This window comes from Cellulomonas sp. NS3 (genome assembly GCF_024757985.1).
Classification (GTDB): domain Bacteria; phylum Actinomycetota; class Actinomycetes; order Actinomycetales; family Cellulomonadaceae; genus Cellulomonas_A.
The window spans coordinates 1876471-1933915 of record NZ_CP103289.1; the positions used below are offsets into that span (position 1 = coordinate 1876471).

The window sequence follows — 57445 nt, forward strand, 5'->3', positions numbered from 1 at the left end:
ACGCGGCTGTCGAACCTCGTGTTCATGGGCATGGGCGAGCCGCTCGCGAACTACAAGGCGGTCATGGAGACGGTGCGCCGCCTCGTGGCGCCCGCGCCCGACGGGCTCGGAATGTCGGCGCGCAACATCACCGTCTCGACCGTCGGCCTCGTGCCCGCGATCGAGAAGCTCACGAACGAGGGCATCCCGGTGACCCTCGCCGTGTCGATGCACGCCCCCGACGACGAGCTGCGCGACACCCTCGTGCCGGTCAACACCCGGTGGAGCGTCGACCAGACGCTCGACGCGGCGTACCGGTACTTCCAGGTGACCGGCCGCCGCGTGTCGATCGAGTACGCCCTGATCCGCGACATGAACGACCACGCGTGGCGCGCGGACATGCTGGGCGAGAAGCTCAACGCGCGCGGCAAGGGCTGGGTGCACTGCAACCCCATCCCGCTCAACCCGACACCGGGGTCGATCTGGACGGCGAGCGATCCCGCGGTCGAGGCCGAGTTCGTGGCACGCTTGCGCGCGCACGGCATCCCGACGACGATCCGTGACACTCGGGGGAGTGACATCGACGGCGCGTGCGGCCAGCTCGCAGCCGATGAGGAAGGGTGAGCGACGTCATGTTCCGGACCGTCTCGGGCCTGCGCACCGGTTACGACCCCGACGAGGTGGACGACTTCTTCGAGCACGCGCGGGCGGTGTACGAGAAGGGTCCCGCGGGGGCGCTCTCCGGACGTGACGTGCGGACGGTCGCGTTCGACATGGTCCGCCGCGGGTACGTGACGTCGGCGGTCGACGCGGCGCTCGACCGGCTGGAGGCGGCGTTCGTGGCGCGAGCCCGTGCCGACTTCGTGGCGGAGCACGGGCAGCAGGCCTGGATGGACCGGCTCGCCGAGCAGGCGCGCACCCTGTACGGGCGGCTCACGCGGCCCGACGGCGAGCGGTTCGCCCCGCCGCACGGCCGCCAGCCGGGCTACGAGCCGGCGGACGTCGACGACCTCTGCCACCGGCTGATCGCCTACTTCGACAAGGGTCAGCCGCTCACGGCGCAGGAGCTGCGCTCGGCGACCTTCCGTCGCCGCAACGGCCGTGCGGGGTACGCCGAGGCCCCGGTCGACGCGTTCCTGGACCGCGCGGTCGAGGTCATCCTCGGCGCCGAGTGACCGCAGACCGCGCCGGGCAGCCCGGACGCGGTCCCTCCGTCCACGTCGGTCGAGGTGCTCCCGCGTCCCCGGCGTGCACGGGGCGTGGCGGCGGACCAGGGATGATGGGCACGTGAGCCAGCGCACCGTCCTCCTGCTCGGGTCGACCGGGTCCATCGGGACCCAGGCCGTCGACGTCGTCCGCCGCAACCCCGACCGGTTCCGGGTCACGGGGCTCAGCGCCGGGGGAGCAGACCCTGCCGCGCTCGCGCGCCAGGCGATCGAGCTCGGCGTCGAGGCCGTCGCGGTCGCGGACCCTGCGGCAGCGGGCCCGCTCTTCGCGGAGCTGACGCGCGTGAGCGCCGAGGCCGGCCTGCGTCAGCTGGGCGTCGAGGTGCTGACCGGCCCGGACGCGGCGACGAGGCTCGCGGAGCGCCGCGCCGACGTCGTGCTCAACGGCATCACCGGCTCCGTCGGGCTCGGACCCACGCTCGCGGCGCTCGCGACGGGCAGCACGCTCGCCCTCGCCAACAAGGAGTCCCTGGTGGTCGGCGGGCGGCTCGTGCGGGCGGCCCAGCAGCGTCCCGACCAGATCGTCCCGGTCGACTCCGAGCACTCGGCGATCGCCCAGGCGCTGCGCGCGGGTGCGGCGCACGAGGTGCGCCGGCTCGTGCTGACCGCCTCGGGCGGGCCGTTCCGCGGGCGGGACCGCGACGAGCTGAAGGCCGTGACGGCGGAGCAGGCGCTGCACCACCCGACGTGGTCGATGGGTCCGGTCGTCACGGTGAACTCCGCGACGCTCATGAACAAGGGCCTCGAGCTCATCGAGGCCCACCTGCTGTTCGACGTGCCCGTCGAGGACATCACCGTGGTGGTGCACCCGCAGTCGGTCGTGCACTCGATGGTCGAGTTCGTCGACGGCTCGACGATCGCGCAGGCCTCGCCCCCGGACATGCGACTGCCGATCGCGCTCGGCCTGTCCTGGCCCGACCGCGTCGCAGACGCCGCGCCGGGGTGCGACTGGACGCGCGCGACGTCGTGGACGTTCGAGCCGCTCGACGAGGAGGTCTTCGGCGCGGTGGCGCTCGCGCGGGCGGCCGTCGCGGCCTCGGCGACGCACCCCGCGGTCCTCAACGCCGCCAACGAGGAGTGCGTCGCGGCGTTCCTCGCGGGGCAGATCGGCTTCCTCGACATCGTCACGACCGTCGAGCGGGTCCTCGCGGAGCACGACGGCACCGCGCCCGCCGACGTGCGGCTCGACGACGTGCTCGAGGCGGAGACGTGGGCGCGGGCTCGCGCGCACGAGGTGCTCGCCCGGCGCTGACCGCCGTGGTGCGCACCGCCCCCCGACGGGGCGCGCGGCGGGGGCGCCCGCTGCCCGCCGGCCGGGCGTCCGGTCACCGCCGGTCGGTCGGGCAGCCGATCACGACCGCCGGGCACCTGGTCACCACCGGACGAGCGGCAGCTCCGGGCTCTCCCACCCGGTCCGCGCCTCGACCGCGTCCGCGAGCCGGCCGAGGTGCGACGCGAGCGCGAGCCCCGTCCGGCTCGCCGACGGCCGTGCACCGTCGTGGTCGACCCACGGCAGCCGGGTGAGCTCGGTGGCGCTCCCGGTGACGAGGTCCGCGAGCGTCCGCCCGGCGACGTTCGCCGCCGCGACGCCGCCACGGCCGAAGCCCGTGGCCCAGCCGAGCCCGGTGTCCCGGTCCAGCCCGACGCGCGGCATCCCGTCGCGCGTCACGGCGACCGGCGCCCGCCACGCGTGCGTGACGGGGGCCCCGGCGGCGCCGGGCAGGAGGTCGACGAGCCGGCCCTGCAGGTGCTCGGCCTCCGCCGCGGCGAGCCCGCCCGCGTCGCGACCGCCCGCCTCGCCACGGCCCGTGCCGGGACCGCCACCCGTGCCCGCCCACCGCCGACGACCGGGCAGCGCCGCGACGAGCCGGCCCTCCTCGGTGCGGCGGACCTCGAGCCGGTCGTGCGCGGCGTCCGCGAGGCCCTGACCGCGCGCGAGCCCGACGGCCTCCCACCGCGCGTCCCCGAGCGGCTCCGTCGCGACGAGGTCGAGGGCGGCCGCCGCGACCGGGCGGTCGACCCCAGCGATCGTCGGGGTCCACGCGCCCGCGGCCCGGACGACGACGCGCGTCCGCACCGTCCCGTGCTCCGTGACGACGGCGCCGGGCGAGACCCGCACGACGCGGGTGCCCTCGACCAGCCGGACGCCGCGTGCGACGAGCACGTCCGCGAGCCCGTGCAGCAGTCGCGCCGGGTCGAGCTGGGCGCTGTCCGGGGTCCAGGACCCCCCGAGAACGCCCGGCACCCCCACGTGCTCCGCGACCGCGTCGGGCGCCAGGAGCTGCTCCTCGTCGCCCCAGGCACCGGCGTTGGAGGCTCGCGCCCGCACGCGCGCGAGCTGGGGCAGGGTCCGGGCCACCGTCACGGCCCCCGCGTACGTGAAGCCGCAGTCGATCTCCTCGGCGGCGGCGACACCCCCGACCTCGACGACCGCGTCGCGCATCGTGGCCCGCAGGCTACGAGCCGTGCCCGGGCCGTGGGCGCGCGCGACGTCCTCGGCGCTCACCGCGAGGCGTGCGGAGCACGAGCCGAGGCCGCGCGCGCTCCCGCCCGCCGCCACCCGCTCCTGCTCGAGCACGACGACGTCGAGCGCGGGGTCGGCCTCGAGCAGGTAGTACGCGGTCCACAGCCCTGCGGCCCCGGCCCCGACGACCACCACGTCCGCGCGGGTGTCCCCGTCGAGGCCACCGTCGAACCCGTCGTCGGGGTGCGCCCCGGGTGAGGTCCCGGCAGTGTCCCAGAGCGGCACGGGCAGCGGTGCCGGCGTCACCACGTGCTCCCCGAGGGGCGGGTCGCGGGTGTCGGGCGTCCGTCGGGCGCGCTCATGGCGCGACCCTAGCGAGCGTGTCGCCCGCCCGCGCGGGGGCCGGTCCGCCGGTCGTGGCCGGCGCCGGAGCGACCCGCGACCCGGCGCGACCGCCCGCCGCGAGGGTGATCCGCGCATCCGGCGACCCGGTCACCCGTGAGGGCGGGGGATGATGGTCCCGGGACGGGCGGTCGACCGGACCGGAACGGGAGCGGAGCTGTCATGGAGTACCTGGTCGGTGTGCTCGTGCTGGTGGTCGGCGTGCTCGTGTCGATCGCGCTGCACGAGGTCGGGCACATGGTGCCTGCGAAGCGCTTCGGCGTGCGGGTCAGCCACTACATGGTCGGCTTCGGGCCCACGCTGTGGTCGCGCGTGCGCGGCGAGACCGAGTACGGGCTCAAGGCGATCCCGCTCGGGGGCTTCGTGCGGCTCGTCGGGATGTACCCGCCCGCCGAGTCGGTCGGCAACCCGTCCCAGCGCGGCTTCTTCGGGCGGGTCGCCGCCGACGCGCGCGAGGTCAGCGCCGCCGAGATCCTGCCCGGCGAGGACGCCCGGGCGTTCTACCGCCTCTCCACGCCCAAGAAGCTCGTCGTCATGCTCGGCGGGCCGTTCATGAACCTGCTCATCGCGATCGGGCTGTTCGCGGTCCTGCTCTCGGGCTTCGGGCTGCCGACGTCGAGCACGACGCTCGACGCGGTCAGCACGTGCGTGATCCCCGTGAGCGAGGACGCGGACCGCACGTGCACGCCGGACGACACGCCGGCACCCGCCGCGGCTGCGGGGCTGCGGCCGGGGGACCGCGTGGTGTCGTTCGACGGCGTCGCGGTCGAGGAGTGGACGCAGCTCCAGGCGCTCATCCGGGCGTCGGGCGGCGAGGAGGTCGAGCTCGTGCTCGAGCGCGACGGCGAGCGGGTGACCACGTCGATCACGCCGATCACCGCAGAACGCCCCGTGCTCGACGACGAGGGCCAGATCGTGCTGGGCCCCGACGGCGAGGCCCGGACCACGCAGGTGGGCTTCCTCGGCATGACGCCCGCGAGCGAGCTCGTCCGGCAGCCGCTCTCCGCCGCGCCCGCGTTCGTCGCGGACGCGACGTGGCGGACGTTCGGCGTGATCGCGAACCTGCCCAGCCACGTCGCCGGGCTCGCGGAGTCCGCGTTCACCTCCGAGCCGCGTGACCGCGAGGGGCTCGTGGGCGTCGTCGGGATCGGTCGCTTCGCGGGCGAGATCGCGGCCAACGAAGAGTACTCGGCCACCGAGCAGTTCCAGTCGCTGCTGAGCCTGATCGCTTCGCTGAACATCGCGCTCTTCGCGTTCAACCTCATCCCGCTCCTGCCGCTCGACGGCGGCCACGTCGTCGGTGCGCTGTGGGAGGGTGCCCGCCGCCAGGTGGCGCGCCTGCGCGGGCTGCCCCGACCCGGACCGTTCGACACCGCGCGGCTCGTGCCGCTCGCCTACGGCGTCTTCGTGCTGCTCGCGGGCCTCGGCCTGCTGCTCGTCTACGCCGACCTGTTCAAGCCCATCACGCTCGGCTGAGCCCGCGCTCGGCGCGGCCGGTGGGGTCGCGCGAGGGGAGTGGGTGGGTGTGGTGAGAGTCGTCACTCCCGGGCCCGCCCGACGGCTGCGGGTGGGACAATGGGACGGTGAGCATCCCCCTCAACCTCGGCATGCCGGAGGCCCCCGCCCCGGTGCTGGCCCCCCGTCGCAAGACGCGCAAGATCAACGTCGGCAAGGTCGCGGTCGGCGGTGACGCCCCGGTCAGCGTCCAGTCGATGTGCACGACCCCGACGACCGACATCAACTCCACGCTCCAGCAGATCGCGGCGCTGACGGCGGCCGGCTGCGACATCGTGCGGGTCGCTGTCCCGAGCCAGGACGACGCCGACGCGCTGCCCGCGATCGCGCGCAAGTCGCAGATCCCGGTCATCGCCGACATCCACTTCCAGCCGAAGTACGTGTTCGCGGCGATCGATGCCGGGTGCGCCGCGGTGCGCGTCAACCCGGGCAACATCCGCAAGTTCGACGACCAGGTCAAGGAGATCGCACGCGCCGCGACGGACGCGGGCGTCTCCATCCGGATCGGCGTCAACGCGGGCTCGCTCGACCCGCGCCTGCTGGCCAAGTACGGCAAGGCGACGCCCGAGGCGCTCGTCGAGTCCGCGGTCTGGGAGGCGTCGCTGTTCGAGGAGCACGGCTTCCACGACTTCAAGATCTCGGTCAAGCACAACGACCCCGTGATCATGGTCCGCGCCTACGAGATGCTGTCCGAGCGCGGGGACTGGCCGCTGCACCTCGGAGTGACCGAGGCCGGCCCGGCGTTCCAGGGCACGATCAAGTCGGCGACGGCGTTCGGTGCGCTGCTGAGCAAGGGCATCGGCGACACGATCCGCGTCTCGCTGTCCGCGCCTCCCGTCGAGGAGGTCAAGGTCGGCATCCAGATCCTGCAGTCGCTCAACCTGCGCCCGCGCAAGCTCGAGATCGTCTCGTGCCCGTCGTGCGGGCGCGCGCAGGTCGACGTGTACACGCTCGCCGAGAAAGTGACGGCCGGTCTCGAGGGGCTCGAGGTCCCGCTGCGGGTCGCGGTCATGGGCTGCGTCGTCAACGGTCCCGGCGAGGCGCGGGAGGCGGACCTGGGCGTCGCGTCGGGCAACGGCAAGGGCCAGATCTTCGTGCGCGGCGAGGTCATCAAGACCGTGCCCGAGGCGATGATCGTCGAGACGCTCATCGAGGAGGCCATGCGTCTCGCGGACTCGATGGAGCCGGTCGACGGAGCAGGCGGACCGACGGTCGTGACGGTCGGCTGAGGACCAGCCGACCGGGGCCGGAAGCAGCGCTGCGTCCGGCCCGGCACGCCGCCGGGACGTGGGGCAGAATCGCTGCCATGGGACGTGGGCGCTGGGCCACGCAGGACCGCCAGGTCGCCGGTGGGCGCCTCCTGGGCGACGCCGACGTCGCGGCGGCCCTCGCGGTGTGCGCGCTCGACCCGGTCGCCTCGGTGCTCGCGACCGCACGCCTCGAGTCGGCCGCGCGCTCCGGCCTGCGCTCGACCGGGGGGCAGCTCTGGGGCTACGAGCAGGCCGGTGAGCTGCTCGCGGTCTGCTGGGCGGGGGCCAACCTCGTGCCCGTCGTCCCGGTCGAGGACGCCGCGGAGGACGCGCTCGACGGCTTCGCCGCGCTCGCGTCGCGGCACGGGCGCCGGTGCTCGTCGATCGTGGGCGAGGCCCCCGCGGTGCTGGGTCTGTGGGACCGGCTCGCCGACGAGTGGCCGCGGGCTCGCGAGGTGCGGGCCGACCAGCCGTCGATGGTGCTCGACGACGACCCGGTGCTCGACCCCGACCCCGCGGTGCGCCGCTCGCACCCCGGGGAGTACCCGCTCGTGCTGCCGGCGTGCGTGCGGATGTTCGTCGAGGAGGTCGGGTACTCGCCGGTCTCAGGGACCGACGGGCCCTACGAGGCACGCGTGCGCAGCCTCATCGCCGACGGGCGCTCGTTCGTGCGCATCGAGGACGGCGTCGCGCCCGACGGCGGGCCCGGGGTCGTGTTCAAGGCCGAGCTCGGCGCGGTCGCCGGCGGGGTCGCGCAGGTCCAGGGCGTGTGGGTCAGCCCGTCGCACCGGGGGCGCGGGCTGTCGGAGCCGGGCATGGCGGCTGTCGTGGCAGCGACCCGCCGTGACGTCGCGCCCGTGGTGAGCCTCTACGCGAACCACTACAACGCCCGCGCGCTCGCGGCCTACCGGTCCGTGGGGTTCCGGCAGGTCGGGACGTACGCGACGGTGCTGTTCTGACGCTCGGCGCACGGTCCTGTCCTGACGCTCGGCGCGACCGTGCTGTCCTGACGCTCAGCGCAGCAGGCGCGAGAGCCGCCGGTCCGCGAGCGGCTGACCGCCCGTCTGGCACGTCGGGCAGTACTGCAGCGACGAGTCCGCGAACGACACCTCGTGCACGGTGTCGCCGCACGGCACACCGTCCCAGCCCGGGCACGGCTCGCCGGTGCGGCCGTGCACGCGCATCCCGCGCCGCTTGGCGTCCTTGAGCTCCGCGGCGGGCTTGCCGGCCGCGGCGCCGACCGCCTCGGTGAGCACGTCGACGACCGCCCGGTAGAGCGTGGCGGTGCGGTCGTCGTCGAACGAGCGCGTGGGGGTGAACGGGCTGAGCCGGGCGGCGTGCAGGATCTCGTCGGAGTAGGCGTTCCCGATCCCGGCGATGGTGCCCTGGTCGCGCAGCAGTCCCTTGACCTGCTGGTTGCGCGCCGCGAGGAGCTCGCGGAGCCGCGTCTCGGTGAACTCCGCCGAGAGCGGCTCGACCCCCAGGGTCGCGACCTGCGGGACCTCCTGCGGGTCGGTCACGACGTACACGGCGAGGCGCTTGCGGGTGCCGGCCTCGGTGAGGTCGAACCCGCTCCCGTCGTCGAACCGCACGCGCAGCGCGATGGGGGAGCGGCCCGGCTTGACGGCGGTCTTCGGGACGGCGTCGTACCAGCGCAGCCAGCCGGCGCGCGCGAGGTGCAGCACGAGGTGCAGCCCCGGCTCGTCGCCCACGGCCACGTCGATCCACTTGCCGTGCCGCTCGACGCCGATGACGGTCCGCCCGACGAGGTCCGCCGGGCCGGGCGCGAAGGTCTTGAGCGCGCTAATCGCCCCGACGTCGGCACCGGTCACGGCGCGCCCGACGACGCGGTCACGCAGGAAGGACGCGAGCGCGTCGACCTCGGGCAGCTCCGGCACGGGTCCATCGTGGAGCACGCACTAGGCTCTGCGCCATGCTGCTGCGCCTGTCCTCGCTGTTCGTCCGCACCCTGCGAGAGGACCCGGTCGACGCCGAGGTGGCGAGCCACCGCCTGCTCGTGCGCGCCGGGTACATCCGCCGGGCCGCCCCGGGCATCTACACCTGGCTCCCGCTGGGGCTGCGCGTGCTCGCCAAGGTCGAGGCCGTCGTCCGCGAGGAGATGGCCGCCGCGGGCGCGCAGGAGGTGCACTTCCCGGCGCTCCTGCCGAGGGAGCCGTACGAGGCGACGGGCCGCTGGACGGAGTACGGCCCGAACATCTTCCGGCTCAAGGACCGCAAGGGCGGGGACTACCTGCTCGCGCCGACGCACGAGGAGCTCTTCACGCTGCTCGTGAAGGACCTGTACTCCTCGTACAAGGACCTGCCGCTCGCGCTCTTCCAGGTGCAGACGAAGTACCGTGACGAGGCGCGCCCGCGCGCAGGCCTGATCCGCGGCCGCGAGTTCATCATGAAGGACGCGTACTCGTTCGACGTCGACGACGAGGGCCTCGCGGAGTCCTACCAGCGCCAGCGCGACGCCTACGAGCGGATCTTCACGCGCCTCGGGCTGGAGTACGTCATCGTCGCCGCGACGTCGGGCGCCATGGGCGGCTCGCGCAGCGAGGAGTTCCTCACGCCGACCACGATCGGCGAGGACACGTTCGTGCGCTCGGCGGGCGGCTACGCGGCCAACGTCGAGGCGGTCACGACGGTCGTCCCCGACGCCCTGCCGTTCGACGGCGCGCCGTCCGCGCACGTCGAGGACACCCCGGACACCCCGACCATCGACACGCTCGTCGCGCTCGCGAACGAGCGCTTCGCGCGCCCCGACCGGGCCTGGACGGCCGCCGACACGCTGAAGAACGTCGTGCTCGCGCTCGTCCACCCGACCGGGGAGCGCGAGCTCGTCGTCGTCGGGCTGCCCGGCGACCGGGAGGTCGACCTCAAGCGCCTCGAGGCGGCCGTGTCGCCGGCCGAGGTCGAGCCGGCGGGTGAGCCGGACTTCGCCGCGCACCCCGAGATCGTCAAGGGCTACCTCGGCCCGGCCGTGCTCGGCCCCAACCCCACGGGCCAGGCGGCCGACGACGAGACGCGCACGAGCCTGCGCTACCTGCTCGACCCGCGCGTCGTGGCGGGCACGCGCTGGATCACCGGTGCGAACGAGCCCGGGCGCCACGTGTTCGACCTCGTCGCGGGCCGGGACTTCACCGCGGACGGGACGATCGAGGCCGCCGAGGTGCGCGCCGGCGACCCCGCGCCGGACGGCTCGGGCCCGCTCGAGCTCGCGCGCGGCATCGAGATCGGCCACATCTTCGCGCTCGGGCGCAAGTACGCCCAGGCGCTCGGGCTCACAGTGCTCGACCAGAACGGCAAGGCCGTCGTCGTGACGATGGGCTCCTACGGCATCGGCGTCACCCGCGTGCTCGCGGCCCTCGCCGAGGCGAACCACGACGAGCGCGGCCTCGCCTGGCCCGCCGGCGTGGCCCCCGCGCACGTGCACGTCGTCGCGACCGGCAAGGACCCCGCGGTGTTCGAGGCCGCCGAGTCGCTCGCCACGACGCTGTCCACGCGCGGCATCGAGGTGCTCTACGACGACCGTCCGAAGGTCTCGCCCGGCGTGAAGTTCGCCGACGCCGAGCTCTTCGGCGTGCCGCTCGTGGTCGTCGTGGGGCGCGGGCTCGCCGAGGGCGTCGTCGAGGTCCGGCCGCGCGTGGTCGTCGACGGCGGGCCGCAGGCCGAGCAGGTCCCCGTGTCGGACGCCGTGGACCGCGTCGCCGAGCTCGTGGACGACCTGATCGCGGGTTGAGGGGCGCTCGTCGAGCCGGGCGCGCCGCCGACCGGCGGCCGCCCGGTCGACCGGCTGCGCGCGAGGTCGACCGCCGCCCGGTGGCGCGCTGAGGACGACCGCCGCCCGGCGGCGCGCCGGGGCCCGTGCGGTCGACCCGTCCCGGCAGGCCCGTCAGCCGGTCCCCGCAGGTGCCTCAGCGGGGTCGGACGGGGAGATCCCGTCGGGCTCAGCCGCCCGCGCCCCCCGCGGGCTCGGCCGGTCCGGCGTCGGGCGCGACGTCCGCGCCCGGCTGCTGCTCGGGGAGCCCCGGGAACGCGACGGGGGGAGCGCCGTGCGCCGCGGCCTCCGCGTCGGCGTTCCGCAGCGCCTCCAGCACCGGGACCCGGTCACCGGCGGGGGCGACCGCGACCGCGCTCGCGTAGGCGACGGTCAGCCGCAGCTCGAGCGTGCGCCCGAGCTCGACCGCGACCGCGGGGTCGTCGATGCCGCCGGGCAGGGCGTACGCGGTGCGGCGCGGGTCGATCGCGGTGCCGTCGACCCCGGACTCGCGCGCCCATGCCTCGGCGCGTGCCCGGTGCGCCGCCGCGTCGGCCTGCGCGGCCGCGCGTGCGTCCCCGGTGAGCTTCGCCGCGACGACCTCGTACGCGTACCCGACCTCGTCCTCGGCGACCACGAGGTCGGCGTACGTCTCGGGCGTCAGCGGCCCCGGCTGGACCGACGCGGCCGGGCTCGGCGCGGGGTCCACGGGCTCGGGCGGGGTCGCGCCGATCGCGGCTCCCAGCCGGTCGCGCAGGCTCGCTCGGGCGGTCGCGACGGACCCGAGCAGGCGGGCGAGCTGGCCGTCCTCGACGGCGTCGGCGTCGGTCCGTGCGGTGTCGGCGGCGGTCGCGACGAGCGCGAGGAGGGCGTCCGCGTCCGCGACGGGCGTGCGGGTCGGCGTCGTGCTCGGCGTGGGCGTGGGCAGCCCGGAGTCGTAGACACCGCCCAGCTGCTCGGCGTGCGCGGTCGAGAACGCGGTCACGTCGGCGAGCACCGGCGTCAGCGCGTCCTCGGGTGCGGCCGTGGCCGACCTGGCGTCCACGAGGTCCGCCGCCCCGGCGGCGAGAGCCAGGGCGTCGTCGACCGTCCGGCTGCGCACGAGCTCGACCGCGTCGGGGACGAGCGGCTCGGGCGGCGGGGTCTCCAGGCGCAGCCCGCAGCCCGAGAGCGCGAGGACCGCGCCGAGCACGGCGAGCACCAGCCGGGCGGGGCGGCCCGGTGCGTGCGCGCCGGCCCGGGGTGCGCGAGCGCCGCTCCCGGGCGGGACGGGGTGCGCGGACGGCTCCGCGAGGCAGGTGGCACTCATCGCCCGCGATCCTCCCACGCGTGCGGCGCCCGTACGGTGGTGGCGCCCGCGGTCGGGCGGGTCGCGTCGAGTCGTTAGGCTGGGCGCCACAACATCACAGGGTCGGCAGTCCGGAGGGGCGCGTCAGGGTGACCCGCCGGAGCCGACAGGAGGCGACCATGCCCGCGCCAGCACCGACGAACCGGGTCCGGGACGTCATCGAACCGGTCGTGAGCGGGGCCGGCCTGCACCTCGAGGAGCTCGAGGTGACGCGGGTCGGCGCGAGGACCGTCGTGAGCGTGGTCCTCGACCTCCACGAGGACGAGAGCGGCGGCCTGAGCCTGGACCGCATCGCGGACGTCTCGCGCGACATCTCGGCCGTCCTCGACGACGTGATCCCGGGGGAGAGCACCCTCGAGGTGTCCAGCCCGGGCGTCTCGCGCCCCCTGACCGAGCGGCGGCACTTCGCCCGCGCTCGCGGCCGGCTCGTGACGGTGCGCCTGCGCGACGGCGAGCCCGTGACGGGACGCCTCGTCTCGGTCGAGGGCGAGGGCCCGGCGACGGTGCTGCACGTCGTCCCCGAGCCCGTGAGCGTCAAGGGCCGCAAGCCCGTCGCCGCCCCGCCCCAGGACATCACGCTCGACCGCGTGCGCGACGCGCACGTCGAGGTCGAGCTCGCCCGCCTCGCGCACGGGACCGACGCCGAGCTGTTCGGCGAGGACCTGGACGAGGGCACGGGCGCCGGCACCGACGACCTCGACGACGCGGACGACTTCGACCCGGACGGCTCGGCAACCGACGCCGCCGACCCCGACGCCGGTGCGCCGGCCACAGAGGAGAGCTGACGTGGACATCGACATGGCCGCCCTGCGGATGCTCGAGCGCGAGCGGGACATCAGTCTCGGCGTGCTCGTGTCCGCGATCGAGCAGGCGCTGCTGTCCGCCTACCACCGCACCCCCGGCGCGCACGCGACCGCGCGCGTCGAGCTGGACCGCAAGACCGGCCACGTGACGGTCTGGGCGCGCGAGCAGCAGCCGCCGCCCGAGCCCGCGGAGGACGGCGTCGCGGTGCCGCCCCCGGCTCCTGGGCCGGAGTTCGACGACACCCCGCAGGGGTTCGGGCGCATCGCCACGGCGACGGCCCGCCAGGTCATCGTGCAGCGCCTGCGCGACGCCGAGGACGACCAGGTGCTCGGCGCCTTCCGCGGCAAGGAGGGCGAGGTCCTCGGCGGGGTGATCCAGCAGGGTCGCGACCCGCGCGTCGTGCTCGTCGACGTCGGCGGCACCGAGGCGGTCCTGCCCGCGCACGAGCAGGTGCCGACCGAGCAGTACGTGCACGGGGAGCGCCTGCGCTCGCTCGTGCTCGAGGTCGCGCGCGGGCCGAAGGGTCCGCAGATCACGCTCTCGCGCACGCACCCCAACCTCGTGCGCCAGCTCTTCGCGATGGAGGTCCCGGAGGTCGCCGACGGCTCGGTCGAGATCACCGCGATCGCCCGCGAGGCGGGTCACCGCACCAAGGTCGCCGTGCGGGGCCGCGTGGCGGGCCTCAACGCGAAGGGCGCGTGCATCGGGCCGCTCGGCGCGCGCGTGCGGGCCGTCATGGCGGAGCTGCACGGCGAGAAGATCGACATCGTCGACCACTCGGACGACCCGGCCGAGATGGTCGCGCACGCGCTGTCGCCCGCGCGTGTGCTGTCGGTCACGGTGGTCGACCCGGTCGCGCGGGCCGCCCGCGTCGTGGTGCCCGACTACCAGCTGTCGCTCGCGATCGGCAAGGAGGGCCAGAACGCCCGCCTGGCCGCGAAGCTCACGGGCTGGCGCATCGACATCCGCTCGGACGCCGAGGGTGCGGCGGGGGCCGCTGCCGACGGGCCCGCGGACGGGCGCCGGGACGAGCCGGCCCGCGGCGAGACGCAGCGGGGAGCCGGCTCCGGTCCCACGCGGTGACGAGGCGCGGTAGACTTCCGGAGGCTGGGCTGGATGCCCGGTTCTCCGCGCCGAGCAGGCGACCCCCTGACGCCCTTCCGGTGTCCGGCATGGGCCCGCTCCGCACGTGCGTGGGGTGCCGGTCGACCGGCCCGAGGTCGGTCCTGCTGAGGACGGTCGTCGGGACGGGCACCGCGGGAGAACCCGCAGTGGTCGTCGACGTCGGTCGTCGGATGCCGGGCCGGGGGGCGTGGCTGCACCCCGAGCTTCACTGCCTCGAGCTTGCCGAGCGCCGTCGGGCGTTCCCGCGGGCCCTGCGTCATGCAGGTCCGTTGGACGCCGCACCGGTGCGCGAGCATCTCGAGCGTGGCTGAGGGGAACCAGCGACCGGGTCCCGAACCCGGAAGCACCGAACCGTCGACATGGGAAGCGGGTTTGACAAGCCGATGGCTGCCCGATGAGCACGCACCGATGAGTACCCAGCGATGAGTACCTCGCACTAACGACGGTCCGACCCTCTCCTGGGCGGACCGAGACAGGAGAGATGTGGCCAAGGTCCGCGTCTACGAGCTCGCCAAAGAGCTCGGTGTGGAAAGCAAGACCATCATGACCAAGCTGGGCGACCTCGGGGAGTTCGTCCGCTCGGCGTCCTCGACGATCGAGCCGCCCGTCGTGCGCAAGCTGCGCGACCTCTACCCGGTGGGTGGTGGGTCCGCGCCCGCTCCGGCACCCGCCCGTCCTGCGGCGCCGAAGCCGGCCGCCGCGCCGGCCCCCTCGGCTGCCGCCCCTGCTGCGCCGGCCCCGGCCGCTGCTGCTCCGAGCCCCGCCGCGGCGGCGCCCGCCGCCCCAGCACCCGCACGTCCGGCCGCCCCGGCGCCGGCCGCTCCCGCGGCTCCGGCTGCCGCCGCCCCGGCTGCGCCGAGCGCCCCCGCCCGTGCGGCGAGCGCCTCGGCACCCGCCGCGCCGGCTCCCGGCGCCCCGGCCCCGGCACGTCGTCCCGGCCCTGCCGGCGACGCCGCGCGCCCTGGCCCGCGTCCGGCCCCGGCCGCATCGGCTCCGTCCGGTCGTCCCGGTGGCGCGTCGCGTCCCGGCAACAACCCGTTCGCGCCGTCGCAGGGCATGCCTCGCTCCGGTGGTCAGGGCGGCTCGGGCGGTCCCCGTCCGGGTGGCCCGCGTCCGGGCAACAACCCCTTCGCGCCCTCGCAGGGCATGCCGCGTCCCGGCGACCGTCGCGGCGGCGAGGCCCCCGCGGCCGCCTCGGGTGCCCCGGCCCCCGCGGGCGAGCGTCCCGGCGGTCCCCGTCCCGGTGGGCCGCGTCCCAACCCCGGCATGATGCCGGGCCGCAGCTCGAGCGGCGTCGGCCGCCCGGGTGAGCGACCGGGTCCCGGCGGTCGTCCGGGTGGTGGCGGCCCCGGTGGTCGTCCCGGCGGCGGCGGTGGCGGTTACGCCGGTCGTCCCGGTGGCGCTCCCGGCGGCGCTCCCGCGGGCGGTGGCGGCTTCGCCGGTCGTCCCGGTGGCGGCGGTGGTCGCCCCGGCGGTGCCGGTCGCGGCAGCACGCAGGGTGCGTTCGGTCGCGCCGGCGGTCGCCCTGTGCGCGGACGGAAGTCGAAGCGCGCGAAGCGCCAGGAGTTCGAGCAGATGCAGGCCCCCTCGCTGGGTGGCGTGCAGGTTCCCCGCGGCAACGGGCGCACGGTCGTGCGCCTGCGCCACGGCTCCTCGCTGAACGACTTCGCCGACAAGATCGACGCGAACCCCGCGAGCCTCGTCACGGTGCTGTTCCACCTCGGTGAGATGGCCACCGCGACGCAGTCGCTCGACGAGGACACGTTCGGCACGCTCGCGGTCGAGCTCGGGTACGTCATCGAGATGGTGTCGGCCGAGGAGGAGGACCGCGAGCTGCTCGGGGCCTTCGACATCGACCTGGACCAGGAGCTCGCGGACGAGGACGACGAGCAGCTGCAGCCGCGGCCGCCCGTCGTGACCGTCATGGGCCACGTCGACCACGGCAAGACCAAGCTCCTCGACGCGATCCGCTCCACGGACGTCGTCGCGGGCGAGGCCGGCGGCATCACGCAGCACATCGGTGCCTACCAGGTGCGTCACGTCCACGAGGGCGTCGACCGCGCGCTGACCTTCATCGACACCCCGGGTCACGAGGCGTTCACCGCCATGCGTGCGCGTGGTGCGCAGGTCACGGACATCGCGATCCTCGTGGTCGCGGCCGACGACGGCGTGATGCCCCAGACGATCGAGGCGCTCAACCACGCCCAGGCGGCCGGCGTGCCGATCGTGGTCGCGGTCAACAAGGTGGACAAGGAGGGGGCCAACCCCGCCAAGATCCGCCAGCAGCTCACGGAGTACAACCTCGTGGCCGAGGAGTACGGCGGCGACACGATGTTCGTCGACGTCTCCGCGAAGCAGAACCAGGGCATCGACTCGCTGCTCGAGGCGGTCCTCCTCACGGCGGACGCGGCGCTCGACCTGCGGGCCAACCCCGACAAGGACGCGCGCGGCGTGGCCATCGAGGCCAACCTCGACAAGGGACGCGGTGCCGTCGCGACGGTCCTCGTCCAGTCGGGCACGCTGCACGTCGGTGACGCGATCGTCGCCGGCACGGCGCACGGCCGCGTCCGGGCGATGTTCGACGAGCACGGCGAGACGGTCACCGCAGCAGGGCCGGCGCGTCCGGTCATGGTGCTCGGTCTCGCGTCGGTCCCGCGCGCCGGCGACACCCTCCTGGTGGCGTCCGACGAGCGCACCGCGCGGCAGATCGCCGAGAAGCGCGAGGCGGCCGAGCGTGCCGCCCTCCTGGCGAAGCGTCGCAAGCGCATCAGCCTCGAGGACTTCACGCAGGCGCTCCAGCAGGGCAAGGTCGAGACCCTCAACCTGGTCCTCAAGGGCGACGTCTCGGGTGCCGTCGAGGCCCTCGAGGACGCGCTGCTCAAGATCGACGTCGGCGAGGAGGTCGACCTGCGCGTGATCCACCGCGGTGTGGGTGCCATCACGCAGAACGACGTCAACCTCGCGACGGTCGACAACGCGATCATCATCGGGTTCAACGTCAAGTACGCGGAGCGCGTCGAGGAGCTCGCCGACCGCGAGGGTGTGGACGTCCGGTTCTACTCGGTCATCTACCAGGCCATCGACGACGTCGAGGCCGCCCTCAAGGGCATGCTCAAGCCGGAGTACGAGGAGGCGCAGCTCGGCACCGCGGAGGTGCGCGAGGTGTTCCGCTCCTCGAAGTTCGGCAACATCGCCGGTTCGCTCGTGCGCTCCGGGGAGATCCGCCGCAACACGAAGGCGCGCGTGCTCCGCAACGGCACCGTCGTGGGCGACAACCTCACGATCGAGTCGCTCAAGCGGTTCAAGGACGACGCGACCGAGGTCCGCGAGGGCTACGAGTGCGGTATCGGGCTCGGCTCGTTCAACAACATCGAGATCGGCGACACGATCGAGACGTGGGAGATGCGGGAGAAGCCGCGGTCCTGACCGCGTGCTCGACCGCACGACCCGCATGACGCCGTGAACGTCGGGTGGCCCGGACCTGCTGGTCCGGGCCACCTGGCGCTCCGGCACCTGTCGGCCCCGGGACGGGGTCCGACCGACGACGAAAGGCGGAGATGTCATGGCTGACCACGGTCGCGCGAGGAAGCTCGCGGAGCGCATCCAGCAGATCGTCGCGCAGATGATCGACACGCGGATCAAGGACCCGCGTCTCGGGTTCGCCACGATCACCGACGTGCGCATGACCGGCGACCTCCAGCACGCCGACGTGTTCTACACGGTGCTCGGCGACGACGAGGCGCGTGCGGGGACGGCTGCGGCGCTCGAGAGCGCCAAGGGGCTCATCCGCTCCGAGGTCGGCAAGCAGACCGGGATCCGGCTCACGCCGACGCTCGACTTCCACCTCGACGCGGTGCCGGAGACGGCGGCGCACCTCGAGGCGGCGCTGCTCGAGGCCGCCCGCCGGGACGCCGAGGTCGCCGCGCTCGCCGCATCGGCCCGGTACGCGGGCGAGCCGGACCCGTACCGCAAGCCGGTCGAGGACGAGGGCGAGGACGCGGCGGACGACGTCCGCTGACCCGACGCGCGCACGACGACGCCCGTGCCCCTCACGCTGGGGCACGGGCGTCGTGGCGTCCGGGGGATGTCAGATCGACGGCACGAGCGACTCGTCCCGGCGCCGCTCCGACAAGAACGGCAGCGCCCGGGCGAGCGCCTTGTCGATGCGGGAGTCGAGCTCGGCGCCCGTCACCTGGTAGCTCGTGAACTCGCTGTCGTGCGCGTAGATCGCGAGCGGCAGCGTCTCGGCCTGGAAGAAGCCAAACAGCGGCCGGAACTGGTGCTCGAGGGCCAGGGTGTGCCGCTCGGAGCCGCCGGTCGCGACGAGCAGGACCGGGGTCCCGGCGAGCGCGGTCGGGGCCAGCAGGTCGAACACGTGCTTGAACAGGCCCGTGTAGGAGCCTTTGTAGATCGGGCTCGCCGCGACGACCAGGTCCGCCGCGGCGATCTCGGCGAGCGAGCGGGCGATGGGCGAGCCCGGGTCGCCGTACGTGTCGGTGAAGAACGGCACGAGGTCGGTCACGTGGAGGGTGGTGGCGTCGAGCGGCAGGTGCCGGCCGAGGCGCTCGACGATCTCGGCGACGAGCGCCGCGGTCTTGGACGGGACGCTCGGGCTGCCGTTGACGGCGACGACCTTGAGCGGGGTCTCGGTGCTGCGGGTCATGAGGGGTCCTCTCGGGGTCGGGCGGGTCAGACGCCGGCCAGGGCGGGCTCGGCCTCGGGAGCCGTCGCGTACCGGTTCACGGGCCGGTCGAGCCCGAGGTGGTCGCGCAGGGTGGTGCCCGTGTACCCCTCGCGGAACAGCCCGCGCGCCCGCAGGAGCGGCACGACGTGCTCGGTGAACGCCTCGATGCCGCCGGGCAGGAACGGCGGCATGACGTTGAAGCCGTCCGCGGCGCCGTGCGTGAACCACTCGGTGATCGTGTCGGCGACCTGCTCGGGCGTGCCGGCCACGACGCGGTGCCCGCGGGCTCCCGCGAGGCGGTGCAGCAGCTCGCGCAGGGTCGGCTGCTCGCGGCGCACGATGCCCGCGACGACCTGCCGGCGCGAGCGGTTGTTCTCGGTCACGTCGCCCGCGTCGGCGAACACGTCGAGCGGGACTGGCCGGTCGAGGTCCGCGACGTCGAACGTCGCCTCGGCGAGCGTCGCGAGCTGGCGCAGGCCGTACTCGGGCACCGTGAGCTCGTTGAACTCGCGCTCGAGCGCGCGGGCCTCCGCCTCGGTCCCGCCCAGGAAGGGGCTGATCCCCGGGAGGATCTTGACCTGGTCCGGGCGGCGACCGTAGCGCTCGACGCCGGCCTTGATGTCGGCGTAGAACGCCTGTGCGTCGCTGAGCTGCTGGTGCGCCGTGAAGATCGCCTCGGCGTGCCGGCTCGCGAAGGCGCGGCCCGCGTTGGACGCCCCGGCCTGGACGAGCACCGGGTGGCCCTGCGGCGGGCGCGGGGCGTTGAGCGCCCCCGCGACGCGCAGGTGCTCGCCGCGGAACGCCGCCGGGTGGATGCGGGAGGGGTCGGCGAACCGGCCCGTCGCGCGGTCCGCGAGCACCGCGTCGTCCTGCCAGCTGTCCCACAGTCGCGTGGCGACCTCGACGAACTCGCCGGCGCGCGCGTACCGCTCGCTCGGGTCGGGGTGCTCGTCGAGCCCGAAGTTCGGGGCGGCGGCGGACGCCGCGGTCGTCACGATGTTCCAGCCGGCCCGGCCGCCGCTCAGGTGGTCGAGCGTCGCGAACAGGCGAGCGAGGTTGTACGGGTCGTAGAAGGTGGTCGACGCGGTCGCGATGAGCCCGATACGGGTCGTGACGGCGGCGACCGATGCGAGGGTCAGGATCGGCTCGAGGTGGGCCGCGCTGTTGAACTCGATGCCGGGGCTGAGCACCGGGCCGTCGGCGAAGAAGATGGCGTCGAACGCGGCACGCTCGGCGTGCTGGGCGAGCTCGTGGTGGTAGCCGGCGGTGAACAGGCGGTCGACCGGGGTCGACGGGTGGCGCCAGGCGGCCTCGTGGTGGCCGACGCCGTTGATGAACAGGTTGAGGCTGAGCTGCCGGCGTGCGGGCTGGTCGGACATGGTGGACCTCGCGATCGGTGGAGGGGAGAGGGTCAGGAGGCGTCCACGGGCTCGCCGTCGGGTCCGCTGTCCGGCTCGTAGGTGCCGTTGGCGTACGGGTTGTACTCGTTGCTGTAGACGTCGTCCGCGGTGAAGCGGCCCTTCTCGAGCTCGCCGTTGCGGACGAGCCAGTCGATCCACGTCGAGACCTCGCGCTCCTCGATGACGCCGCCGGGCGTGGAGACGCCCACCGACTTCCAGAAGGGCACGAGCTCCGGGGTCTCGCCGCGGTCGCGGCCCTCGATGATCTGCGTGTACCGCGCGTGCACCTCCTCGACGGGGGTGACCTGCGTCCAGCGGATCGCGCGGGCGATGCCCTGCACGTAGTCGGCGACGGCCTCGGGGTTCTCCTCGATGAAGTCGTCACGGAAGATGTACGACCCGTAGCTGAACTCGCCGAAGAGCTCGACCTCGGAGAACAGCAGGCGCAGCCCGCCGGGCTCGAGGGCCTTGTCCTGGAAGACCGAGCTGATCGCGACGACGTCGACCTGGCCCTCGCGCAGGACCTGCTCCGCGTTGACGGGCGGGACGACCGTCAGCTCGACCTGGGCGATCTCGTCGGCGTCGAGCCCCTCGCGGGCGAGCCACTCGCGGATGACGAACTCGCTCTGCGCGCCGAGGGTGTTGATCCCGATCTTCTTGCCGATGAGGTCCCGCGCCCCGGCGACGGGAGAGCCCTCGAGCGTGTAGAAGCCGCCGAAGGCCTTGGTGTCGGAGCCGTAGTACGAGATGACGGACGTGACCTTCGCGCCCGACGACCGGAGCTTGACGATCGCGCCGTTGAACGCGCCGCCGACGTCGGTGGCGCCCGTCGCCGCGGACTGGATGCTCTGCGGCCCGCCGGTCGAGTTGCCGACCCACTCGAGCCGGACCTTCTCGAAGTAGCCGAGGTCGTCGGCCAGCTCGGGGAGCGTGACCTGACCGGCCGAGCCGTCGTAGCGGATCGTCGTCGTGCCGTCGGCGTCGACCGTCGCGGCGTCGGCAGCCCCCGAGCACGCGGCGAGCGTGAGGACGAGCGCTCCTGCGGGAACGGCGGAGGCCGCGGCGGACAGACGTGAGGACAAGGACATGAGAATGCTCCAGGGAGGTGTTTTCGGGGTCGACGAAAGGGCCGACGCCGTGCTGCGGACGAGCCGGTGGACGCGTGGGGAAATGGCGGGGCGGGAGCGTTCAGGAGGACGCGGTGCGCCAGCGCGAGAAATGCCGTTCGAGGGTGAGGAGCACGCCGTTGACGCTCACGCCGACGAGCGCGATCGCGATGATTCCGGCGTACATCTTCTCGATCTGGAAGTTGAACTGCGCGTACGTGATCAGGTAGCCGAGACCGGCCTTCGCCCCGACCATCTCGGCGGCGATCAGCACGAGGATCGACGACGCGCCGGCCATGCGGACCCCGGTGAACACCGTCGGGACCGCGGCGGGGAGCACGACCTTCTGTAACAGCCGCAACGACGACAGCCCGAGCGAGCGGGCCGACTTCACGAGCAGCGGGTCGACCGAGCGCACCGCCGAGATGGTGGTGAGCAGGACGGGGAAGGTGCACGCGTAGACGACGAGCGCGATCTTCGAGGTCTCACCGATGCCGAGGATGAGGATGAACACCGGCAGCAGCGCGAGCGCGGCCGTGTTCCGGAAGAGCTCGAGGAACGGGTTGAGGACGTCGGAGACGCGCCCGTACCAGCCGATCGCGACGCCGAGCGGGATCGCGGCCAGCACCGCGATCGCGAAGCCGGTGCCCGCGCGGCTCAGGCTCGCACCCAGGTGCAGGGCGAGCTCGCCGCTCGAGACGAGGGTGCCGAAGGCGCCGAGCACGCGGCTCAGCGGCGGGAGGAACACCGCGTCGACGAGCCCGACGCGGGGTGCGACCTCCCAGAGCGCGAGGAACAGGACGAGGACGATCGAGGCCCGCAGCGCTCGTGCGGCGTGGGCGCGCACACGCCGGGAGAGCGGGGGAGTCGCGTCGCGGTCCGCGGCGAGCGCGGGCCGGCGCCCGAGCGTGGGCGGGTCCGCGAACGCGACGGTGTCCTCGGCGACCGGGACGGCGAGGGGTGCGGTGCCCGGGTCGGTCCGGGGTGACAGGGTGCTAGGCACGGGCGGGCTCCAGCGTGGCGTGCAGGGGCAGGAGGTCGGTCGCGGCGTCGTCGGCGTCCGCGGTCGGGCTGTGCAGCTCGGTCCAGACCTGGTGCCGCAGGCGCCCGAACTCGGGGTCGGAGCGGATGTCGTCGGACCGGCCGCGGTCCAGGTGGACGTCGATCACGGTGCGCAGGCGGCCGGGGTGCGGGCTCATCACCGCCACGCGCTGGCCCAGATAGAGGGCCTCGTCCATCCCGTGCGTGATGAAGACGATGGTGGTCCCGGTCGCGCGCCAGATGCGCAGGAGCTCGTCCTGCAGCGTCTCGCGGGTCTGGGCGTCGAGCGCCGCGAACGGCTCGTCCATGAGGAGCACCTCCGGCTCGAACGCGAGGGCCCGGGCGATCGCGACGCGCTGCTTCATCCCGCCGGACAGCTCGTGCGGGTAGCGCTGCTCGAAGCCGCTGAGGCCCACGAGGTCGAGGTAGCGTGCGGAGATCTCCGCACGCCGTGCCTTGCTGAGCCCCTTGGCCTCGAGGCCGAGCTCGACGTTCGCCCGCGCCGTCCGCCAGGGCAGCAGCGCGTACTGCTGGAACACGACGCCCCGGTCCAGACCGGGGCCGGTGAGCGGCTGGCCGTCGAGCAGGATCGCGCCCGACGACGGCTGCGTGAGGCCCGCGAGCAGGTCGAGCAGCGTCGACTTGCCGCATCCCGAGGGCCCGACGACGGTCAGCAGCTGCCCCGCGGGGACGTCGAGCGTGAAGTCGTCGAGCGCGGTGAACAGCGTGCGGGCGCCGCGTCCGCGGGTGTCGTCGCGGACCGTGAAGTCCTTGTGGACGTGGTCGAACCTGAGCTTGGGCGTGGGCATGACCTGCCTTTCCGGGCAGGGGTGCGCGGGAGCAGGGCGGGCGGGGTGGGACACCGGCGAGACCACCGGTCCGGTGAGCAGCGCCGCGGGAACGGACGGCCCACCGACCGCGGGTGCACGGGCGCTCCCGGTCCGTCCGGACGCGTGGAGCGCGGTGGGCGCACGGGCCGTCCGTCGTGGAGCGGTGGGGAGCGGTCGTTGCGGGACCGTCGGCGGTCAGCCGGTGCGCGGCGAACGGGTCCCGACGTCGGGACGGAGGCTCAGCGGCGGCTGGACGCCCGGGTCGCGCGGTGGTGCGCCGGGCGTGGTGCGGTGACTACCGACAGAGCCGGCTGGCGACGCGCATGAGGTCGACGGCGCGCTGGGACGTGAGGTGGACCGGCAGGTGCCCGGACGGGCGACCCTCCGTGACCTCGCGCAGTGCGGCCTCGGTGAACATGTCGGGAAAACTAGTGACACGGTCCGCGCCGGCGCAATACGCATCCATGGGGTGAGACGACCGCGTCGCCCGGACTCGTGGACCATGCATTTCCGGGCCGTCGCGCGCCGCAGGAATCCCTGGGCGGGAACGGCCCGCGCGAAGAATGCTGCTGCTCCCACCGGGTGCGTCGCGGGACGTCGGAAATCCTGGCGCACAGGATTGCGTGGAACCGCGGAGCGGGGTCCCTTCTCGCTCCGGACCCGCCGACGGTCGTCGGGCGCGCGCCGGACGCGGGGTGCGGGCGAGCGGCACAGGGGAGCTCTCCACCCCTGCCGCGTCTGGGTCCGCCCTGTTAGCGTGGTTCACGCACATCGTCCCGGGCTGCTCCACATCGTCGTGAGAGCGCTCCCATGAACGGAGACACCGTGGTTTCCTTCCCCGATGCGAGCGCCCGTGCCTCGGGCGCCGCTGCCGCCACCGTGGCGGTCCTCGCCCTCGCGGCCGCCGTCAGCCCGGTCGCCTTCGCCGGCCCCGTGACCGAGGTCCACGACTTCGCGACCGGACCGCAGGGCTGGTTCTCCTACCCACCCGAGGCGGTGACCACGTCGGCGGAGACCGGCGAGCTGTGCTCCGCCGTCGGCGCCCACACGGGCAACCCCTGGGACGTCGCGGTCCAGCACGACGCCGTGACGTTCGACCGCGACGCCACGTACGTCGTGGAGTTCGACGCGCACGCGAGCCGCGCCGTGACCGTTCCCGTGCAGGGCGGCCCCGGCTACCCGGCGGCGTTCGGGGGCTCGGTGGAGCTCGACGGGTCGGCGACGCCGGAGCACGTCGAGCTCACGTTCTCGCCGTCGGCATGGCCCACCGGTGAGGGCAGCCCGGTCGCCGACGACTGGACCACGACCACCGGCAACGTCTCGTTCCAGCTCGGCAACCAGGGCGAGCCGTACGAGCTGTGCATCGACGACCTCTCGATCACGCCGCTCGGCACCAACCTGATCCCGAACGGCGACTTCGCGAGCGGCACGACCGACCCCTGGTTCGTCGCCGGCGACCTCGGCACCGCGGACGTGTCCAGCGGCGCGCTCGTCGTCCCCGTGCCCGCCGGCTCGGGCATCTACGCTGGCGTCGGGTTCAACGGGCTCGCGATCGAGGAGGGGACCAGCTACACGCTGACCTTCGACGTCAGCGCGTCCGAGGAGCGCACGATCCGCGCGATCGTGGGCGAGAACGGGGGGAGCTACGGCACCGTCCTGGACAGGACCGTCCCGGTGACGACCGAACCCACGACCGTCTCCCACACGTTCACCGCGACCGACTCCTACCCGGCGACGACGACCCCGGGCGGGCCGTTCGAGGGTCAGCTCGCGTTCCAGGTCGGCGGGCGCGGGGGCGACTGGACCTTCACGCTCGACGACGTCTCGCTGGTCGAGAGCCTGACGCCGCCCCCGCCCTACGAGCCCGAGACGGGACCGCGCGTCCGGGTGAACCAGGTCGGGTACCTGCCGGCCGGCCCCAAGCAGGCGACGCTCGTGACCGATGCGACCGAGCCCGTCGTCTGGCAGGTCCGCACCGTGTCGGGCGGCGTGCTCGCCGAGGGGGACACGGTTCCCGCCGGCGTCGAGCCGAGCTCGGGCCTGAACGTGCACACGATCGACTTCGGCGCGCTCACCACCGAGCACGAGGGTCTCGTCCTGACGGCCGACGGCGAGACCAGCCGGCCGTTCGACATCGACCCCGACCTCTACCAGCAGCTCCGGTACGACGCGCTGAACTTCTTCTACCTCATGCGCAGCGGCGTCGAGATCGACGCCTCGATCAACGCCGACTACGCGCGGCCGGCCGGGCACGTCGACGTCGCGCCCAACCAGGGCGACGGCGCGGTCACGTGCCTCACGGCGGCCGACGAGGGGGCCGGCTGGGCCTACGGCGACTGGACGTGCCCCGAGGGGTACGCGCTCGACGTACGCGGCGGCTGGTACGACGCGGGCGACCACGGCAAGTACGTCGTGAACGGCGGCATCGCCGCGGCGCAGCTCCTGAGCACCTACGAGCGCAGCCTGCACGCCGGCACGGCCGAGCCCGGTGCGCTCGCGGACGGGACGCTCGCCGTCCCGGAGAGCGCGAACGGCGTCCCGGACGTGCTGGACGAGGCGCGGTGGGAGCTCGAGTTCCTGCTCAGCATGCAGGTGCCCGCGGACGGCGGGGAGTACGCCGGCATGGCGCACCACAAGATCCACGACGTGGGGTGGACGGGCCTGCCGCTGCTGCCGTCGCAGGACCCGCAGGAGCGCCGGCTCGCCCGGCCCTCGACCGCGGCGACGCTCAACCTGGCCGCCGCGGCCGCGCAGGGCGCCCGCCTCTTCGCCGACCACGACCCCGACTTCGCGGCCGAGCTCCTCGACGCCGCACGCACCGCCTGGGACGCCGCGCAGGCTCACCCGGCGGTGCTCGCCCCCGACGCCGCGGGCAACAACGGCGGCGGCGCGTACAGCGACGGCACCGTCACGGACGAGTTCTACTGGGCCGCCGCGGAGCTGTTCCTGACGACGGGCGAGGACGCGTTCGCCGAGCACGTGCTCGCGAGCCCGCACGCGACGGGCGACGTCTTCGGGCCCGGCGGCATGAACTGGGGGAGCACCGCGGGCCTCGGGCGTCTCGACCTGGCGACCGTCCCGAACGACCTCCCATCCCGCGACGCCATCCGGCAGTCGGTGATCGACGCCGCGGACGCGTACGTCGCCACGCAGGACGCGCAGGCCTGGGGGAGCACGTACGTGCGACCCGACGGCCTGTACGAGTGGGGCTCGAACAGCATGGTGCTCAACACCACGGTCGTGGTCGCGACCGCGTTCGACCTCACGGGCGACGAGACGTACCGGCGCTCGGCGCTCGAGGCGGTCGACTACCTGCTGGGCCGCAACGCGCTCAACATGTCGTACGTCTCCGGCTACGGCGAGGTCAGTGCGCAGCACCAGCACAACCGCTGGTTCCCGCTCTCGGTCCCGGGCGTGTCCCCGGACGGCTCGCTCGCGGGCGGCCCGAACTCGACGACCGGCACGTGGGACCCGACGATGCAGGCGGCGTTCGCCGGCGGCTGCGCGCCGTCGATGTGCTACCTCGACGAGCTGGGGTCGTGGGCGTCCAACGAGGTCGCGATCAACTGGAACTCCGTGCTCTCGTGGGTCGCGTCCTTCGTCGCCGACCAGGGTGACGGGTCCGCCGACGCGAGCACGCCCGTGCGGGTCACGCAGCAGCCGGCCGACGCGACCGTCGCGCCGGGCGCGAGCGCGACGTTCACCGCCGCAGCCGACGGCGTCCCGGCGCCGACCGTGCGGTGGCAGGTGCAGCGGCCCGGTGCCCGGTGGGCCGACGTCCCGGGGGCGACGAGCACGACGCTCACCGTGACGGCCGCGCTCGCCGACCACGGCACGCTCTACCGCGCCGTCTTCACCAACGCGTCCGGCTCCGAGGCCACCGACGTCGCCCGCCTCGCGGTCGTCGCCACCGAGCGGCTCGCGGTGCGGCTCTCGTCGCCCGCACTGCGGGCGGGTGGGCACGTGACCGTGGCGGTGCGGGGTGCGGCTGCGCGGGAGGTCGTGCAGGTCCGGCTCGGTGACGAGCTCCTCGAGACGCGGGCAGTGCGCAAGGACGGCACGGTGTCGATCAGCGTGCACGTGCCGCGCCACACCGACCCCGGCGCGTACACCGTGACGGTGCGGGGGACGTCGTCCGGTCGCGAGGGTTCCGCGACGCTGCAGGTGCTGCCGGCGCCGCGTCGCTCCTGACGTCGGGTGCGTGGGACCCGGCTCCGGGCCGGTCCCACGCACCTCGCGGGGCGGGGCGGGGGTCGCCCGGCGTGCGTCCTCGCACCCTCGCGCGGCGACGGCGTCCGACGTGCGCTCTCGCACCTCGCGCGGGCTGCGCGGTCCGGCGCGCTCCGGCCGGACCGTATCTGCGTCTGCCCACGCGTCGTGCAGGCGCAGAGTCGGAACATCGGCGCCCACAGGTCCGCACGTGCGGATCAGTCGGCAGGTCGTGACCGCGGTTCGGTGGCGTCCGTCGGGCATGAGCCGGCGGATAACCTGCCGGGCATGACCTCCACCGACGACGCACCACGGACCCCGCGGCAGCGCCCGGCGCCCGGCCCGCGCCGGCCCACCGCCCCGGACGGGCTCGTCGTCGTCGACAAGCCCTCCGAGATGACGAGCCACGACGTCGTCGCCCGCATGCGCCGGATCGCCGGCACGCGCAAGGTCGGTCACGCCGGGACGCTCGACCCGATGGCGACCGGCGTGCTCGTCGTCGGCGTGGGGCGCGCGACGAGGTTGCTCACGTACGTCGTCGGCGCCGACAAGGAGTACCGCGCGACGATCAGGCTCGGCGTCCGCACGACGACCGACGACGCCGAGGGCGAGGTCGTCGCCGTCGCCGACGCCTCGGGCGTGACGCGCGACGACCTCTCCGGGCCCGTCGCCGCCCTCACCGGGCGCATCGAGCAGGTCCCGAGCTCCGTGAGCGCGATCAAGGTCGACGGCCAGCGGGCGTACGCACGCGTCCGTGCCGGTGAGGACGTCGCGCTCGCCGCGCGCCCGGTCACCGTGAGCCGGTTCGACGTGCACGACGTCCGGGGCGCCGGGGAGCCCACCGCGGACGCGGGTGTACCCGTGCCTGCCGGTGCGCTCGACGTCGACGTCACGGTCGTGTGCTCGTCGGGCACGTACGTCCGCGCGCTCGCACGCGACCTCGGCGCGGCGCTCGGCGTCGGCGGGCACCTGACCGCCCTGCGCCGTACCCGCGTCGGCGGCTACGACCTCGCCGGGGCCCGGACGCTCGACGAGCTGCTCGCGTGGCCCGAGGACGTCCCCCTCGACGTCCTCCCGCTCGCGGACGCCGCCCGGGCGACCTTCCCGGTCCGCGAAGTCACGGCCCAGGAGGCGGCGGCGCTGTCGTACGGGAAGCGCATCGCGGCGGACCCGGACGCCGGCGAGCCGGGCACCGCGACGAGCGGCACCGTGACGGGCGACGCCACGACGGACCGCGCCGCGACGGACAGCGCCGAGACGGCCGGCACACCCACCGACAGCGTGCGGGCCGGCAGCCCGGTCGCGGCGATCTCGCCCGACGGGACGCTCGTCGCGCTGCTCGAGCAGCGTGGGGAGCACGCGGCGCCCGTCCTCGTCTTCGCGCCCGCCTGACCCGACCGCGTCGGGCGACGGCGGCCATGTCCGGACCGCCGGCGTGTGGGGTCCGGTCAGATGGGACCGCGCAGGCCCGGCCGGGTCCTGCGACCGCCGCGCCCGCGTGCGTCAGGGGCGGTCGAGCAGGAAGCGCAGCAGCCCGGTGAGCGACAGGCCGTCGCCGATCCCGCCGTCGCGCACCAGGGCGCGGACCTCGTCGAGCGGGACCCACGCGACGCGCTCGGACTCGAACGCGTCCGCGGGCTCGCCGATGTGGGTGGCGCCGTCGGCGACGAACACGTGGAACGTCTGGTCGCTGGAGCCGTTGGTCGGGTGGTACTGCACCAGCGGGCGCAGCGGCCCGGGACGCCAGCCGGTCTCCTCGAGCGTCTCGCGGGCGCCCGCGTCCGCCGGCGTCTCACCGTCCTCGAGGCGCCCCGCCGGGATCTCCCAGCCCCAGCTGTCCGTGATGAACCGGTGGCGCCACAGCATCAGCACCCCGCGCTCCGGGTCGTGCACGACCGTGCCGGCGGCGTGCGCCGGCATCCGGACGACGTGGTGGTCGAGCCGTCCCACGCCCGGGACCTCGACGTCGACGAGCGCGACCCGCACCCAGGGGGAGTCGTACACGGTCCGCTCGCCGAAGGTCTGCCATCGCATCGTCCGACCCTAGGGCCGCGCGCCCCGCCCGACCTCACCCGGCCCGACCCCGCACCGGCGTGGGCACCGTCCGGCGGGACCTCCCGTGCGTGGCAGGCTTGTCCCCGCCTGACCGGCCGCCACCCGCGGCCCCGTCTCCGAGGAGCGCGAGTGCACCGCTGGACCGACCTTGCCGACGTGCCGGACGGCTTCGGCCCGTCCGTCGTGACGATCGGCAACTTCGACGGCGTGCACCGCGGCCACGTCAGCGTGCTGACCCGGCTCGTCGCGGACGCCCGCGCGTCCGACGCGGCCGCGGTCGCCGTCACGTTCACGCCGCACCCGCAGCAGGTGCACCGTCCCGAGCAGGCGCCGCCGCTGCTCACCGGTGACGCGGACCGCCTCGAGCTGCTCGCCGGGACCGGCCTCGACGCCGTGCTGCTCCTGCCGTACACGCTGGAGTTCGCGCGGCAGACGCCCGCCGAGTTCGTCGAGCGGTACCTCGTCGGGGGTCTCGCGGCCCGGACCGTCGTCGTGGGCCGCGACGTGCGGTTCGGCTGGGAGAACTCGGGCGACCTCGGCACGATGATCGAGCTCGGCCGCCGGTACGGGTTCACGGTCGAGGTGCTCGAGGACGTGGTGCCCGAGCCCAGCGCGAGCGAGGGCGAGGGGCACCGGCGGTGGTCCTCGACGTGGGTCCGGGAGCTGCTCGACGCGGGGGACGTCGTGGGCGCCGCGCACGTCCTCGGGCGACCGCACCGGCTGCGCGGGGTCGTCGTGCACGGCGACGCCCGCGGCCGCGAGCTCGGCTTCCCGACGGCCAACCTGGCGCCGGACGCGACCGGCATGGTGCCCGCCGACGGCGTCTACGCCGGCTGGCTGCGCCGGGTCACCGAGCCCGGCGCAGCGGCGGCGGACGCCCCGGAGGTGCTGCCCGCGGCGGTGTCGATCGGCACCAACCCGACGTTCGCGGGGCTCCAGCGCCGCGTCGAGGCGTACGTGCTCGACCGCACGGACCTCGACCTGTACGACGACGAGGTCGTCCTCGAGCTCGTCGACCGGCTGCGCCCGACCGAGCGGTTCGACTCGGTGGACGCGCTCGTCGCGCAGATGCACGACGACGTCGCCCGTGCGCGCGTCGTCCTCGCGGGCGGGCCGGCGCCGACCGCCCGGTGAATTGGGTCGCAGGTCACCGACTGGTAACATGCAGGTGCCGTCAGATCGGCCGCGGACCGAGAGCGCTCGGGTGGACATGCCCCGGAGCACCGCGCAACGAGTACACACCTGGAGAACCGTGCCCCTCGACAGTGCCACCAAGCAGTCCATCATGACCGAGTACGCCACCCACGAGGGCGACACCGGTTCCCCCGAGGTGCAGATCGCGATGCTCACGCAGCGCATCAAGGACCTCACCGAGCACCTCAAGGCGCACAAGCACGACCACCACAGCCGGCGTGGCCTGCTGCTCCTGGTCGGCCAGCGTCGCCGCCTGCTGGGCTACCTCCAGAAGGTCGACATCAACCGCTACCGCAGCCTGATCGAGCGTCTCGGCCTGCGCCGCTAGCACCTCGGACCAGCCCGGACCCCCCAAGGTCCGGGCTGGTTCCGCGTCGGGCACGTCCAGGTGGGCGGACCCGGCAGGCACGACGAGCACCACCAGCACCACCCACCGCGCCGACCACCCGTCCGGTCCTCGGTAGTGGCGTCCGGAGCCCCGCTCCGGGTACCTCGATCGAAGACCGCCGTGGTCAGGCCGGCGCCTTCAACGAAGAGGAGGGCACCCATGGAGGGTCCCGAGATCCAGTTCGCCGAGGCAGTGATCGACAACGGTCGCTTCGGCACCCGCACCGTGCGCTTCGAGACCGGGCGCCTCGCCCGTCAGGCGGCCGGCGCGGCCGTCGCGTACCTCGACGGCGAGACCACGCTGCTGTCGGCCACCACGGCCGGCAAGCACCCGAAGGAGCAGTTCGACTTCTTCCCCCTGACGATCGACGTCGAGGAGCGGCAGTACGCCGCGGGCAAGATCCCCGGCTCGTTCTTCCGCCGTGAGGGCCGCCCCTCGACCGAGGCGATCCTCGCGTGCCGGCTCGTCGACCGCCCGCTGCGCCCCCTGTTCGTCAAGGGCCTGCGCAACGAGGTCCAGGTCGTCGTGACCGTGCTGTCGATCCACCCGGACGACGCCTACGACGTCCTCGCGATCAACGCCGCGTCGATCTCGACGCAGCTCTCGGGCCTGCCGTTCTCCGGCCCGGTCGCCGCGGTGCGCGTCGCGCTCATCGACGGCCAGTGGGTCGCGTTCCCCCGCTACTCCGAGCGCGAGCGCGCCACGTTCGACATGGTCGTGGCCGGCCGCGTCGTCGGCGACGACGTCGCGATCGCGATGATCGAGGCCGAGGCCCCCGAGAAGGCGTGGAACCTCATCAAGGAGGAGGGCGCGACCGCCCCCACCGAGGACGTCGTCTCGCAGGGCATCGAGGCCGCGAAGCCGTTCATCCGCGTGCTCGCGGAGGCGCAGGCCGACCTGGCCGCGCGCGCCGCGAAGCCCACGCAGGAGTTCCCGGTCTTCCCCGAGTACCAGCCCGACGCGCTCGAGGCCGTCCAGGCCGCGGCCGCCGGCCCGCTCGGCGAGGCGCTCACGATCGCGGACAAGCAGACCCGCGAGAACCGTCTCGACGAGGTCAAGGCCGAGGTCCTCGGCCAGCTCGCCGAGCAGTTCGCCGGCCGCGAGAAGGAGCTGTCCGCAGCCGTCCGCTCGGTCACCAAGACGCTCATCCGCCAGCGCATCCTCACGGACGGCTTCCGGATCGACGGGCGTGGTCTGCGCGACATCCGCACGCTCTCGGCCGAGGTCGAGGTCCTGCCCCGCGTGCACGGCTCCGCGATTTTCGAGCGCGGCGAGACGCAGATCATGGGCGTCACGACGCTCAACATGCTGCGCATGGAGCAGCAGCTCGACACGCTCTCCCCGGAGACGCGCAAGCGCTACATGCACAACTACAACTTCCCGCCGTACTCCACGGGCGAGACGGGCCGCGTCGGTTCGCCGAAGCGTCGCGAGATCGGTCACGGGGCGCTCGCCGAGCGTGCGCTCATGACCGTCCTGCCGAGCCGCGAGGAGTTCCCCTACGCGATCCGCCAGGTCTCCGAGGCCCTCGGCTCGAACGGCTCGACGTCGATGGGCTCGGTCTGCGCCTCGACGCTGTCGCTGCTCAACGCCGGCGTCCCGCTGCGCGCGCCGGTCGCCGGCATCGCGATGGGCCTCGTCTCCGACCAGGTCGACGGCCAGACGCGCTACGCCGCCCTGACCGACATCCTGGGCGCCGAGGACGCGTTCGGTGACATGGACTTCAAGGTCGCCGGCACGCGCGAGTTCGTCACGGCCATCCAGCTCGACACGAAGCTCGAGGGCATCCCCGCCTCGGTGCTGACCGGCGCGCTGAACCAGGCCAAGGAGGCGCGCCTCGCGATCCTCGACGTCATCAACGAGGCGATCGACGCGCCCGACGAGATGAGCCCGTACGCCCCGCGCGTCATCACGGTCCAGGTCCCGGTCGACAAGATCGGCGAGGTCATCGGCCCGAAGGGCAAGATGATCAACCAGATCCAGGCCGAGACCGGTGCCGACATCTCCATCGAGGACGACGGCACGGTCTTCATCGGCGCCACCGACGGTCCGTCGGCGGAGGCCGCGCGGGCGGCGATCAACGCGATCGCCAACCCGCACATGCCGGAGATCGGCGAGCGCTTCGTGGGGACCGTCGTCAAGACGACCACCTTCGGCGCGTTCATCTCGCTGTCGCCCGGCAAGGACGGCCTGCTCCACATCTCGCAGATCCGCAAGCTCGTCGGCGGCAAGCGCGTGGAGAACGTCGAGGACGTGCTCGGCGTGGGCCAGAAGGTCCAGGTCGAGATCGGCGAGATCGACCCGCGCGGCAAGCTCTCGCTGCACGCGGTGATCGACGAGTCCGCGGCGACGGACGACGCGGCCTCGGCCGAGACCGTCGCCACCGAGCCGGCCGACGCCTGACGTGCCGCTGGACCTCCCGCTCGCACGGCCCGGTGACCCGGGCAGCGAGCTGACCGCCGGGCAGGACGGCGACGCCATCGTGCGTCGGTCCGTCCTGCCCGGCGGGGTCCGCGTGCTCAGCGAGCACATGCCCGGCCTGCGCTCCGCGACCGTCGGGGCGTGGGTCGGCATCGGCTCGCGCGACGAGCGCGACGGGCACCACGGGTCGACCCACTTCCTCGAGCACCTGCTCTTCAAGGGCACGGCGCGGCGCAGCGCGATGGACATCGCCGAGGCGTTCGACGAGGTCGGTGGCGAGGCCAACGCGGCGACCGGCAAGGAGCACACGTGCTACTACGCACGCGTGCTCGACACCGACCTGCCCATGGCGGTCGACGTGATCGCCGACATGGTGACGTCCGCGCGCCTGGACACCGACGAGCTCGAGACCGAGCGCGGCGTGATCCTCGAAGAGCTCGCGATGAACGACGACGACCCGAGCGACGTCGTGCACGAGCGTTTCGCGGAGGCCGTGCTGGGCACGCACCCGCTCGGACGCCCGATCGGCGGCACCCCGGACACGATCCGGGCGGTCCCGCGGGACGCCGTGTGGGAGCACTACCGCGAGCACTACCGCCCGGCGACCCTCGTGGTCACGGCCGCGGGCGGCGTCGACCACGACGTGCTCGTCAAGCAGGTCACGCACGCCCTCGCGGAGGGTGGTTGGGACCTCGCGGACGGCGCCGCACCGAACGCCCGACGCGGCGCCGAGGACGTCGAGGGCGGCACCCCGTCCGCGGGCTCCGAGATCACGGTCTCGCGGACGACGGAGCAGGCGAACGTCATCGTCGGGGGGACGGGGCTCACCGCCACGGACCCGCGCCGGTTCACGCTCTCGGTGCTCAACGCGGTCCTGGGCGGCGGCATGTCGTCGCGCCTGTTCCAGGAGATCCGCGAGAAGCGCGGCCTCGCGTACTCGACGTACTCGTTCGCCTCGGGGCACGCCGACACCGGCGTCTTCGGGCTGTACGCCGGGTGCGCGCCGGGCAAGGTCGACGAGGTCACGCAGCTCCTCGTGGCCGAGTGGGAGCGCCTCGCCGACTCCGGCATCACCTCGGCGGAGCTCCAGCGCTCGATCGGCCAGCTCTCGGGCGGCATGGTCCTGGGCATGGAGGACACGGGGTCGCGCATGAGCCGGCTCGGCAAGTCCGAGCTCGTGCACGGCGAGCTGCTCTCGGTCGACGAGACGCTGGAGCGGATCCGGGGCGTGCGCGCGTCGGACGTCCAGGAGCTCGCGGCCGAGCTCGCGGCGCGGCCCCGGTCGACCGTCCGGATCGGACCGTTCGCCGCCGCCTGACGCCCTGCCCTCCACCCACCCGCCTCGGCACCTCGCCGGGGCGGGTGGCGTGCGTCCGGGGTGGGTGAGCCGCACGGCACCTCGTCACCGGGCGGCCCGGTGCGGCACGGCGACTAGGGTGGTCACCCGTGAGCGAGCAGATCAGGGTCGCCGTCCTCGGGGCCGCAGGACGCATGGGGTCGACGGTCGTCCGCGCCGTCGAGGCGGCGCCGGGCCTCGAGCTCGTCGCGGCGCTCGACGCGGGGGACGACGTGGGCGCGGCGGTGAGGTCCGCGGGGGCCCAGGTCGCCGTCGACTTCACGGTGCCGGCCGCGACAGCCGAGAACGTGCGGGCGCTCGTCGACGCGGGCGTGCACGCGGTCGTGGGGACGACCGGCTGGACCGCCGACGCGCTCGACGCGGTCCGCGCCCAGCTCACGACGCGGCCCGGGGTCGGGGTGCTGGTCGCCCCGAACTTCGCGCTCGGCGCGGTGCTCGCGATGACGTTCGCGGCGCGGGCCGCGCGCTACTTCGAGTCGGTCGAGGTCGTCGAGCTGCACCACCCCGACAAGGTCGACGCCCCCTCCGGGACGGCGCTGCACACCGCCCGGGCGGTCGCCGCCGCACGGGCCCGCGCCGGCGTCGGGCCGAGCCCCGACGCGACGACGACGGCGCTCGAGGGCGCTCGGGGCGCGGACGTCGACGGTGTGCGGGTGCACGCCGTGCGGCTGCGCGGCCTGACGGCGCACGAGGAGATCCTGCTCGGCAACCGCGGCGAGCAGCTGACGATCCGGCACGACTCCTTCGACCGCGAGAGCTTCATGCCGGGCGTCGTGCACGCCGTCCGGGTGGTCGCCGACCACCCGGGGCTGACGGTGGGCCTCGAGCACGTGCTGGACCTCGGGTGACGCGGTGACGGGCGCACCGGCCCGGTCCACGTCGCGGCGGTGGCGTGCGATCGCCGGCGCCCTCGCGCTGACGGTACTGCTCGGCCTCTACGTGTGGGTCGTCGCCGTGCGCGGTGTCGCGCTGCTGCGGACCGGGGACCCGGTGGGGATCGTGCTGGGCGCCGCCATCCTCGTCCTGCCGCTGATCGCCGCGTGGTTCGTCGCCCGCGAGTGGCGCCTCGCGGTGCAGGTCCAGCGCATGGCCGACGAGCTCGCGGCGACGGGCGGGCTGATGGTCGACGACCTGCCGCGCTCACCGGGCGGGCGGATCGACCGGGTGGCGGCGGACGCGGCGTTCGAGGTCGTGCGGGCGCAGACCGAGGCCACGCCCGACGACTGGGGGTCGTGGTACCGGTTGGCGTTCGCGTACGACGCGTCGGGGGACCGGCGCCGCGCCCGGGCGGCCCTGCGCGCCGCGGCTCGGCTGCACCGGGGGCGGTAGGGCGCCGGTCGCGGCTCTCGACGAGCACGGCAGCGGTCCGGCACGACGCCGGCGCGGCACCCGGTCCCCGAGCGCCCGCTCCGCCTCAGATGCTCGCGGACCAGCCGTGCTCGTGGACGCTGAGCGGCTCGCCGTCCGGCCCGGTGCCGGTCGCCAGCGCGCGGACGGAGTCGTCGGCGCCGAGGCCGGCCGAGGCGAGGAACCGGGCGCGCCCGGAGTCGCCGTCGAGCACCCACGTCTGCACGTGCGCGGCGCCGTCCTCGCGGAGGAGGTCGACCGCCGCGGCGAGCAGCCGGGACCCGTGACCGGCGCGCTGGGAGCCCGGTGCGACCTCCAGGCTGAGCAGCTCCCCGCCCGGGGCGGCGAGCGGGGTCTCCTCGGGTGCCGGCAGCGGAGCGACAGCGGCGAAGCCGACGACGTCCGCGCCCTCGCACGCGACGAGCACCCGGTAGCCGGGAGCGGGGGGCGACGTGATCGCTCGGGCCCAGCGCTCGGCGAACGCCGCACCGTCGAGCCGGTCGAGCACGTCGGCCCCGAGCGTCTCGGCGTGGGCGACGCGCCACGCGGCGAGCTGGATCGCGGCGATGGCGAGCTCGTCGCCCGGGACGGCGGGGCGGACGGAGACGTCCGCCTGCTCGCTGAACAGCGCCATCAGGCGTGCGCGGCGTGCGGTCGTGCGGCATGGAGCGGGGTCAGGGGCACGACGGGTCTCCGGGGGAGCGAGGGGAGGTCGGTGGGGCGGTGCGACCGGACGGGCCGCGATGCGCTCGTCCGAGGCAGGCTACCAACGGGCCGGGACGGCGGGCCTCAGGGCATCCCGAACGCGCGCAGCACCCCGGCCGTGAGGGCGGCGGCCGCGACGACCACCACGAACGGTGCCCGCAGCGCGAGCGCGACGCCGGCGACCGCGAGAGCCGGCACGCGGGCGTCGAGGACGAGCGCCCGGCCCTCGGTCAGCGTCTGCACGCCGACGAGCGCGGAGAGCAGCGCGACGGTGACCAGCGCGGCGGTGCGAGCGACGCGCGGCTCGGCCAGCCAGTGCTCGGGCACCAGGTGGCCGACGAGCTTGATCGCGAAGCACACCGCGGAGGCGGCGAGGATCGCCAGCCACGTCAGGGTGTAGTCGCTCATCCGCGTGCCTCCCGGGCGGGGGTGCGCCAGCCGAGCACGATCGCCACCGCGGCCGCCGCGAGGACCGGGATGCCGGCGGGCGCGAGCGGCGTGAGCGCGAGGGCGACCACGACCGCGACCGCGGCGACGACCCGGGCCGGCCCCGTCGCGAGCCGGGGCCAGACGAGGGCGAGGAACGCCGCAGCCGCGGCCGCGTCGAGCCCGTACCGGCGCGGGTCGCCGAGCGCGTCGCCCAGCAGGGCGCCGACGACCGTGAACGTGTTCCACAGCACGAAGACCCCGACCCCCGTCCACCAGAACCCCGCCCGGGCGGCCTGCGGGTCGGCGTGCGCGGTGCCGACCGCGGTCGACTCGTCGATCGTGAGCTGAGCCGCCACCGTCCGCCGGACGCCGCGGGCCCCGAGCAGCGGGGCGACCTGGACGCCGTAGAGACCGTTGCGGACCCCGAGCAGCCCCGCGGTCGCCACCGCGGCGCCGAACGCGCCCCCGGTGCCCACGACGCCGATGAACGCGAACTGGGAGCCACCCGAGAACATCAGCAGGCTCAGGGCCATCGTCTGCGGCAGGTCGAGACCGGCGGCGACCGCGAGCGCCCCGAAGGACACCCCGTACAGCCCGGTCGCGACCGACACCGAGACGGCCTGGCGGATCGCGGCGCGCACCTCGGCGCGACGGTCGTCGGTCGTCACGCCGTCACTGTCGCACACGCAGCAGACGCGGCGCCCCGCCCGTGCGCGGCCCGTCAGAGCGACACGTACGTCGACTCGAGGTACTCCTCGATGCCGGCCTCGCCGCCCTCGCGACCGAGCCCGGACTGCTTGACGCCGCCGAACGGCGCGCTCGCGTCCGACACGAGCCCGCGGTTCACCCCGAGCATCCCGGCCTCGACCTGCTCCGCGAGGCGCATGACGCGTCCCACGTCGCGCGTGAACGCGTAGGCCACGAGCCCGAAGTCGGTGCCGTTGGCGAGCTCGACCGCGTCGGCCTCGGAGCCGAAGGTGAGCACCGAGGCGACGGGCCCGAAGACCTCCTCGGTGACGACCCGGTCGTCGGGGGAGACACCGCTGAGCACGGTCGGGGCGTAGAAGTGGCCCGCGAGCGGCAGCTCGGGCCGGGCGCCGCCCGTGCGCACCCGGGCCCCGCCGTCGACCGCCGCGGTGACGACCTCCTCGACGCGGTCGACCGCGGACTTCTCGATCAGCGGTCCGACGGTCGTGCCCTCGTCCGCGCCGTGCCCGACGACGAGCCGGTCGAAGGCCTCGGTCAGTGCGGCGGTGAACTCCTCGGCGACGCCCTCCTGCACGAGGAACCGGTTCGCGGCGACGCACGTCTGCCCCGAGTTCCGCATCTTGGCGGTCACCGCGCCCTCGACGGCGGCGGCGACGTCCGCGTCGTCGAACACCAGGAACGGGGCGTTCCCGCCGAGCTCCATCGAGGTCCGCAGGACGCGCTGAGCGGCGCCCGCGAGCAGCGTGCGGCCGACCTCGGTCGAACCCGTGAAGGAGAGCTTGCGCAGGCGCGGGTCGGCGAGGAGCGGCTCGGTCAGCGCGCGCGCCGAGGAGCTCGGCACGACGTTGACGACGCCCGTCGGCAGCCCGCGCGCCTCGAGCTCGGCGCGCACGATCTCCGCGAAGAACGACGTCGTGAGCGGCGTGAGCTGCGCGGGCTTGATCACGACCGGGCAGCCCGCGGCGAGGGCTGGGGCGACCTTGCGCGTGATCATGGCGATGGGGAAGTTCCACGGCGTGATGAGCAGCGCGGGACCCACCGGGCGGCGCAGGACCAGCTGGTGGTTGCTGCCCGCGGGCGCCTTGCGCGTGAGCCCGTTGATCCGCACGGCCTGCTCGGCGTACCAGCGCACGTAGTCGGCGGCGTACGCGACCTCGGCGCGCGACTCGGCGAGCGGCTTGCCGCCCTCCGCGGTGACGAGGGCCGCGACGTCGTCGGTGCGCGCGACGAGGGCCTCGTAGACCGCACGCAGCAGCTCGGAGCGCTCGCGAGGGGCGACGGCGCGCCACTCCGCCCAGGAGCGGTCGGCGCTGTCGAGGGCCGCGAGCGCGTCGTCGGGCCCCGCGTCGGCGACGTCGAGGATCGTGTCGGTCGTGGCAGGGTCGGTCACCGCGAACGTGGCCCCCGAGGTGGCGGGGCGCCAGGTCCCGTCGATCAGGAGACCGGTCGGGACGCGCTCGGCGACGGCGGCGGGCAGCGTGGTGGAGGTCATCGGGCCAGTGTGGCGCGGCGTCGGGGCCGGCGCTACGGAGCCTAGGATGGCGCCATGACGGAAGCGGCCACGATGCCCGTGACGACCCCGTACGAGGACCTCCTGAGGCTCGTGCTCGAGACCGGGACCCCCAAGTCGGACCGCACCGGGACGGGGACGCGCAGCCTCTTCGGTCACCAGCTGCGCTACGACCTCTCCGCCGGGTTCCCGCTCGTCACGACGAAGCGCGTGCACCTCAAGTCGGTCGTCCTCGAGCTGCTGTGGTTCCTGCGCGGCGACTCGAACGTCGGCTGGCTCCGCGAGCAGGGCGTGACGATCTGGGACGAGTGGGCCGACGCCGACGGCGACCTCGGCCCGGTGTACGGCGTGCAGTGGCGCTCGTGGCCGACGCCGGGCGGCGGCGAGGTCGACCAGCTCGCGCAGGTCATCGAGGCGATCCGCCGCGACCCCGACTCACGCCGCCACGTCGTCTCGGCGTGGAACGTGGCGGACATCCCGTCGATGGCGCTCGCCCCGTGCCACGCGCTGTTCCAGTTCTACGTGGCCGACGGCCGGCTCTCGTGCCAGCTCTACCAGCGCTCCGCGGACCTGTTCCTGGGCGTGCCGTTCAACCTGGCGTCGTACGCGCTGCTGACGCACATGGTCGCCCAGCAGACGGGCCTCGAGGTCGGCGACCTCGTGTGGACCGGTGGGGACTGCCACATCTACGACAACCACGTCGACCAGGTCCGCGAGCAGCTCACGCGCGAGCCCTACCCGTACCCGACGCTCGCGCTGCGCCCCGCCGAGTCGATCGACGCGTACACGCTCGAGCACGTCGAGGTCGTCGGCTACCGCCACCACCCGCGCATCGCCGCGCCGATCGCCGTCTGACGGGCGCGCCCCGTGAGCAGCATCGCCCTGATCTGGGCGCAGACGCTCGACGGCGTCATCGGCGTCGAGAACACCCTGCCGTGGCGCCTGCCCGAGGACCAGGCGCGCTTCCGTGCGCTGACCACCGGGCACCCGGTCGTCATGGGCCGCGCGACGTGGGAGTCCCTGCCGGAGCGGTTCCGCCCGCTGCCCGGCCGGGAGAACGTCGTGCTCTCGCGCCGCCCGGGGTACATCGCCGAGGGCGCGACCGTCGCGCCCTCGCTCGCCGACGCGCTCGCGCTGGTCGGGGACCGCGACGTCTGGGTCATCGGGGGAGGGGCGGTCTACGAGGCCGCGATCGCCCGCGCCGACCGCCTCGAGGTGACCGAGGTCGACGCGGTGCTCGCCGGTGACACCTACGCCCCGGTGGTCGACGGCGAGTGGGAGGTCGTCGAGCGCGTCCCCGCGGCGGGCTGGTGCACGTCCACCGGGCCGGACGGGCTGCGGTACCGCTTCGTGACGTACGAGCGCGCGCCGCGCTGAGCATCGGCGCGGCGACCGTCACAGGGTCGACGAGCGGACGCGTCGCCCGGCCGGCGGACGCGTCCTCGGCCCGGCCGGGTCAGCGGCCGTCGCGACCGTCCGCGCTCGCGCGCTCGTCGAGGAGCTCGACGAGCCGGCCCACGCGGTCGGTCATGACCGCGTCGACGCCGAGGTCGAGCACGAGGCGCAGCTCGGCGTCGGTGTTCGGCGTCCAGCAGCACGTGCGGATGCCGAACGCCGCCATGGCCTCGACGGTCGCGGGTGCCAGGAGCCGGAACCACGGGTTGTAGAGCTGCGGGCGCAGCTGCGCGAGGAGCCGGACATCGGGCAGCGTCATGCTGTCGTCGTTGAGGTAGACGGTCGCCCCCGGGGCGGCGGCCCGGATCTCGAGCAGGCCGTCGGTCGAGCCGCAGAACGCGGTCGCGTCCGCGCGGGCCTGCCGCACGACGCGCAGGGCCGGCAGCGCGGCGACGGGGTGCTTCTGGTCCAGCACGAGCGGGACGCCCGCGCTGTCCGCGACCTCGAGCAGCTCCGCGAGCCGGGGGACGCGGACGTCGCCGTCGCCGAGCCGAGCGATCTCCGGCCACGTCATCGCGGCGACCGGCCGGGGGTCGTCCCAGAGCCGGGCGAACGTGTCGTCGTGCACGACGACGACGGTGCCGTCCGCCGCGAGCTGGACGTCGACCTCGATGGCGTCGGCGCCCTGGCGGGCCGCGGCCAGCACCGCGGCGACGGTGTTCTCACGGTGCTCGACCGGGTCGCCGCGGTGGGCGATGGCGAGCGGGCGGTCGGGAGCGGGCACGGTGTCCTCCGGTGTCGGGCGTCGGTGCGCAGCCCCGATCTCACACCGTCACGCACGTCCTGGCCGGTGGGCGCGCCGCGTCGGCGGACCACCTGACGAGCACGCACGGTCGTCGGGGCGGCTCGGGACGGTAGTTTGGGGCCATGCCTCGCGCCACCTCGACCGCGCGCCCGTTCGGTGCCGTGCTCACCGCCATGGTCACGCCGATGACCCCGGACGGTGCGATCGACGTCGACTCGGCCGTCCGGCTCGCGACCCACCTCGTCGACCACGGGCACGACGGGCTCGTGCTCAACGGCACGACCGGCGAGTCGTCGACGACGCACGCACCCGAGAAGGCAGAGCTCATCGCGGCCGTCGTCGAGGCGGTCGGGCACCGGGCGAGCATCGTGGCGGGCGCCGGCTCGAACGACACCGCGCACGCCGTCCGGATGGCCGAGCAGGCCGCCGACGCCGGCGCGCACGGGCTGCTCGTCGTGAGCCCCTACTACTCGCGGCCGTCCCAGGAGGGCGTGTACCGCCACGTCGTCGCGGTCGCGGACTCGACCCCGCTGCCCGTCATGCTCTACGACGTCCCGGGCCGCACGGGGGTGCGCTTCGCGGCGGACACGCTCGACCGCCTCGCCGCCCACGACCGCGTGATCGCCGTCAAGGACGCGTCGGGCGACCTCTACGCGAGCCTGACCGCGATCGAGCGCACCGGCCTCGCCTGGTACTGCGGCGACGACAGCGCCTACCTCGCGATGCTCGCGCACGGCGCCGCCGGCATCGTCAGCGTCGTCGGCCACGTCGCCGGCGCGCGCCTCGCCGAGCTCACCGCCGCCTTCGACGCCGGCGACACCGCCCGTGCCCTGCACGTCTTCCGGTCGATCGTCCCGGCGATCGACGCGCTCAACGGAGCCGGCTTCCAGGCGGTCGCCGCCAAGGCCGCCGTCGAGGCCCTCGGCCTCATCCCGAACCGACACATGCGGCTGCCGCTGGTGGCCGCCTCCGACGACGAGGCGGAGGGGGTGCGCGCCGGAGTGCGCGTCGCCGGCCTCCTCGACGTCGTCCCCAGCTGACCCAGGAGAACCATGAGCCATCCCCACCCCGAGCTGACACTGCCGCCCGCCCTTCCCGAGGGTGCGCTGCGCGTCGTCGCTCTCGGCGGGCTCGGGGAGGTCGGCCGCAACATGGCCGTCCTCGAGTACGCCGGCCGCCTGCTCGTCATCGACTGCGGCGTGCTCTTCCCCGAGGACCACCAGCCCGGCGTCGACCTGATCCTCCCGGACTTCGAGTACATCCGGGACCGGCTCGACGACATCGAGGCGATCGTGCTCACGCACGGCCACGAGGACCACATCGGCGCGGTGCCGTACCTCCTGCGCCTGCGTCGCGACATCCCGCTCGTCGGGTCGCAGCTCACGCTCGCGTTCGTCGAGGCGAAGCTCAAGGAGCACCGCATCAACCCGCTGACGCTCGCGGTCCGCGAGGGTCAGACGGAGCAGCTCGGGGTCTTCGAGTGCGAGTTCGTCGCCGTCAACCACTCGATCCCGGACGCGCTCGCGGTCGCGGTGCGCACCGGGGCCGGGACGGTCCTGCACACCGGTGACTTCAAGATGGACCAGCTCCCGCTCGACGGTCGCGTGACCGACCTGCGCGCGTTCGCGCGGCTCGGTGAGGCCGGCGTGGACCTGTTCATGGTCGACTCGACGAACGCCGAGGTCCCGGGCTTCGTCACGGGCGAGCGCGAGATCGGACCCGTGCTCGACGGCGTGTTCGCCGACTCCGCGAAGCGCATCATCGTCGCGTCGTTCGCCTCGCACGTGCACCGCGTGCAGCAGGTGCTCGACGCCGCGCACGCGCACGGCCGCAAGGTCGCGCTCGTCGGCCGGTCGATGGTCCGCAACATGACGATCGCGGCCGAGCTCGGCTACCTCAAGGTGCCGGACGACGTGCTCGTCGACCAGAAGCAGATCGAGCGGCTGCCCGACGACGAGGTCGTGCTCATGTGCACCGGGTCGCAGGGCGAGCCGATGGCCGCGCTGTCGCGGATCGCGAACAACGACCACAAGATCTCGGTCGGTCACGGCGACACCGTGATCCTCGCGTCGTCGCTCATCCCCGGCAACGAGAACGCCGTCTACCGGGTGATCAACGGGCTGACCCGCCTCGGTGCCCGTGTCGTGCACGGCGGCAACGCCAAGGTGCACGTCTCGGGGCACGCGAGCGCCGGCGAGCTCCTGTACTGCTACAACATCCTCAAGCCGCGCAACGTCATGCCGGTGCACGGCGAGGTCCGCCACCTCGTCGCGAACGCGGCGCTCGCGGTCAAGACCGGTGTCCCGGCCGACCGCGTGGTGCTCGCCGAGGACGGCGTCGTCATCGACCTCATCGACGGGCGCGCGCGGGTCGTCGGCGCGGTGCCGTGCGGGTACGTGTACGTCGACGGCTCGAGCGTCGGGGAGATCACCGAGGTCGAGCTCAAGGACCGGCGGATCCTCGGCGAGGAGGGCTTCATCTCGATCTTCGCCGTCGTCAGCTCGGCCGACGGCAAGGTCCTCGCCGGGCCGCAGATCCAGGCACGCGGGTTCGCGGAGGACGACGCGGTGTTCGAGGGCATCATGCCCGAGCTGGTCCAGGCGCTCGAGGACGCGGCACGCGGCGGGGCGTCCGACACCCACCAGCTGCAGCAGGTCGTGCGGCGCATCGTGGGCCGGTGGGTGTCGAACCGCCTGCGGCGTCGCCCCATGATCATCCCGGTCATCGTCGAGGCGTAGCCGAGCGCGCACCGGAGCCGGCAGGCCGACGGGGTCCCACCTCGTCGCCCGCCGGCTCTCGTGCGTCGGGGCGGTGCCGCTCGGGCCGGCGGCCTCCCGCCGTGGTCAGCCGGGGGCCGCGGTGCGTGCCACCTCGGGTGCGGCGGGCTCGCCGGTCGGCGGCCTCCGGCGCGGCCGGCCCCGGACGGACGCCGCGGCGGACCCGGCGACGATGAGCACCGCGGCGGCGACGACCGCGGCCGTGACCGGCTCGTCGAGCACCACGGCGCCGAGCGCGACCGCGACGAGCGGGTTGATGTACGCCACGAGCGTCGAGCGCGCCGCACCGACCTCGCTGATCAGGCGGAAGAACAGCACGAACGCGAACGCGGTGCACACGAGCCCGAGCGCAGCCAGCGACCCCAGCGCCGCTGCTCCGGGCACCGGGTGCGGCCCGGTGAGCAGCACGACCGGAAGGTAGACGAGCGCCGACAGCGACAGGCACACCGCGGTCAGGGTCACGGCCGGGACCCCCTGCAGCGACCGCGCCGCGATGATCGGCGCCGCGGCGTACCCGAGCGCGGCGAGGAGCACCTGGGCGAGCGGCCACGCCTCCGCGGCGCCGGAGCCGGGCCCGGCGAGGACCGCGACCCCGGCGAGGCCCACCGCCAGACCGGCCCACCGCACGCCCGCCACGGGCAGCCGGTCGCCCACGAGGCGGCCCAGCACGACGGCCATGATCGGGACGGTGGCGACGAGCAGCCCCGTGGTCGAGCTCGCGAGCGTCCGCTCCGCGTTGGACAGGAGCACCCACGGACCGACGATCTCCAGGACGGCGAACGCGGCGACGGCGCGCCACCGACCGCGCAGCGCGCGCAGGCCGTCGCCGCGCAGCGCGAACGGCAGCAGCACGAGGGCGCCCAGCGCGGTGCGGACCAGCACGAGCATCGGCGGCGTGACGTCCTCGACCGCGACCTTGATGAGCAGGTAGGGCACTCCCCAGACGACACCGACGGCGACGAGCAGCACCCAGCCCCGGCGGCTCATGCGCCGGCCCGCACGAGCGTGAGCCCGCGGTGCGCCGCGAGCCGTTCCTGCTCCGCCTCGACGGCCCGCTGGACCGCCGGGGACCAGCGCTCCCAGGCGTCGACCGCCACGGTGAGCCGCCGGCCCGACGCCTTGGGTCGCCAGGTCCCGAGCACCTCGCCGTCGACGAGGACGGCACCCGGTCGGCCGAGCGTGCGCCAGAGATCCTTCTGCCGCGCGGGGTCCGCGACGAGGAGCGCCCGGTCGCGGGCCTGCAGGTAGAGGTCGAACGGCCCGAGCAGGCGCACGACGGGATCGTCGCCGCCGGGGTCGGTGCCCGCGTCGGCGAGCAGGGCGTCGGCGTCCGCCTCGAGGACCCAGCGCGTCTCGCCCTCGACGACCACCTCGCGCACGTCGGACGGCCAGCGAGCGGTGACGTCGGCGAGCGTGGCGTCGAGATAACCCGCGACGTCGTGGGGCGTCGCGGGCCCGAGGTGGTGCAGGTAGGCGCGCACGACGTCGAGCCGGTCGACCGCCGCCGGGCCGGGTGCCCCGGCGCCGGAGGCGGGAGCCGGGGACAGGTCGGCGACGTGGTCGGGTGGCCAGCCGGGGACCGGGCGCAGGACCGGCGGTGACGTCCCGGGCTCGAGCTCGAGCCCCGCGTGCAGCGCGGCGAGGCGGAACGGCATCTCGTACAGGTGCGTCGCGTCGCACGGGCGGCAGTAGCGCAGGTACGGCGCGGGCATCGCCGCGGTCAGCCGGGTCGACATCTCGCCCTTGATCGTGGGCTCCGCGACGATGCGGCGCATCTCCCGGGCGACGGCGGCGAGCGCGTCCGGCACCTCGATGCCGGCCTCGTGCAGCGGCTTGCTCGCGTCGTACACGCGCTTGGCGGCGTCGGCGGGGGAGTAGGGGCGGAGCGCGACCTCGACGCCGGGGAGGTCGGCCCGGCGGTAGGCGTGCGGCGCGCCGCGCACCGTCCACGCGAGCGCGAGCTCGCCGGGCCAGCGCTCGGGGTCGGCCGCGACGGGGACCCCGCGGTTGGCGAGCGACCACGCGGCGCCGCCGGTGCCGGTGTCCTGCACGCCGAGGTCGAGCACGTCGGCGTCGTCCGGCCGGCGGGCGTCGTCGCCGGGCCGGTCGAGCTGCTGTGCCCGGACGCGGTGCCGCAGGACCTGCCCCCGGCTGACCGGGACGCCCGGACCCGCGTCGGACGCGGCGCTCGCCGCGGCCGCACGTGCACCGCCGCCGGTGCCCCGCCGGTCGCCCCCGCCCGTCGTCGTCCCGCTCGTGCCCGTCGTCCGCGCGCGCGCCATGCCGCCACCTCCAGGGCCAGCGTGCCACCGGCCGCCGACACGCGGCACCGGCCCTGGACGGCCTCCTGCGTCCGCGCGGCGACTTCGGCAGGACTTCGTCGCGCAGCGGCGGCATCTGGCCGCCGGCGGCCGCCGTGGACGTCCGGCCGGCGAGCCGGCAAGGGGCGGCACAGCCACCCTGGTCGGCCCGCGACGCCCGACCGGTCGCCGACGCGGTCCGTGGCCTGCGCGTCCTCGCGCGGCCGCGAACATCGTGGCCTAGGCGTCCTCGCGCGCGGCCGCGAACACCGCGGTCCCCACCGCGCCGAGCGCGCTGCGGAACCGCTCGTCCTGCTCGGCCGGTCCGCCGGGGAGCAGGCCGGCGAGCTCGAGCCCGACGAGCCCGTGCACGAGCCCCCAGAGCTGCACGGCGAGCTCGCGCGCGTCGTGGTCGCGGCGCGGTGCCCGGCTCGCCGCGAGCACGCGCTCGACCGCCTCGCGGAGCACGACGAAGGTCGGGTGCTCGGTGGCCGGTCCCTGGGTCGGCTCCTGCGCCCCCACGCGCGCGGCCTCGAACATCACCCGGTAGAAGTGCGGGTCCGTGAGCGCGCTCCTGCGGTACGCCACGCCGAGGGCCAGGAGGTCCGCCGCGGCGTCGTCCGTCGCGTCGACGCGCGCGAGGTGCGCGGCGAACCGGCGGAACGCCTCGTCCCCGACCGCGCGCACGAGCTCGTCCCGACCGCCGAACAGCGCGTAGACGGCCGAGGCGGACGTGCCGGCGTTCGCGGCCACGTCACGCACCCGCAGGGCGTCGACCCCGGACCGGGAGATGGCGGCGGACGCGACCTCGAGCAGCCGCTCGCGCAGCGCGTCGTCGTGCAGTCGCGGTCGGGGCATGCGGCGAGTGTAGATCGCTTGACGCGAGTTCACGAACGGTGTTCTATAACGCTGTTCGTAAACCGAGGAGGAATCATGATCGAGCTCACGGAGGCCGCCCGGACCACCGCCGGGATCGTCGCGCTCAGCATCGTCGCGATCGAGTCCGGCGGGTACTTCCTGGTCCGGGTCGGGACCGGGAAGGTGCCGGTGACCGAGTTCCAGCGCGGCTTCTACCGCGCGGGTCACGCGCACGCCGGCGTGCTCGTGACCCTGGGCCTCGTATGCCTCCTGCTCGGCGAGGCCACGGCGCTCTCGGGCGTCGCGCGCTGGCTCGCGCAGACCGGCGTGCTCGTCGCCGCCGTCGTCATGCCCCTGGGGTTCTTCTTCTCCGCGATGGGGCCCGGGCGGGAGCGCCCGAGCCGGTGGGTCGCGCTGCTGCCCGTGGGCGCGACCGTCCTCGCCGCCGGGGTCGTGACGCTCGGGATCGGCCTGCTCACGGCGTGAGGAGCGTGGCCGTGCCGGAGCGGGGCCGGACCGGCGCCGGGCCCCGACCGACACGCACGCGCACCGGCGCTCCCGGCTGCAGGGCCCCGCCGCCGCTACCGTGAGGACCATGGCGACCCGTACGTCCTCCTCGACCCCCCGTGCGGGCGGGTCCGCCTCGTCGTCCCCGGCCCGGGGGGCTGCGCGGACCGGTGCGCGCGGCGCCTCGACCCGCCCCGCCGGCCGGGCGCCCAAGCAGCCGCTGCCGCACCGCCCGGCCCTCCCGCTGCGGATCGTGCGCGGCGTGTGGATGGGCTGCGCGCACCTGCTGGGCGGCACCGCGCGCCGCGTCGGGCAGGGAGCGCGCGACCTGGACCCCGCGCACCGGCGCGACGGCATCGCCTTCACGCTCCTCGCACTGGCGATCGTCGTCGCGGCGCGCGAGTGGTGGGGTCTGTCCGGCACCGCGGGCGACGTCATCCACGACGTCGTCGCCGGGACGTTCGGCCAGGTCGGCGTCGCCGTCCCCGTCGCGCTCCTGGCGACCGCGGTGCGCCTCATGCGCCACCCCGAGCTCGCGCAGGCCAACTCGCGCATCGGCATCGGGTTCTCCGCGATCGGGCTCGCCGCGTGCGGCGGGATCCACCTCGAGGCCGGCCTCCCCGCGCCCGCCGACGGCTTCGGACCGGTGCAGGCCGCGGGGGGAGTGATCGGCTACCTCGTCGCGACCCCGCTCGAGAGCCTGCTCACCGCGTGGGTCACCGTCCCGCTGCTCGTGCTGCTCGCGTTCTTCGGCGTCCTCGTCGTGACCGCGACGCCCGTGCACCAGATCGGCCCGCGCCTGCGCGCCGGGTACGACCGGCTCACCGGGAACCAGCGGGTGCTCGAGCAGCCGCTCGACGACGACGCGCCGCTCGTGATCAACGCGGGTCACAGCGCTCTCCCCGAGATCGAGGCGCCGCCGAAGAAGAAGGCCCGTGGCCGCCTCGGGCTGCGCAAGTCCCGCGCCGAGGGCCCGCCGGACCTCGGGGACACCGAGCTGCTCGACGGCTACGAGGGCGACGAGGCGTTCGAGCGGGCGGCGATCGTGGCCGCGCGTGAGGAGGCCGAGCGGGAGGCCGCCGAGGCCGAGGCCGCCGCGCAGGCCGACGCGACGCCGACGACGGCGATGCCCGCCGCGGGCGCACCCGCCGCGGCGGCCCGCCGCCCGCTCGCCCCGCCGCCGACGGCCCCCGTGCCGCGCGGGGAGCAGCCGATGCTCGAGGGCGACGTGCTGTACACGCTGCCGTCGGAGGAGGTGCTCGCGAAGGGTGCCCCGCACAAGGTCCGCTCCGCCGCGAACGACCGCGTCGTCGAGGCGCTCACGACCGTGCTCGACCAGTTCGAGATCGACGCCCAGGTCACCGGCTTCACGCGCGGGCCCACCGTCACGCGCTACGAGGTCGAGCTCGGACCCGCGGTCAAGGTCGAGCGGGTCACGGCCCTCTCGAAGAACATCGCCTACGCCGTCGCGAGCGCCGACGTGCGCATCCTCTCCCCGATCCCGGGCAAGTCCGCGATCGGCATCGAGATCCCCAACACCGACCGCGAGACGGTCTCGCTCGGCGACGTGCTGCGCTCGAGCGCCGCGCGCCGCAGCGAGCACCCCATGGTCATCGGCGTCGGGAAGGACGTCGAGGGCGGGTACGTCGTCGCCAACCTCGCCAAGATGCCGCACCTGCTCGTCGCCGGCGCGACCGGCGCGGGCAAGTCGAGCTTCGTCAACTCGATGATCGTCTCGGTCCTCATGCGCTCGACGCCCGACGAGGTCCGCATGGTGCTCGTCGACCCCAAGCGCGTCGAGCTCACGATCTACGAGGGCATCCCGCACCTCATCACGCCCATCATCACGAACCCCAAGAAGGCCGCCGAGGCGCTCGAGTGGGTCGTGCGCGAGATGGAGGCGCGCTACGACGACCTCGCGATGTTCGGGTTCAAGCACGTCGACGACTTCAACACCGCCGTGCGCGCCGGCAAGGTCAAGCCGCTGCCGGGCTCCGAGCGCAAGATCGCGACGTACCCGTACCTGCTGGTCATCGTCGACGAGCTCGCGGACCTCATGATGGTCGCCCCGCGCGATGTCGAGGCGTCCATCCAGCGCATCACGCAGCTCGCGCGCGCCGCCGGCATCCACCTGGTCCTCGCGACGCAGCGGCCCAGCGTCGACGTCGTGACCGGGCTCATCAAGGCCAACGTGCCGTCGCGGCTCGCGTTCGCGACGTCGTCGCTGACGGACTCGCGCGTCGTGCTCGACCAGCCCGGCGCCGAGAAGCTCATCGGGCAGGGTGACGCGCTGTTCCTCCCCATGGGCGCCGCGAAGCCGATGCGCACGCAGGGAGCGTGGGTCTCCGAGAGCGAGATCCACGCCGTCGTCGAGCACGTCAAGAAGCAGCTCAAGCCCAGCTACCGCGAGGACGTCGCCGTCACGGTGGCCAAGAAGCAGGTCGACGAGGACATCGGCGACGACCTCGACCTGCTGCTGCAGGCCGCGGAGCTCGTCGTGACGACCCAGTTCGGGTCGACCTCGATGCTCCAGCGCAAGCTGCGCGTCGGCTTCGCGAAGGCAGGGCGGCTCATGGACCTGCTCGAGTCGCGCGAGATCGTCGGCCCGTCCGAGGGCTCCAAGGCCCGTGAGGTGCTCGTCCAGCCGGACGACCTGCCGGGCACGCTCGCGATGCTGCGCGGCGACCACGGGGAGCCGCCGGTGTCCGCGCCCGCCGAGGACCGGTACGCGTCCTCCGACGGCGCGATGCCGGGGGACCCGCCCGTGGCCACGGACTACCACGACGACGCGGACGACGAGGTCGACCCCGGGCGCCTCGGCTTCGGGACGCGGTGACGCCGGTGCACGGCCGCGCGGTGCGCCGGGCCGTGCGTCGCCCCGGGCCGCTCGGGGCGCCGGTGTCCCCGACGCACCCGTAGGCTGTCGACGTGGTTCCCGCCGTCCCCTCCCGAATGAACGTCGCGAATGCGCTGACCGTCCTGCGGATCGTGCTCGTGCCGTTCTTCGCCGCTGCGCTCCTGGCCGACGGCGGCCACACGGTGCGCTGGCGGCTCGTCGCGACGGGGATCTTCGTCCTCGCGGCGGTCACGGACCGGTTCGACGGGCACATCGCCCGCCGCTCGAACCTCGTGACGGACCTCGGCAAGATCCTCGACCCGATCGCGGACAAGCTGCTCATCGGGACGGCGTTCGTCGTGCTGTCCTACCTCGGGGACCTGCCCTGGTGGGTCACCGCGGTCGTGCTCGCGCGCGAGCTCGCGATCACGGTCCTGCGGCTGTTCCTGCTGCGCTACCTCGTGCTCCCCGCGTCGCGCGGCGGCAAGGCGAAGACGGTGCTGCAGTCGGTCGCGATCGGCCTGTACCTCCTGCCGCTCGACCACCTGCCGGGCGTGGTCGAGGTCGTCGCGGCGGTCGTCATGGCCGCCGCCGTCGCGGTGACGCTCGCGACCGGGGTGGACTACGTGCGCACCGCGCTGCGGGTGCGGCGCGCCGAGCACCGGCCGCCGGCGACCGCGCACTGACCGGGCCGCGTCGCGCATGACCGACTCGCCGTACGGCGCCGCCCCGGGCGCCCGGCCCCGTCCCGCGCGGGTCGCCGAGCGGCTGCTCGCGAGGCTCGCGCTGCGCGGGTGGACCGTCGCGGTCGCGGAGTCGCTCACCGGGGGTCTGGTCGTCGCCGAGCTCGTGGCCGTGCCCGGGGCGTCGCAGGTGGTCCGCGGCGGGGTCGTCGCCTACGCCACCGACCTCAAGGCATCGCTGCTGGGCGTCGACCGGCGCCTGCTCGAGGTCCGCGGCGCGGTCGACCCCGACGTCGCGTACGCGATGGCGGAGGGCGTACGGGCGTGCATGGGAGCCGACGTGGGGCTCGCGACCACCGGGGTGGCAGGCCCCGACCCGCAGGACGGCCAGGCGCCGGGCACGGTGTTCGTCTCCGTCGTCGGTCCCGCCGGCGCGCACGTGCGGGCGCTCGTGCTGCCCGGGGACCGGACGCAGGTCCGCGAGGGCGCCCGCGACGCCGTGCTGGCGCTCGCGCGTGATCTTGTCGCTCCCATGGGGTGAATGTCGTGTGCAGGCGCTGCGGCGGGGGGAACACCCGGGTCACCATGGGCGTTGGGATGGTCGTGATGAACACCAGACCGGCGGCTCGACCCGGGACCGCGCGCACGAGCGGCGCGAGGTACGGTGGAAGTATCCCCGCGAGGGGACGTACGGGCGTCACGGTGGGGGTCGGGACCAGGTCCTCGCTCCCGACGCCCGCACAGGGTGAGGATCGAGACGCGAGAGGGGGACGCCAGATGGTCGTACTGCGCCGCGAGATCGGCGATGTGCTGCGGGATGCCCGGCAGCGGCAGGGTCGCACCCTGCGTGAGGTGTCCTCCGCGGCTCGGGTGTCCCTCGGGTACCTGAGTGAGGTGGAACGGGGTCAGAAGGAGGCGTCGTCGGAGCTGCTCGGCAGCATCTGCGACGCGCTCGACGTGCCCCTGTCGCTCGTGCTCCGTGAGGTGAGCGACCGTGTCGCCGTGGCCGAGGGTCTGCTGATCCCGGACACCGTCCCTGCGGACCTGACTGCGTCGTTCGGCGGACCCGCCGACGGTGGTTGGGCCCGACCCCGTTCGGAGCTCGCTCCGATCGGCTGAGACCTGACGTCCGGCCCGAGGAGCTCCTCGCAGCCGGCTGAGACGACGGACCCGTGGTCGCGTGCCGCTGCGCGACCGCGGGTTTCGTGCGTCCGGGGCCGGTGCCCCGCAGCTGCGCTCGTCGCCGCGTGCGCACGCCGTCGGCGCCGGCACGTGCTCCGGCACGCACACCGCGGCGCGCGCGCCGCGCGGGCGTGGCACGGACCCACGCCCGGTGCGCCCGGTCAGGGGTGCTGGCAGCGCGGGCAGTAGAAGACCGGACGCTCCATCGGGGGCTTGCGTGCCTGCCCCTTCTCGATCGGCGTGCCGCAGCGTCGGCACGGCTGCCCCGCGCGGCCGTGGACCCGGCTCGTCGCCCGGAAGCCCTGCTCGCCGGTCGCGGTCGGGATGCGGGCCTCGACCGAGCGCAGCATCATCGCGCGCGCCACTGCGAGCAGGCGCTCGGGGTCCGGCACCTCGTCCGCCGGCGTCCACGGCCAGAGCCCGACCGCGAAGAGCGGCTCGGCCATGTAGATCGTGCCCATCCCGGCAACGACCCGCTGGTCGAGCATGACGTCGCACACAGGCTCCGACCCGCGCTCGCCCCAGCGCCGCAGCCCCTCGACGAGCCCCACGGTCGGGAAGTCGGGCGCGAGGATGTCGGGTCCCAGGTGCCCGACGAGCGTGTGCTCCTCGCTCGTGGGCACCACGTCGAGCATCCCGAGGCGCTCGCCCACGGTCGTCCACAGCTCGTTCCCGAGCACCGCGCGGACCCAGGTGCCGGACGCCCGGGCGTCTCGGGTCCCGGTGCGCGCGATCCGCCACGACCCCTCCATGCGCAGGTGGGTGTGCAGCGTCCGCCCGTCGTCGAAGCGCGTGAGCAGGTGCTTGCCGTAGGACACGTTCTCCAGCACGGTCCGACCGACGAGGTCGACGGTCGCCGCCGACGGCCAGCGGAGCTCGGCGCGCACGAGCACACGCCCGGCGAGCGCGAGGTCCATGCGCGTCGCGGTGCGCCGCAGGATGTCACCCTCGGGCACGGCCGGCCCTGGGTCGTGCGCCGTGCGGGCGGCGTCTCATGCCTGGCCGCGCAGGCGCAGGCCGCGGGGTGTCGGCGCGAACCCGGCAGCGGCGAGCGCGCGCCCGAGCGGGCTGCGCAGCGCCTCGGCCTCGAGCAGCGCGGCCCCGTCGGCGCGGTGCAGCGTCATGCGCCCGAGGTTGCCGGTGCGCACCGCGTCGGCGAGCCGGCCCGCCGCCACGTCGAGCAGCGCCGGGTCCTGCGTGAACGTGAGCACCGTGCGCCCCCCGCGCTCGACGTAGAGCACGAGCGCGCCGTCGACCAGCACGACCACGGCACCGGCCTTGCGTCCCGGGCGGTGCAGGCCCGTCGCGCCGGGTGCGAGGCCGTCGGCAGCGGAGGGCAGGGGCCACGCGAGCGCCGCGCCGTACGGGTTGGCGGGGTCGGTCGCCGCGAGCGTCACGACGAACCGGGTCCGCTCGGGCTGGTGCGGGGCCGGGGACCACGGGTCGGCGGACCCGGGCGCCCCCACCGCGTCGTCGGCGCTCTCGGCCGCCTGCTCGCGCGCACGCTCGACCGTGCGGGCGTCCTCCCGGAGCCGGTCCACCGCGCCGGGCAGCGCGAACTGCGAGCCGCCGAGGTGCTCCACGAAGTACCCGCGGCGGACCTGGCCGGCCTGCTCGAGCGCCGCGAGCACGCGGTACACGGCGCCGAACTGCGCCGTGACGCCCTCGGCGGGTGCGACGGCGCGGGTCAGGACGCCGTGCCGGTCGAGGAGCTGGGCCGCGAGGGCGTGCGCCCGCAGCGTCGGGTCGCTCTCGCGCTCCGGCAGCAGCGACCACCGGCCGCCGGCCTCGGCGAGCAGCGCGGAGCCGGGCCTGGGCGTCCCGCGAGGGGCGAGGGACCCCGAGCGCAGACCGAAGCGGGCCGCGCCGCCGAGGTTCCGGCTGCGCGCCGCCGGGGCCTTGGTGCGGTGTGCCGTGGCACCCGTGCCGAGGCGTGCCCGCAGGACGGCGAGGCCGTCGTTCGTCACGTGACCGGCCCAGACGAGGTCCCACAGCGCAGCGGTGAGCGTGGTCTGGGACACCGTGGGAGCGCCGTCGGTGCCGGGATCGACCGCCGGAGCCGAGGGCACCGCGCCTCCGGTCGCCGACGCGGACCTGGCCCCCGACATCGTCTCGGCGCCCGCCGGCGCGCCCGGCTCCGACGTCTCCTCGGCGGCCAGGATCTCCCGGACCCGGGTGAGCAATCCACCAACGAAGTACGCGCCCCCGCCCGCGAGCGCGGCGAGCGTCGCCCGGTGCAGCGGCGTGTCGAGGAACCCGTCGGCCTCGACCGGCACGGCCGGGGGCAGCGTGAGGTCCGCGACGGACGCGGGGTGCAGGCTCACGAGCCCGTCGTGCCCGGCCAGCGCGCCGTGGCCGGCCCACAGCACCTCGCCCGCGGCGGTGAGCTCGTCGAGCATCGCGGGGGAGTAGTCCGCGACGCGGACCGGCAGGATGTGCGTCTCGAGCGCCGACGCCGGGACGGCGGCGCCCGCGAGCTGCTCGACGGCCCGGGCGAGGCCGTCGATGCCGCGCAGGCCCCCGGTGCGTCGTGGGCTCGGGTCGATGCCCTGCCACCGCGGCAGGAACACCCCGAGCGCCTGCTGGTCGACCGGCTCGACCTCGGCCCGCAGCGCCGCGAGCGAGCGGCGGCGCAGGGTCCGCAGCACCTCGGCGTCGCAGTACTCGTCGCCGGTCCCGCCGAGCTCGTCGGGGCGCAGGCGGCCCTGCACGAGGACGCCGGTCTGCTCGAGGCGGCGCAGCACCTCGGTCACGACCGCGACGCCGAGCCCGAACCGGGCGGCGACCTGTGCCGCGGGGAACGGCCCGTGCGTGCGGGCGTGGCGGCGCACCAGGTCGCCCAGGGGGTCGGGCCGGACCTCCGTGAACACCTCGGGCACGCCGACGGGCAGCGCGACCCCGAGGGCGTCGCGCAAGCGCCCCGCGTCCTCGATCGCCGCCCACTGCTCGCCCCGCTCCGCCTCGACCCCGCCGAGCCGGACCCGGAGCACGCGCCGGGCCGTCTCGAGCTCGGCGAGCCAGCCGGGGACGTGCGCGCGCTCGCCCTCGACGGTCCGCGCCTGCGCGTCGGCGGTGGTCAGCGGGCCGTGTCGGCGGACGACGTCGGCGAGGGCCTCGAGCGTGCGCGCCTGACGGTCGGGGGCCGTCCCCGCGAGCTCGGCCTCGGTGCGCTGGACCGCGACGGGGTCGAGCAGGTCGGCGAGCTGCGACTGGCCCGCGCCGAGCAGCTCCGCGAGCAGCGTCGGGTCGAGCGTGAGCGCGGCGGCCCGGCGCTCGGCGAGCGGCGCGTCGCCGTCGTACAGGAACTGCGCGGTGTACCCGAAGAGCAACGACTGCGCGAACGGCGACGGGGTGGTCGTCGTGACCTCGACGACGCGGATCTTCTGGGCCGCGACGTCGCGCATGAGCGTCGTGAGCGCCGCGACGTCGAAGTCGTCCTGGAGGCACTCACGGACCGCCTCGAGCAGGATCGGGAACTCCGGGTACTGCGCCGCGACGCTGAGCAGCTGCGCCGAGCGCTGGCGCTGCTGCCACAGCGGCTGGCGCTTGTCGGGGCGACGCCGGGGGAGCAGGAGCGCGCGTGCCGCGGCCTCCCGGAAGCGTGCGCCGAACATCGCGGAGCCGCCGAGCTCGCCGCGCACGGCGTCCGCGACCTCGTCGGCGTCGACGAGCAGGTCGTCGGTGCCGACCGGCGGCGCCTCGGCGTCGTCGGCCCAGCGCGCGCCGAGCCCGTCCCCGAGCGGGAACGCCGCGTCCGAGCTCAGCATGTCCGGCAGGCGCAGCACGATCCCGTCGTCGGAGTGCATCGCCGCGGCGTCGACGCCGAACCGCTCGCGCAGCCGGGCGGCGATGACCAGCGCCCAGGGCGCGTGCACGCGCGCCCCGTACGGGGAGTGCAGCACGACGCGCCAGTCCCCGAGCTCGTCGCGGAAGCGCTCGACGACGAGCGTGGTGTCGGTCGGGAGCTGACCCGCGGCGGCCTCCTGCTCCCGCAGGTAGGACAGCAGGTTGTCGGTCGCCCAGGGGTCGAGCCCCGCCGCGGAGACCTGCGCGCGCGCCTCCTCGTCGGGCTTCGCGGCGACCTCACGCACCCACGCGCCCATCGCCCGGCCGAGCTCCGCGGGCCGGCCCGGAGCGTCGCCCTTCCAGAACGGGAGGCGCCCGGGGACGCCGGGCGCCGGGGTGACGAGCACGCGGTCGGGGGTGATGTCGTCGATGCGCCACGTGCTCGACCCGAGCGTGAACGTGTCGCCGACCCGCGACTCGTAGACCATCTCCTCGTCGAGCTCGCCGACGCGCTTGCCGCCGCGCAGCTGGCCGCCCGTGCGCTCGGCGTCGACCGGGACGTCGCTCGTCGTCGCCCCGCTCGCGAGGAACACCCCGTACAGCCCGCGGTCCGGGATCGTCCCGCCGCTCGTCACCGCGAGGCGCAGCGCCCCGGGTCGGCCGCTGAGCACGTCGCGCGCGCGGTCCCAGACGATCCGGGGCCGCAGCTCGGCGAACTCCTCGCTCGGGTAGCGGCCCGCGAGCATGTCCAGGACCGCGTGCAGCGTCGCGTCACCGAGCCCGCTGTACGGGGCGGCCCGCCGGACGACCGCCGCCAGGTCCGCGACGCTCCAGTCCTCGGTCGCGACCATCGCGACGACCTGCTGCGCGAGCACGTCGAGCGGGTTCGCGGGCACGTGCAGCGCCTCGAGCTCGCCGCGGCGCATGCGCGTGGCGGTCACGGCGGCGGGCACGAGCTCCCCGCGGAACGTCGGGAACATGATCCCGTGCGAGACCGCGCCGACCTGGTGGCCGGCGCGTCCCACGCGCTGGAGCCCGCTGGCGACCGACGGGGGA

Annotated in this window: 49 protein-coding genes (2 of these 49 running past the window's edge); 29 read left to right on the top strand and 20 right to left on the bottom strand. The window is 74.8% G+C overall.

What is annotated here, in order from left to right; genetic code table 11:
• From rlmN to dxr, 3 genes are all read left to right on the top strand, one after another.
• Positions 1 to 603: the 3' portion of a 23S rRNA (adenine(2503)-C(2))-methyltransferase RlmN gene (gene rlmN / locus NXY84_RS08635; RefSeq protein WP_183297783.1), read on the top strand. The gene continues 525 nt to the left of window position 1, outside the view; 603 of the gene's 1128 nt are visible here — the last part of the coding sequence; the start codon falls outside the window, past its left edge; it ends in the stop codon at positions 601 to 603.
• Entirely contained in the window at positions 600 to 1154 is a 555-nt protein-coding gene (locus NXY84_RS08640) for a DivIVA domain-containing protein (RefSeq protein ID WP_258726678.1), read from the top strand. The genes rlmN and NXY84_RS08640 overlap by 4 nt, the downstream gene beginning before the upstream one ends.
• 112 nt (positions 1155 to 1266) lie before the next feature.
• A complete protein-coding gene (gene dxr / locus NXY84_RS08645) occupies positions 1267 to 2457 on the top strand; it encodes a 1-deoxy-D-xylulose-5-phosphate reductoisomerase (RefSeq protein ID WP_258726679.1) in 1191 nt (396 codons plus the stop codon).
• A gap of 120 nt (positions 2458 to 2577) precedes the next feature.
• On the opposite strand, the gene NXY84_RS08650 is transcribed toward dxr, so the two are convergent.
• Positions 2578 to 3975 (bottom strand): NAD(P)/FAD-dependent oxidoreductase, encoded by a 1398-nt coding sequence (locus NXY84_RS08650; protein WP_258726680.1) that lies wholly within the window; start codon positions 3973 to 3975, stop codon positions 2578 to 2580.
• Positions 3976 to 4233: 258 nt separating this feature from the next.
• Here NXY84_RS08650 and NXY84_RS08655 point away from each other — a divergent pair, with 258 nt between their 5' ends.
• The 3 genes from NXY84_RS08655 to NXY84_RS08665 all read left to right on the top strand — a co-directional run bounded on the left by NXY84_RS08655 (position 4234) and on the right by NXY84_RS08665 (position 7795).
• A complete protein-coding gene (locus NXY84_RS08655; RefSeq protein ID WP_258726681.1) occupies positions 4234 to 5547 on the top strand; it encodes a M50 family metallopeptidase in 1314 nt (437 codons plus the stop codon).
• A 131-nt stretch (positions 5548 to 5678) separates the two neighbouring features.
• Complete coding sequence (gene ispG / locus NXY84_RS08660; protein ID WP_396126390.1) at positions 5679 to 6815, top strand: flavodoxin-dependent (E)-4-hydroxy-3-methylbut-2-enyl-diphosphate synthase; 1137 nt, start codon at positions 5679 to 5681, stop codon at positions 6813 to 6815.
• A 77-nt stretch (positions 6816 to 6892) separates the two neighbouring features.
• Positions 6893 to 7795: a GNAT family N-acetyltransferase gene (locus NXY84_RS08665; RefSeq protein ID WP_258726683.1), complete on the top strand. Its 903-nt coding sequence runs from the start codon at positions 6893 to 6895 to the stop codon at positions 7793 to 7795.
• A 54-nt stretch (positions 7796 to 7849) separates the two neighbouring features.
• Here the strand turns inward: NXY84_RS08665 and NXY84_RS08670 are convergent, their stop codons facing one another.
• The gene (locus tag NXY84_RS08670) at positions 7850 to 8734 is read right to left on the bottom strand and encodes an Fpg/Nei family DNA glycosylase (RefSeq protein WP_258726684.1); all 885 of its coding nucleotides are present in this window, start codon (positions 8732 to 8734) and stop codon (positions 7850 to 7852) included.
• Positions 8735 to 8769: 35 nt separating this feature from the next.
• Between NXY84_RS08670 and NXY84_RS08675 the strand changes: the two genes are divergently transcribed.
• Positions 8770 to 10581 (top strand): proline--tRNA ligase, encoded by a 1812-nt coding sequence (locus tag NXY84_RS08675; RefSeq protein WP_258726685.1) that lies wholly within the window; start codon positions 8770 to 8772, stop codon positions 10579 to 10581.
• A gap of 208 nt (positions 10582 to 10789) precedes the next feature.
• Here NXY84_RS08675 and NXY84_RS08680 read toward each other — a convergent pair whose 3' ends face one another.
• Positions 10790 to 11908 (bottom strand): ferritin-like domain-containing protein, encoded by a 1119-nt coding sequence (locus NXY84_RS08680; protein ID WP_258726686.1) that lies wholly within the window; start codon positions 11906 to 11908, stop codon positions 10790 to 10792.
• 158 nt (positions 11909 to 12066) lie between these two features.
• Between NXY84_RS08680 and rimP the strand changes: the two genes are divergently transcribed.
• The 5 genes from rimP (at position 12067) to rbfA (ending at position 17894) form a co-directional block, all read left to right on the top strand.
• Positions 12067 to 12732: a ribosome maturation factor RimP gene (rimP, locus tag NXY84_RS08685; protein ID WP_258726687.1), complete on the top strand. Its 666-nt coding sequence runs from the start codon at positions 12067 to 12069 to the stop codon at positions 12730 to 12732.
• A 1-nt stretch (position 12733) separates the two neighbouring features.
• On the top strand, positions 12734 to 13834 hold the full coding sequence (nusA, locus tag NXY84_RS08690; RefSeq protein ID WP_258726688.1) for a transcription termination factor NusA: 1101 nt from the start codon (positions 12734 to 12736) through the stop codon (positions 13832 to 13834).
• Between the two features lie 89 nt (positions 13835 to 13923).
• Positions 13924 to 14187, top strand: a complete 264-nt coding sequence (locus NXY84_RS08695) for a YlxR family protein (protein WP_258726689.1) — start codon at positions 13924 to 13926, stop codon at positions 14185 to 14187.
• A gap of 172 nt (positions 14188 to 14359) precedes the next feature.
• Entirely contained in the window at positions 14360 to 17302 is a 2943-nt protein-coding gene (gene infB, locus NXY84_RS08700) for a translation initiation factor IF-2 (RefSeq protein WP_258726690.1), read from the top strand.
• Between the two features lie 136 nt (positions 17303 to 17438).
• On the top strand, positions 17439 to 17894 hold the full coding sequence (gene rbfA / locus NXY84_RS08705) for a 30S ribosome-binding factor RbfA (RefSeq protein WP_258726691.1): 456 nt from the start codon (positions 17439 to 17441) through the stop codon (positions 17892 to 17894).
• A 69-nt stretch (positions 17895 to 17963) separates the two neighbouring features.
• Here rbfA and NXY84_RS08710 read toward each other — a convergent pair whose 3' ends face one another.
• From NXY84_RS08710 to NXY84_RS08735, 6 genes are all read right to left on the bottom strand, one after another.
• A complete protein-coding gene (locus NXY84_RS08710) occupies positions 17964 to 18539 on the bottom strand; it encodes an NAD(P)H-dependent oxidoreductase (protein WP_258726692.1) in 576 nt (191 codons plus the stop codon).
• 26 nt (positions 18540 to 18565) lie between these two features.
• Positions 18566 to 19939, bottom strand: a complete 1374-nt coding sequence (locus NXY84_RS08715) for an LLM class flavin-dependent oxidoreductase (protein WP_258726693.1) — start codon at positions 19937 to 19939, stop codon at positions 18566 to 18568.
• A 32-nt stretch (positions 19940 to 19971) separates the two neighbouring features.
• A complete protein-coding gene (locus tag NXY84_RS08720; protein WP_258726694.1) occupies positions 19972 to 21042 on the bottom strand; it encodes an ABC transporter substrate-binding protein in 1071 nt (356 codons plus the stop codon).
• Positions 21043 to 21148: 106 nt separating this feature from the next.
• Positions 21149 to 22069, bottom strand: a complete 921-nt coding sequence (locus NXY84_RS08725; RefSeq protein WP_258726695.1) for an ABC transporter permease — start codon at positions 22067 to 22069, stop codon at positions 21149 to 21151.
• Complete coding sequence (locus NXY84_RS08730; RefSeq protein ID WP_258726696.1) at positions 22062 to 22916, bottom strand: ABC transporter ATP-binding protein; 855 nt, start codon at positions 22914 to 22916, stop codon at positions 22062 to 22064. The genes NXY84_RS08725 and NXY84_RS08730 overlap by 8 nt, the downstream gene beginning before the upstream one ends.
• A 316-nt stretch (positions 22917 to 23232) precedes the next feature.
• On the bottom strand, positions 23233 to 23355 hold the full coding sequence (locus NXY84_RS08735; RefSeq protein WP_258726697.1) for a hypothetical protein: 123 nt from the start codon (positions 23353 to 23355) through the stop codon (positions 23233 to 23235).
• A gap of 407 nt (positions 23356 to 23762) precedes the next feature.
• Here NXY84_RS08735 and NXY84_RS08740 point away from each other — a divergent pair, with 407 nt between their 5' ends.
• Positions 23763 to 27128: a glycoside hydrolase family 9 protein gene (locus tag NXY84_RS08740; protein WP_258726698.1), complete on the top strand. Its 3366-nt coding sequence runs from the start codon at positions 23763 to 23765 to the stop codon at positions 27126 to 27128.
• Positions 27129 to 27434: 306 nt separating this feature from the next.
• Positions 27435 to 28538 carry a tRNA pseudouridine(55) synthase TruB gene (truB, locus tag NXY84_RS08745; RefSeq protein WP_258726699.1) on the top strand — a complete coding sequence of 368 codons (1104 nt, stop codon included), beginning with the start codon at positions 27435 to 27437 and terminating at the stop codon, positions 28536 to 28538.
• A 111-nt stretch (positions 28539 to 28649) separates the two neighbouring features.
• On the opposite strand, the gene NXY84_RS08750 is transcribed toward truB, so the two are convergent.
• On the bottom strand, positions 28650 to 29180 hold the full coding sequence (locus NXY84_RS08750) for an NUDIX hydrolase (protein ID WP_258726700.1): 531 nt from the start codon (positions 29178 to 29180) through the stop codon (positions 28650 to 28652).
• A 150-nt stretch (positions 29181 to 29330) separates the two neighbouring features.
• On the opposite strand from NXY84_RS08750, the gene NXY84_RS08755 reads away from it, so the two are divergent.
• The 6 genes from NXY84_RS08755 (at position 29331) to NXY84_RS08780 (ending at position 35890) form a co-directional block, all read left to right on the top strand.
• The gene (locus NXY84_RS08755) at positions 29331 to 30335 is read left to right on the top strand and encodes a bifunctional riboflavin kinase/FAD synthetase (protein WP_258726701.1); all 1005 of its coding nucleotides are present in this window, start codon (positions 29331 to 29333) and stop codon (positions 30333 to 30335) included.
• Between the two features lie 118 nt (positions 30336 to 30453).
• Positions 30454 to 30723: a 30S ribosomal protein S15 gene (gene rpsO / locus NXY84_RS08760; protein ID WP_034628123.1), complete on the top strand. Its 270-nt coding sequence runs from the start codon at positions 30454 to 30456 to the stop codon at positions 30721 to 30723.
• A 219-nt stretch (positions 30724 to 30942) separates the two neighbouring features.
• Positions 30943 to 33186 (top strand): polyribonucleotide nucleotidyltransferase, encoded by a 2244-nt coding sequence (locus tag NXY84_RS08765; RefSeq protein WP_258726702.1) that lies wholly within the window; start codon positions 30943 to 30945, stop codon positions 33184 to 33186.
• Between the two features lies 1 nt (position 33187).
• Entirely contained in the window at positions 33188 to 34522 is a 1335-nt protein-coding gene (locus tag NXY84_RS08770) for a M16 family metallopeptidase (RefSeq protein ID WP_258726703.1), read from the top strand.
• A gap of 128 nt (positions 34523 to 34650) precedes the next feature.
• Positions 34651 to 35409, top strand: coding sequence for a 4-hydroxy-tetrahydrodipicolinate reductase (gene dapB, locus NXY84_RS08775; protein WP_258726704.1), 759 nt, complete (start codon positions 34651 to 34653; stop codon positions 35407 to 35409).
• 4 nt (positions 35410 to 35413) lie between these two features.
• On the top strand, positions 35414 to 35890 hold the full coding sequence (locus NXY84_RS08780; protein ID WP_258726705.1) for a hypothetical protein: 477 nt from the start codon (positions 35414 to 35416) through the stop codon (positions 35888 to 35890).
• Between the two features lie 85 nt (positions 35891 to 35975).
• On the opposite strand, the gene NXY84_RS08785 is transcribed toward NXY84_RS08780, so the two are convergent.
• The 4 genes from NXY84_RS08785 to NXY84_RS08800 form a co-directional block, all read right to left on the bottom strand.
• Positions 35976 to 36542, bottom strand: coding sequence for a GNAT family N-acetyltransferase (locus NXY84_RS08785; protein WP_258726706.1), 567 nt, complete (start codon positions 36540 to 36542; stop codon positions 35976 to 35978).
• Positions 36543 to 36697: 155 nt separating this feature from the next.
• Entirely contained in the window at positions 36698 to 37021 is a 324-nt protein-coding gene (locus NXY84_RS08790; protein ID WP_258726707.1) for an AzlD domain-containing protein, read from the bottom strand.
• Positions 37018 to 37710, bottom strand: a complete 693-nt coding sequence (locus NXY84_RS08795; protein WP_258726708.1) for an AzlC family ABC transporter permease — start codon at positions 37708 to 37710, stop codon at positions 37018 to 37020. The genes NXY84_RS08790 and NXY84_RS08795 overlap by 4 nt, the downstream gene beginning before the upstream one ends.
• Positions 37711 to 37763: 53 nt before the next feature.
• Positions 37764 to 39242, bottom strand: a complete 1479-nt coding sequence (locus NXY84_RS08800) for an NAD-dependent succinate-semialdehyde dehydrogenase (RefSeq protein WP_258726709.1) — start codon at positions 39240 to 39242, stop codon at positions 37764 to 37766.
• A 54-nt stretch (positions 39243 to 39296) separates the two neighbouring features.
• Here NXY84_RS08800 and NXY84_RS08805 point away from each other — a divergent pair, with 54 nt between their 5' ends.
• Together NXY84_RS08805 and NXY84_RS08810 are read left to right on the top strand one after the other, a co-directional pair.
• A complete protein-coding gene (locus NXY84_RS08805; protein WP_258726710.1) occupies positions 39297 to 40115 on the top strand; it encodes a thymidylate synthase in 819 nt (272 codons plus the stop codon).
• 12 nt (positions 40116 to 40127) lie between these two features.
• A complete protein-coding gene (locus NXY84_RS08810; RefSeq protein ID WP_258726711.1) occupies positions 40128 to 40637 on the top strand; it encodes a dihydrofolate reductase in 510 nt (169 codons plus the stop codon).
• 79 nt (positions 40638 to 40716) lie between these two features.
• On the opposite strand, the gene NXY84_RS08815 is transcribed toward NXY84_RS08810, so the two are convergent.
• Complete coding sequence (locus NXY84_RS08815) at positions 40717 to 41439, bottom strand: glycerophosphodiester phosphodiesterase (protein WP_258726712.1); 723 nt, start codon at positions 41437 to 41439, stop codon at positions 40717 to 40719.
• A gap of 143 nt (positions 41440 to 41582) precedes the next feature.
• On the opposite strand from NXY84_RS08815, the gene dapA reads away from it, so the two are divergent.
• Together dapA and NXY84_RS08825 are read left to right on the top strand one after the other, a co-directional pair.
• Positions 41583 to 42500: a 4-hydroxy-tetrahydrodipicolinate synthase gene (dapA, locus tag NXY84_RS08820; RefSeq protein WP_258726713.1), complete on the top strand. Its 918-nt coding sequence runs from the start codon at positions 41583 to 41585 to the stop codon at positions 42498 to 42500.
• Positions 42501 to 42512: 12 nt separating this feature from the next.
• Positions 42513 to 44198, top strand: a complete 1686-nt coding sequence (locus NXY84_RS08825; RefSeq protein ID WP_258726714.1) for a ribonuclease J — start codon at positions 42513 to 42515, stop codon at positions 44196 to 44198.
• Positions 44199 to 44303: 105 nt separating this feature from the next.
• Here the strand turns inward: NXY84_RS08825 and NXY84_RS08830 are convergent, their stop codons facing one another.
• The 3 genes from NXY84_RS08830 to NXY84_RS08840 form a co-directional block, all read right to left on the bottom strand.
• Entirely contained in the window at positions 44304 to 45224 is a 921-nt protein-coding gene (locus NXY84_RS08830) for a DMT family transporter (protein ID WP_258726715.1), read from the bottom strand.
• Positions 45221 to 46519 (bottom strand): winged helix DNA-binding domain-containing protein, encoded by a 1299-nt coding sequence (locus tag NXY84_RS08835; protein ID WP_258726716.1) that lies wholly within the window; start codon positions 46517 to 46519, stop codon positions 45221 to 45223. Before NXY84_RS08835 ends, NXY84_RS08830 begins: the two co-directional genes overlap by 4 nt.
• A 258-nt stretch (positions 46520 to 46777) precedes the next feature.
• On the bottom strand, positions 46778 to 47395 hold the full coding sequence (locus NXY84_RS08840; protein ID WP_258726717.1) for a TetR/AcrR family transcriptional regulator: 618 nt from the start codon (positions 47393 to 47395) through the stop codon (positions 46778 to 46780).
• 75 nt (positions 47396 to 47470) lie between these two features.
• Between NXY84_RS08840 and NXY84_RS08845 the strand changes: the two genes are divergently transcribed.
• From NXY84_RS08845 to NXY84_RS08865, 5 genes are all read left to right on the top strand, one after another.
• Positions 47471 to 47881, top strand: a complete 411-nt coding sequence (locus NXY84_RS08845) for a hypothetical protein (protein ID WP_258726718.1) — start codon at positions 47471 to 47473, stop codon at positions 47879 to 47881.
• Positions 47882 to 47990: 109 nt separating this feature from the next.
• Positions 47991 to 50738 (top strand): FtsK/SpoIIIE family DNA translocase, encoded by a 2748-nt coding sequence (locus NXY84_RS08850; RefSeq protein ID WP_258726719.1) that lies wholly within the window; start codon positions 47991 to 47993, stop codon positions 50736 to 50738.
• A gap of 116 nt (positions 50739 to 50854) precedes the next feature.
• Positions 50855 to 51424, top strand: a complete 570-nt coding sequence (gene pgsA, locus NXY84_RS08855; protein WP_258726720.1) for a CDP-diacylglycerol--glycerol-3-phosphate 3-phosphatidyltransferase — start codon at positions 50855 to 50857, stop codon at positions 51422 to 51424.
• A gap of 16 nt (positions 51425 to 51440) precedes the next feature.
• Entirely contained in the window at positions 51441 to 51962 is a 522-nt protein-coding gene (locus NXY84_RS08860; protein ID WP_258726721.1) for a CinA family protein, read from the top strand.
• Between the two features lie 236 nt (positions 51963 to 52198).
• Positions 52199 to 52540 carry a helix-turn-helix domain-containing protein gene (locus NXY84_RS08865; protein ID WP_141372363.1) on the top strand — a complete coding sequence of 114 codons (342 nt, stop codon included), beginning with the start codon at positions 52199 to 52201 and terminating at the stop codon, positions 52538 to 52540.
• Positions 52541 to 52764: 224 nt separating this feature from the next.
• Here NXY84_RS08865 and NXY84_RS08870 read toward each other — a convergent pair whose 3' ends face one another.
• Positions 52765 to 53559 (bottom strand): Fpg/Nei family DNA glycosylase, encoded by a 795-nt coding sequence (locus tag NXY84_RS08870; protein ID WP_258726722.1) that lies wholly within the window; start codon positions 53557 to 53559, stop codon positions 52765 to 52767.
• A gap of 36 nt (positions 53560 to 53595) precedes the next feature.
• On the bottom strand, positions 53596 to 57445 hold the 3' portion of the coding sequence (locus tag NXY84_RS08875) for an Lhr family helicase (RefSeq protein WP_258726723.1). Its footprint extends 1328 nt past the window's final position; the window shows 3850 of its 5178 coding nt (coding positions 1329–5178); its start codon lies off the right edge, out of view; the stop codon is at positions 53596 to 53598.

Excerpts from the sequence above, each read along its gene's own strand:
- NXY84_RS08800 (WP_258726709.1), bottom strand. The coding sequence starts at position 39,242 with ATGACCTCCACCACGCTGCCCGCCGCCGTCGCCGAGCGCGTCCCGACC.
- dapA (WP_258726713.1), top strand. The coding sequence starts at position 41,583 with ATGCCTCGCGCCACCTCGACCGCGCGCCCGTTCGGTGCCGTGCTCACC.
- NXY84_RS08830 (WP_258726715.1), bottom strand. The coding sequence starts at position 45,224 with ATGAGCCGCCGGGGCTGGGTGCTGCTCGTCGCCGTCGGTGTCGTCTGG.
- NXY84_RS08765 (WP_258726702.1), top strand. The coding sequence starts at position 30,943 with ATGGAGGGTCCCGAGATCCAGTTCGCCGAGGCAGTGATCGACAACGGT.
- NXY84_RS08850 (WP_258726719.1), top strand. The coding sequence starts at position 47,991 with ATGGCGACCCGTACGTCCTCCTCGACCCCCCGTGCGGGCGGGTCCGCC.
- pgsA (WP_258726720.1), top strand. The coding sequence starts at position 50,855 with ATGAACGTCGCGAATGCGCTGACCGTCCTGCGGATCGTGCTCGTGCCG.
- NXY84_RS08730 (WP_258726696.1), bottom strand. The coding sequence starts at position 22,916 with ATGCCCACGCCCAAGCTCAGGTTCGACCACGTCCACAAGGACTTCACG.
- ispG (WP_396126390.1), top strand. The coding sequence starts at position 5,679 with ATGCCGGAGGCCCCCGCCCCGGTGCTGGCCCCCCGTCGCAAGACGCGC.
- NXY84_RS08675 (WP_258726685.1), top strand. The coding sequence starts at position 8,770 with ATGCTGCTGCGCCTGTCCTCGCTGTTCGTCCGCACCCTGCGAGAGGAC.
- rbfA (WP_258726691.1), top strand. The coding sequence starts at position 17,439 with ATGGCTGACCACGGTCGCGCGAGGAAGCTCGCGGAGCGCATCCAGCAG.
- NXY84_RS08680 (WP_258726686.1), bottom strand. The coding sequence starts at position 11,908 with ATGAGTGCCACCTGCCTCGCGGAGCCGTCCGCGCACCCCGTCCCGCCC.
- NXY84_RS08840 (WP_258726717.1), bottom strand. The coding sequence starts at position 47,395 with ATGCCCCGACCGCGACTGCACGACGACGCGCTGCGCGAGCGGCTGCTC.
- NXY84_RS08805 (WP_258726710.1), top strand. The coding sequence starts at position 39,297 with ATGACGGAAGCGGCCACGATGCCCGTGACGACCCCGTACGAGGACCTC.
- NXY84_RS08695 (WP_258726689.1), top strand. The coding sequence starts at position 13,924 with ATGGGCCCGCTCCGCACGTGCGTGGGGTGCCGGTCGACCGGCCCGAGG.
- NXY84_RS08845 (WP_258726718.1), top strand. The coding sequence starts at position 47,471 with ATGATCGAGCTCACGGAGGCCGCCCGGACCACCGCCGGGATCGTCGCG.
- NXY84_RS08785 (WP_258726706.1), bottom strand. The coding sequence starts at position 36,542 with ATGGCGCTGTTCAGCGAGCAGGCGGACGTCTCCGTCCGCCCCGCCGTC.
- NXY84_RS08825 (WP_258726714.1), top strand. The coding sequence starts at position 42,513 with ATGAGCCATCCCCACCCCGAGCTGACACTGCCGCCCGCCCTTCCCGAG.
- NXY84_RS08750 (WP_258726700.1), bottom strand. The coding sequence starts at position 29,180 with ATGCGATGGCAGACCTTCGGCGAGCGGACCGTGTACGACTCCCCCTGG.
- NXY84_RS08865 (WP_141372363.1), top strand. The coding sequence starts at position 52,199 with ATGGTCGTACTGCGCCGCGAGATCGGCGATGTGCTGCGGGATGCCCGG.
- NXY84_RS08735 (WP_258726697.1), bottom strand. The coding sequence starts at position 23,355 with ATGTTCACCGAGGCCGCACTGCGCGAGGTCACGGAGGGTCGCCCGTCC.
- NXY84_RS08710 (WP_258726692.1), bottom strand. The coding sequence starts at position 18,539 with ATGACCCGCAGCACCGAGACCCCGCTCAAGGTCGTCGCCGTCAACGGC.
- rimP (WP_258726687.1), top strand. The coding sequence starts at position 12,067 with ATGCCCGCGCCAGCACCGACGAACCGGGTCCGGGACGTCATCGAACCG.
- NXY84_RS08790 (WP_258726707.1), bottom strand. The coding sequence starts at position 37,021 with ATGAGCGACTACACCCTGACGTGGCTGGCGATCCTCGCCGCCTCCGCG.
- NXY84_RS08860 (WP_258726721.1), top strand. The coding sequence starts at position 51,441 with ATGACCGACTCGCCGTACGGCGCCGCCCCGGGCGCCCGGCCCCGTCCC.
- NXY84_RS08835 (WP_258726716.1), bottom strand. The coding sequence starts at position 46,519 with ATGGCGCGCGCGCGGACGACGGGCACGAGCGGGACGACGACGGGCGGG.
- truB (WP_258726699.1), top strand. The coding sequence starts at position 27,435 with ATGACCTCCACCGACGACGCACCACGGACCCCGCGGCAGCGCCCGGCG.
- NXY84_RS08715 (WP_258726693.1), bottom strand. The coding sequence starts at position 19,939 with ATGTCCGACCAGCCCGCACGCCGGCAGCTCAGCCTCAACCTGTTCATC.
- NXY84_RS08655 (WP_258726681.1), top strand. The coding sequence starts at position 4,234 with ATGGAGTACCTGGTCGGTGTGCTCGTGCTGGTGGTCGGCGTGCTCGTG.
- NXY84_RS08665 (WP_258726683.1), top strand. The coding sequence starts at position 6,893 with ATGGGACGTGGGCGCTGGGCCACGCAGGACCGCCAGGTCGCCGGTGGG.